At 62.8% G+C, this 52409-nt stretch carries 44 protein-coding genes and 6 pseudogenes (1 of these 50 only partly in view); 20 read left to right on the top strand and 30 right to left on the bottom strand.

Translation table 11 applies throughout. The features are described from left to right. Positions 1-243: TetR-like C-terminal domain-containing protein (locus tag HNQ08_RS13870; protein ID WP_221284191.1), on the top strand; the 243-nt coding region annotated here is incomplete at its 5' end. Between the two features lie 157 nt (positions 244-400). Here HNQ08_RS13870 and HNQ08_RS13865 read toward each other — a convergent pair. Next, positions 401-1063, bottom strand: coding sequence for an NAD(P)H-dependent oxidoreductase (locus HNQ08_RS13865; RefSeq protein WP_184133164.1), 663 nt, complete (start codon positions 1061-1063; stop codon positions 401-403). A gap of 318 nt (positions 1064-1381) precedes the next feature. After that, a pseudogene (locus HNQ08_RS13860) lies at positions 1382-2093 on the bottom strand (IS6 family transposase). A gap of 164 nt (positions 2094-2257) precedes the next feature. Between HNQ08_RS13860 and HNQ08_RS13855 the strand changes: the two are divergent. Both HNQ08_RS13855 and HNQ08_RS13850 read left to right on the top strand, forming a co-directional pair. Beyond that, entirely contained in the window at positions 2258-2446 is a 189-nt protein-coding gene (locus HNQ08_RS13855; protein ID WP_184133162.1) for a hypothetical protein, read from the top strand. Further along, a complete protein-coding gene (locus HNQ08_RS13850) occupies positions 2443-3438 on the top strand; it encodes a phosphotransferase family protein (protein WP_229790017.1) in 996 nt (331 codons plus the stop codon). The genes HNQ08_RS13855 and HNQ08_RS13850 overlap by 4 nt, the downstream gene beginning before the upstream one ends. 334 nt (positions 3439-3772) lie before the next feature. On the opposite strand, the pseudogene HNQ08_RS13845 reads toward HNQ08_RS13850, so the two are convergent. The 6 genes and pseudogenes from HNQ08_RS13845 to HNQ08_RS13820 all read right to left on the bottom strand — a co-directional run bounded on the left by HNQ08_RS13845 (position 3773) and on the right by HNQ08_RS13820 (position 8967). Beyond that, positions 3773-4484: pseudogene (locus tag HNQ08_RS13845) on the bottom strand (IS6 family transposase). Between the two features lie 433 nt (positions 4485-4917). Further along, positions 4918-5630, bottom strand: a pseudogene (locus HNQ08_RS13840) (IS6 family transposase). Between the two features lie 152 nt (positions 5631-5782). Further along, a complete protein-coding gene (locus tag HNQ08_RS13835; protein WP_184133156.1) occupies positions 5783-6571 on the bottom strand; it encodes a nucleotidyltransferase domain-containing protein in 789 nt (262 codons plus the stop codon). Positions 6572-6802: 231 nt separating this feature from the next. Beyond that, on the bottom strand, positions 6803-7144 hold the full coding sequence (locus HNQ08_RS13830; protein WP_184133228.1) for an AI-2E family transporter: 342 nt from the start codon (positions 7142-7144) through the stop codon (positions 6803-6805). Positions 7145-7147: 3 nt separating this feature from the next. Further along, a complete protein-coding gene (locus HNQ08_RS13825; protein WP_229790018.1) occupies positions 7148-8428 on the bottom strand; it encodes an MFS transporter in 1281 nt (426 codons plus the stop codon). After that, on the bottom strand, positions 8413-8967 hold the full coding sequence (locus HNQ08_RS13820; RefSeq protein WP_184133153.1) for a TetR/AcrR family transcriptional regulator: 555 nt from the start codon (positions 8965-8967) through the stop codon (positions 8413-8415). The genes HNQ08_RS13825 and HNQ08_RS13820 overlap by 16 nt, the downstream gene beginning before the upstream one ends. A gap of 94 nt (positions 8968-9061) precedes the next feature. Between HNQ08_RS13820 and HNQ08_RS13815 the strand changes: the two genes are divergently transcribed. Both HNQ08_RS13815 and HNQ08_RS13810 read left to right on the top strand, forming a co-directional pair. Beyond that, entirely contained in the window at positions 9062-9757 is a 696-nt protein-coding gene (locus tag HNQ08_RS13815; protein WP_229790019.1) for a peptidase dimerization domain-containing protein, read from the top strand. Positions 9758-9946: 189 nt separating this feature from the next. Further along, positions 9947-10597: a class I SAM-dependent methyltransferase gene (locus tag HNQ08_RS13810; RefSeq protein ID WP_184133150.1), complete on the top strand. Its 651-nt coding sequence runs from the start codon at positions 9947-9949 to the stop codon at positions 10595-10597. A gap of 176 nt (positions 10598-10773) precedes the next feature. On the opposite strand, the pseudogene HNQ08_RS13805 reads toward HNQ08_RS13810, so the two are convergent. The 9 genes and pseudogenes from HNQ08_RS13805 to HNQ08_RS13765 all read right to left on the bottom strand — a co-directional run bounded on the left by HNQ08_RS13805 (position 10774) and on the right by HNQ08_RS13765 (position 20301). Beyond that, positions 10774-11459, bottom strand: a pseudogene (locus HNQ08_RS13805) (DDE-type integrase/transposase/recombinase). Positions 11460-11470: 11 nt separating this feature from the next. Continuing rightward, the gene (locus tag HNQ08_RS13800; RefSeq protein ID WP_184133146.1) at positions 11471-13021 is read right to left on the bottom strand and encodes a histidine kinase N-terminal 7TM domain-containing diguanylate cyclase; all 1551 of its coding nucleotides are present in this window, start codon (positions 13019-13021) and stop codon (positions 11471-11473) included. Positions 13022-13318: 297 nt separating this feature from the next. Next, positions 13319-13795, bottom strand: a complete 477-nt coding sequence (locus HNQ08_RS13795; protein ID WP_184133129.1) for a hypothetical protein — start codon at positions 13793-13795, stop codon at positions 13319-13321. A 165-nt stretch (positions 13796-13960) separates the two neighbouring features. Continuing rightward, positions 13961-14338 carry a roadblock/LC7 domain-containing protein gene (locus tag HNQ08_RS13790; RefSeq protein WP_184133126.1) on the bottom strand — a complete coding sequence of 126 codons (378 nt, stop codon included), beginning with the start codon at positions 14336-14338 and terminating at the stop codon, positions 13961-13963. Positions 14339-14427: 89 nt separating this feature from the next. Further along, positions 14428-14955 carry a GTP-binding protein gene (locus HNQ08_RS13785; RefSeq protein WP_184133123.1) on the bottom strand — a complete coding sequence of 176 codons (528 nt, stop codon included), beginning with the start codon at positions 14953-14955 and terminating at the stop codon, positions 14428-14430. Further along, positions 14952-15686, bottom strand: a complete 735-nt coding sequence (locus tag HNQ08_RS13780; RefSeq protein ID WP_184133120.1) for a hypothetical protein — start codon at positions 15684-15686, stop codon at positions 14952-14954. The genes HNQ08_RS13785 and HNQ08_RS13780 overlap by 4 nt, the downstream gene beginning before the upstream one ends. A 676-nt stretch (positions 15687-16362) precedes the next feature. Continuing rightward, positions 16363-17006, bottom strand: a pseudogene (locus tag HNQ08_RS13775) (DDE-type integrase/transposase/recombinase); the annotation flags it as partial. 75 nt (positions 17007-17081) lie between these two features. Next, the gene (locus HNQ08_RS13770; RefSeq protein ID WP_184133117.1) at positions 17082-17720 is read right to left on the bottom strand and encodes a VTT domain-containing protein; all 639 of its coding nucleotides are present in this window, start codon (positions 17718-17720) and stop codon (positions 17082-17084) included. 418 nt (positions 17721-18138) lie between these two features. Continuing rightward, positions 18139-20301 (bottom strand): PAS domain-containing sensor histidine kinase, encoded by a 2163-nt coding sequence (locus HNQ08_RS13765; protein ID WP_184133113.1) that lies wholly within the window; start codon positions 20299-20301, stop codon positions 18139-18141. An 897-nt stretch (positions 20302-21198) separates the two neighbouring features. Here HNQ08_RS13765 and HNQ08_RS13760 point away from each other — a divergent pair. From HNQ08_RS13760 to HNQ08_RS13750, 3 genes are all read left to right on the top strand, one after another. Next, a complete protein-coding gene (locus tag HNQ08_RS13760; protein WP_184133110.1) occupies positions 21199-21549 on the top strand; it encodes a YojF family protein in 351 nt (116 codons plus the stop codon). 9 nt (positions 21550-21558) lie between these two features. Next, entirely contained in the window at positions 21559-22299 is a 741-nt protein-coding gene (gene bshB2, locus HNQ08_RS13755) for a bacillithiol biosynthesis deacetylase BshB2 (protein WP_184133108.1), read from the top strand. 225 nt (positions 22300-22524) lie between these two features. Then, positions 22525-22767 carry a hypothetical protein gene (locus HNQ08_RS13750; RefSeq protein WP_184133105.1) on the top strand — a complete coding sequence of 81 codons (243 nt, stop codon included), beginning with the start codon at positions 22525-22527 and terminating at the stop codon, positions 22765-22767. A gap of 284 nt (positions 22768-23051) precedes the next feature. On the opposite strand, the gene HNQ08_RS27915 is transcribed toward HNQ08_RS13750, so the two are convergent. Beyond that, the gene (locus HNQ08_RS27915; protein ID WP_268240010.1) at positions 23052-23177 is read right to left on the bottom strand and encodes a hypothetical protein; all 126 of its coding nucleotides are present in this window, start codon (positions 23175-23177) and stop codon (positions 23052-23054) included. A 545-nt stretch (positions 23178-23722) separates the two neighbouring features. Between HNQ08_RS27915 and HNQ08_RS13745 the strand changes: the two genes are divergently transcribed. Continuing rightward, entirely contained in the window at positions 23723-24700 is a 978-nt protein-coding gene (locus tag HNQ08_RS13745) for a Gfo/Idh/MocA family protein (RefSeq protein WP_184133102.1), read from the top strand. Between the two features lie 171 nt (positions 24701-24871). On the opposite strand, the gene HNQ08_RS13740 is transcribed toward HNQ08_RS13745, so the two are convergent. Both HNQ08_RS13740 and HNQ08_RS13735 read right to left on the bottom strand, forming a co-directional pair. After that, positions 24872-26437: an ABC transporter substrate-binding protein gene (locus HNQ08_RS13740; RefSeq protein ID WP_342355698.1), complete on the bottom strand. Its 1566-nt coding sequence runs from the start codon at positions 26435-26437 to the stop codon at positions 24872-24874. 547 nt (positions 26438-26984) lie between these two features. Further along, positions 26985-27803 carry an NAD(P)-binding domain-containing protein gene (locus HNQ08_RS13735; protein WP_184133099.1) on the bottom strand — a complete coding sequence of 273 codons (819 nt, stop codon included), beginning with the start codon at positions 27801-27803 and terminating at the stop codon, positions 26985-26987. Between the two features lie 1644 nt (positions 27804-29447). Here HNQ08_RS13735 and HNQ08_RS13730 point away from each other — a divergent pair. The 6 genes and pseudogenes from HNQ08_RS13730 (at position 29448) to HNQ08_RS13705 (ending at position 38113) form a co-directional block, all read left to right on the top strand. Further along, a complete protein-coding gene (locus HNQ08_RS13730; protein WP_184133096.1) occupies positions 29448-30668 on the top strand; it encodes a low temperature requirement protein A in 1221 nt (406 codons plus the stop codon). Positions 30669-30882: 214 nt separating this feature from the next. Continuing rightward, positions 30883-31588: pseudogene (locus HNQ08_RS13725) on the top strand (DDE-type integrase/transposase/recombinase). Between the two features lie 132 nt (positions 31589-31720). Then, positions 31721-32059 (top strand): hypothetical protein, encoded by a 339-nt coding sequence (locus HNQ08_RS13720; protein WP_184133095.1) that lies wholly within the window; start codon positions 31721-31723, stop codon positions 32057-32059. A gap of 505 nt (positions 32060-32564) precedes the next feature. Beyond that, complete coding sequence (locus HNQ08_RS13715; protein ID WP_184133094.1) at positions 32565-33932, top strand: 3' terminal RNA ribose 2'-O-methyltransferase Hen1; 1368 nt, start codon at positions 32565-32567, stop codon at positions 33930-33932. Then, positions 33929-36499 carry a polynucleotide kinase-phosphatase gene (locus HNQ08_RS13710; protein WP_229790020.1) on the top strand — a complete coding sequence of 857 codons (2571 nt, stop codon included), beginning with the start codon at positions 33929-33931 and terminating at the stop codon, positions 36497-36499. Before HNQ08_RS13715 ends, HNQ08_RS13710 begins: the two co-directional genes overlap by 4 nt. A 1227-nt stretch (positions 36500-37726) precedes the next feature. Continuing rightward, positions 37727-38113 carry a hypothetical protein gene (locus tag HNQ08_RS13705; protein ID WP_184133093.1) on the top strand — a complete coding sequence of 129 codons (387 nt, stop codon included), beginning with the start codon at positions 37727-37729 and terminating at the stop codon, positions 38111-38113. Positions 38114-38192: 79 nt separating this feature from the next. Here HNQ08_RS13705 and HNQ08_RS13700 read toward each other — a convergent pair whose 3' ends face one another. Further along, positions 38193-38864, bottom strand: coding sequence for a DUF4279 domain-containing protein (locus tag HNQ08_RS13700; RefSeq protein WP_184133092.1), 672 nt, complete (start codon positions 38862-38864; stop codon positions 38193-38195). A 44-nt stretch (positions 38865-38908) separates the two neighbouring features. On the opposite strand from HNQ08_RS13700, the gene HNQ08_RS13695 reads away from it, so the two are divergent. Next, positions 38909-39082 carry a hypothetical protein gene (locus HNQ08_RS13695; protein ID WP_184133091.1) on the top strand — a complete coding sequence of 58 codons (174 nt, stop codon included), beginning with the start codon at positions 38909-38911 and terminating at the stop codon, positions 39080-39082. 153 nt (positions 39083-39235) lie between these two features. Next, positions 39236-40351, top strand: coding sequence for a hypothetical protein (locus HNQ08_RS13690; RefSeq protein ID WP_184133090.1), 1116 nt, complete (start codon positions 39236-39238; stop codon positions 40349-40351). Between the two features lie 606 nt (positions 40352-40957). On the opposite strand, the gene HNQ08_RS13685 is transcribed toward HNQ08_RS13690, so the two are convergent. Continuing rightward, positions 40958-41323: a barstar family protein gene (locus HNQ08_RS13685; RefSeq protein ID WP_184133089.1), complete on the bottom strand. Its 366-nt coding sequence runs from the start codon at positions 41321-41323 to the stop codon at positions 40958-40960. 549 nt (positions 41324-41872) lie between these two features. Next, positions 41873-42583, bottom strand: a complete 711-nt coding sequence (locus HNQ08_RS13680) for an IS6 family transposase (protein ID WP_184133088.1) — start codon at positions 42581-42583, stop codon at positions 41873-41875. Between the two features lie 45 nt (positions 42584-42628). Between HNQ08_RS13680 and HNQ08_RS28415 the strand changes: the two genes are divergently transcribed. Then, on the top strand, positions 42629-42871 hold the full coding sequence (locus tag HNQ08_RS28415; RefSeq protein ID WP_483400397.1) for a VapC50 family PIN domain-containing toxin: 243 nt from the start codon (positions 42629-42631) through the stop codon (positions 42869-42871). A 477-nt stretch (positions 42872-43348) separates the two neighbouring features. Here HNQ08_RS28415 and HNQ08_RS13675 read toward each other — a convergent pair whose 3' ends face one another. The 6 genes from HNQ08_RS13675 to HNQ08_RS13650 are packed head-to-tail and all read right to left on the bottom strand — an operon-like array spanning position 43349 to position 49311. After that, positions 43349-44002 carry a hypothetical protein gene (locus HNQ08_RS13675; RefSeq protein WP_184133085.1) on the bottom strand — a complete coding sequence of 218 codons (654 nt, stop codon included), beginning with the start codon at positions 44000-44002 and terminating at the stop codon, positions 43349-43351. Next, the gene (locus tag HNQ08_RS13670; protein ID WP_184133083.1) at positions 43999-45183 is read right to left on the bottom strand and encodes a permease prefix domain 1-containing protein; all 1185 of its coding nucleotides are present in this window, start codon (positions 45181-45183) and stop codon (positions 43999-44001) included. The genes HNQ08_RS13675 and HNQ08_RS13670 overlap by 4 nt, the downstream gene beginning before the upstream one ends. 12 nt (positions 45184-45195) lie before the next feature. Next, positions 45196-46503 (bottom strand): permease prefix domain 1-containing protein, encoded by a 1308-nt coding sequence (locus HNQ08_RS13665; RefSeq protein ID WP_184133080.1) that lies wholly within the window; start codon positions 46501-46503, stop codon positions 45196-45198. Positions 46504-46523: 20 nt separating this feature from the next. Then, entirely contained in the window at positions 46524-47762 is a 1239-nt protein-coding gene (locus HNQ08_RS13660; RefSeq protein WP_184133078.1) for a permease prefix domain 1-containing protein, read from the bottom strand. Then, positions 47759-48949: a permease prefix domain 1-containing protein gene (locus HNQ08_RS13655; protein ID WP_184133075.1), complete on the bottom strand. Its 1191-nt coding sequence runs from the start codon at positions 48947-48949 to the stop codon at positions 47759-47761. Before HNQ08_RS13655 ends, HNQ08_RS13660 begins: the two co-directional genes overlap by 4 nt. Positions 48950-48966: 17 nt before the next feature. Further along, complete coding sequence (locus HNQ08_RS13650) at positions 48967-49311, bottom strand: PadR family transcriptional regulator (RefSeq protein WP_425321346.1); 345 nt, start codon at positions 49309-49311, stop codon at positions 48967-48969. 185 nt (positions 49312-49496) lie between these two features. Between HNQ08_RS13650 and HNQ08_RS13645 the strand changes: the two genes are divergently transcribed. Next, a complete protein-coding gene (locus tag HNQ08_RS13645) occupies positions 49497-50717 on the top strand; it encodes a DUF6624 domain-containing protein (RefSeq protein WP_184133072.1) in 1221 nt (406 codons plus the stop codon). A 371-nt stretch (positions 50718-51088) separates the two neighbouring features. Here the strand turns inward: HNQ08_RS13645 and HNQ08_RS13640 are convergent, their stop codons facing one another. Next, a complete protein-coding gene (locus HNQ08_RS13640; RefSeq protein ID WP_184133069.1) occupies positions 51089-51664 on the bottom strand; it encodes an AAA family ATPase in 576 nt (191 codons plus the stop codon). Positions 51665-52399: 735 nt separating this feature from the next. On the opposite strand from HNQ08_RS13640, the gene HNQ08_RS13635 reads away from it, so the two are divergent. Continuing rightward, on the top strand, positions 52400-52409 hold the start of the coding sequence (locus tag HNQ08_RS13635) for a methyltransferase domain-containing protein (protein ID WP_229790021.1). 521 nt of this gene lie beyond the right edge of the window; only the first 10 of its 531 coding nucleotides appear in the window; the start codon lies at positions 52400-52402; its stop codon lies beyond the right edge, outside the window.

Here is a 52409-nt window from a genome sequence, read left to right as displayed (position 1 = left end):
GACCAGATCGTTGAGGTCGGTGTGCGGGCACTCCTCCAGACCTATGAGGCCCGACAGGATGCACGGGTCCCAGCCGATGTGGCCGCAGATCATTTCATCCAGGCTTTTTTGAACCTGATTGATTGGTGGCTGCGTCACGACATGCCCCACGATCCCGAGCGTATGGGCGAAATCTACCGTGAGTTGATTCTGCGGCCCATTGAGGGCGCTGCACTGCACCCACGAGTTTCGGAAATCATTTGAGAAGAATGACGGACAACCCAGAGTATCCGCATCGATTCTCCTTCTGTCAGCCTGGGGTATACCCCAACCTGACAGTGGACACGATGCTAAGGCTGGGTGTCAGGGTTCAAACCTTTATGGACCATGTCGATTGCCGCCCCTGAAGTCGAACCCCTCCCTAGCCAAAAATGATTGGGCGTGAATCCAACGTGGTGAAGGCGTCGCGCACCACGCCGAGTTGCCGCTGTCGGTCCTCAGGCGTGCCCCGCACTGGAGCAAAACTGACCACAGGAGCCAGCACCTGGACGCCGCAGAACCACAGCATGCCGTGCTGGATGTGAAAGAGCAGCACGTCCAGTTCGCCGTCCCTGGCCCCCGGCCCAAAGTGTTCTTCCAGACTGCCCGTCGTGAACAGTAGCAGGCCGCGTTTGCCCCGCAACCCACCCTCGACAAAGGTCCCCACGCTCCCGCCGTAGGCCACGCCCCGCACGAAGACCCGGTCTACCCACCCTTTGAGGAGCGCGGGCACCGAGAACCACCACATGGGGAAGGAGAACACCAGCAGATCGGCCCGCTCCAACTTTTCAAGCTCAGCCGCGATGTCCGGCGCAAAAGTATGGGCTTCGGCCGCCTGCTGCTGTGCCAGGGGCGGTTTGAAATGCCCCTCGATGTCCTGGGTGAAATCGTGACGGTTCAGTTCTGCCTCCCAGTGCATGGCGTAGAGGTCACTGACTTCCACGGTGTAGCCCTGGGCCTGTAGCGCATGGGCGGCCTCATGCATCTGGGCGGTGCAAAACGAGTTCGCCTCGGGGTGGGCGTGAACAATCAGGGCATGAGGCATCGGTCCAGCATAGGGGCCAACAGTGATCTGGAAGCTATGCGAGAAGGTCAGCTCCTCCATCGGTTGTGTTGCCTTAACTGGTTCGACGGCATGGTGAGAGCAGGGGTGGCCTGAAGTTCAGGCCACCCCTGCCGCGACGGTTGACCACGTCTGGAAAGCGGTTCACTGATTATTTCTTCGGGTGATAGCGGAGACGCTCGTACGAGCGTGGTGGTGGAGGTTCTCGAGACGGGCATGCAAGCGGAGAAATTCTTGCGCGCGTTGGTTCTGGCAACTTAACCTTGAGCAGGCCAAATCTACCCAGTGGCGGTCTGACCTTCAGACCGCCACATCAACGGCGTGTTGCCATGTCCGGTGGGCCCCCAACTGATTCCTTCTCCGATTGAGTGCGGGGACTGTGGTACGGGTGTGCTGGTGGATGTTCGAAATGCGGGCATGCAGGGCGAGAAATTCCTGTGCCCGCCCTAATTTCTTGAAGCCCAGCTGACTTCGCTCCTGTTTCCGGGTCGGACAGTGAGACTGTTCAATGAGGTTATTGCAGCGCGTAGAGGAAATGACCTGCCTGTGCTCCACAGCGTGGAGCACAGGCAGCGCTCGGATGGCCGCCCCATAGCTCCACAGCTTATCGGTGTGAATCACGTTTGGGACGTCGTGGTTCACCAAAAGCCTTTCGAAAAAGGTCTTGGCCGCCTGCGTGTCTCGGTGAGACTGCAACAGGATATCGAGCACTGCGCCAGATTCATCGACGGCCCGCCACAACCAGAATTTCTTCCCTGCCATGTCGAGACAGACCTCATCTAGGAACCACCGGGAACCCCTGCTGGGGTTCCCGGTGGCGCAGCACCTCGGTGAGAAGCGGCGCGAACTTGATGTTCCACTGACGGAGGGTTTCGTGGCTGACGACGATGCCGTGCTGGTGCAATAATTCCTGGACATCGCGCTCGCTCAAGGGAAACCGATGGTAGAGCCAGAGGGCGTGCCCGATGATACTGAGCGGAAAACGGTGCCGGTAGGGCTTGCGGTCAGTCACGAACGATCAGCCTACTGCGGTTAAGTTGCCAGAACCCACAGCTGACATGCTGCACGGAATTAACGGAAGAACCGCAAAACCGGGTCACGCTCACAGTGGGCCTGCCCCGCTTTTGCGCCATTCCCCTCCCTGGGAACCTGCCCGGGTTTCCCTTACACTGACGTATGAGTGGATTCTCGAACGGTTCCTTTTCGCTGAGCGGCTCCTCGCAGAGTTCTGGGAGAAGGCGAGGCTTCACGCGGCGCGGTGGCCATTATCGGGGGCGGCGCCGGGGTGGCTGCCTGGGCCTCTTCCTGATCAGTCTGGTGTTCGCGGGCGGCTCGGTGGCTGGGGTGTTGTCGCTGCTCGCTTGAGGTGGACGCTGCTGGCCGACTGGCGAGACGCGCTGTCCGGGCATGGTCCGGCCCGTTCATCCTGGGTCTGGCCGCATGACCTCCAGGCGGCCTTTCCCGGCTCGCGCCGACGATTGGAGGCGTGGGTGGCAGAGGGCGCGGCTTTTGCCCGCTACGCGACCCCACGTGGCCCTCTCTTTCTGAAGTATCTTCCCGCCGGGTGGCGGGATCAACGTGCTTTTCGCCGCCTCGCCCGCGAGGCCGCCTATCTGCGGGACCTCGCGCCGCTTTCACCGGTGCCGCACGCGCCACTGCTGCACGCCACCCTCGATCCGGCTCATTCCCGCGCTCATCTGCTGATGCGTGACCTGACGGATGAGACAACCGGTTGGGGCGCTTTCAAGACAGCAGCAGAGCGGGACGCTGCCCTGCTTGATATAGCGCACCTGCTTGCCCGACATCACGCGTTCTGGCTGAACCGACCGGAACTCGTGGGTGAGTGGAGTTGGGACGAGGCGCGGACCCTCTGCCGAGCACAGCGGGTCCTCGCCTCGCCTGCTTCCAGCCGGTTTCCGGCGCAAGCGCAGACCGTGCGGGAGGTCGTCCGCTCGCTGCCCACGCTGCTGGGCACGACGCGGGGGGTGACCCTGGCGCACGGCGATATTCACGTGGGGCAGGTGTTATGGCCGGTCAACGGTGGGGCACCCATCCTGATTGATTATGGTCAGGTTCATGCGGCTCCCCTCGGAGAAGACCTCGCTCACCTGCTGTATGTGCGCCTTTCAGCGCCTGATCGTGCGCGCCTCGGCCCTGGTCTGCGCGAAGCATACCGAGCAGAGCTGGCTGCCCATGGGGAGAGGCTCACACCTGCTCAACTTGCCGTTGAGGAGCGTGTGGGCTTGGCTCTGAATGTGCTGACTGTCTGGCGACAGGCCCAGCGGAGGGGCAGAAGCGACCGTAGCCTGTGGGAGACGCTGCGGTGGGTAGCCGAGGCGTGGGAGAATGGGCAATAGCTCATGAGCGTGATCCTGGAGCAGCCCGGTCTGGCAGACTAAGCCGCCTGGAAATATTATCCGGGGGCGCGGCCGGTGCGGGGATTAACCTTTAATCGAGAACCTGATCGCCGTCGGCACCATCATTTTTGTTCTGCGGCTTGCAGGGAGAAACGCTCCTCGGGCCGTGAGAACAGTCAGATCATGAGGTTCTCCCGTTTCTCGGTCTGGACTGATGGCGACAGGACGAACACGTTGAGCCGCTCCCACCAAGTTACCTGTCGGGTACAGGCTTGAGATGGTTCTGGCAACTCAACCTCAACGGGGCCGGAGTTGCGCAGAGGCAGCTTGATGCTCAAGCTGCCTGCTGCATCGCCTCTCGCCAGAGGCGCAGAGCTGCGGTCTGGTTGGTTCGTCTGAGGGGCGCAGGGGTGGCCGTTCGGGTCTGGCGGTGAAGGTTCGAGGTTCGAGCGTGTAGGGCGAGGAATTCCTGCGTTCGCGGTCTTCGTTTGAAGCCGAGCTGAGCGCGTTCCTGCTGCCGTGTTGGTCGATGCGACTGCTCCACAAGGTTATTACAGCGGGCGGTGGAAATGACTTGGATGTGCTCCACTGTGTGGAGCACAGGGAGTTCCCGTATCGCGGCCCCGTAGCTCCAGAGCTTATCAGTCTGAATAACCTCTGGCACGTTATGTTCCCTCAGCAGGTGCGTGAAAAAGGATATGGCCGCTTCGGTATCGCGGTGTTCCTGCAGGAGAATATCGAGCACGCTTCCGTACTCGTCCACGGCCCGCCATAACCAGTGCGTGACCCCTCCGACCTTCACGTGCACCTCGTCCAGATGCCACCGGGAACCCCGCCGGGGTTCCCGGTGACGCAGTTCCTCGGTCAGCAGCGGAGCGAACTTGATGTTCCATGGCCTGAGGGTCTCATGGCTGACGTGGATCCCGCGCTCGTGGAGCAGTTCCTGAACGGCACGTTGACTGAGCGGGAAGCGATGGTAGAGCCACAGGGCGTACTCGATGACGCTGAGGAGAAAACGGTGGCCGCAGGGGCTTCCGGTCACTCACGACTCACCAGCCTATCGGCATTAAGTTGCCAGAACCCCCCAGCCTAACAGCCCGCCTGTTTCCCTATCAATGGCTTTGCTTGGTAGGGTGCCCATTAGGCTGTCGCGCTGTCCAGCATTCACTGAGTTGAAACCTCAAAAAACGTCTCAGCAAAACGCCCTCACCTGAGGGGTGAGGGCGCCAGGAAGACCGCTTAAAATAGGCTGAAGACGAACTTTTGCACGTCCGATTGTGCGACCTCACGTCAGGTCTGAAAGGCCTGGTTCTGGTGGCGTCGTCTGGTCGGGGCAGGAACCGTGGTGCGGGTGTGCTAGTGAAAGTTGGTGATTCGGGCATGCAGCTTCAGGAACTCCTAGGCTTGCTTCGGTCGCTTGAACCGGTTCTGGCAAGTTCATCTGGGAGGGACCGAGTGAGGTCAGTGGCCGTCTGAACTTCAGACGGTCACTTCAACTGCGTTCTGCCATGCCCAGTGGGCACGGTTCTGATTCGATCTTCGGAGGTGGGCAGGAACGGTCGTGCGGGTGTGCTGCTGAAGGTTCGAAACACGGGCATGCAGGGCGAGGAATTCCTGCGCCCTACGGGAATTCTTGAAGCCAATCTGGCTCCGCTCCTGTTGCTTAGTGGGCCGATGGGACTGGAGGGTCAGGTTGTTACAGCGGGCCGCCTTGGATGACTTGGACGTGCTCCACGCTGTGGAGCACGGGAAGTGCTCGAAGAGCCGCTCCGTAACTCCAGCGTTTATCCGTGTGGATCACGTCTGGCACGTCATCATTTGTTAACAGCTTTCCGAGAAAGGTCTCGCCGCCTGAGTATCCCGCCGATCTTGCAGGAGAAGATCCAGCACTGCGCCAGACTCATCGACAGCACGCCACAACCAGCGTTTCTTGCTCTCAATCTCGATGCAAACCTCGTCCAGGAACTACCGGGAACCCCGGCGTCCCCTCCCGGTGGCGCAGTTCCTCAGTCAGGAGGGGTGCGAACTTGATGTTCCACTGGCGCAGCGTCTCGTGACTGACCTGAATACCGCGTTGGTGCAGTATTTCTTGGACATCACGTTGGCTGAGGGAAAAGCGGTGGTAGAGCCAAAGGGCGTAGTGAATGATGCTCAGCGGGAGGGCGGTGGCGGTCAGGCTGACGATCCGTCACAGGCAGTCAGCCTATCGCGCTTGACTTGCCAGAACCGTTTGCATCCATCAGCTGTTGGGCAAGGTCAAAGTATTCAACACGCTGCCATTGGTTGTATGGCCTTCATACGGGACCGGGGATGTGGAGGGCAGCAAGTTAAGGCAACACAACCGTCAATACTCTTCGAACAACCTGCGCAGGCCAGCGATGTCCTGAGCGTTCAGGGCGGCCGTGACGCGCGCCTCAAGTTCGGCTGGGGCTCCAGGCTGAGCTGTGGCCTGCGCCAAAGCTCCCTTTTCGTTCAGCAGCCATCTCCCGCCCGCCGCACAACGTTCCTGCACCCAGGCCATGACCGACTGATACAGACAACCCTGGACGTAATGCACGTCGCCACGGGATGCTCCTTTCACTGCGCCATCCAGCCAGAAATTCTTTTGCCAGCCATAATGCGTCTGCAACGCTGCCGCCAGTGCAGGTGGGTAGGGTGTGATCCGCTTTTTCAGGTCAGCCAGCGCTTCCTGAGGGTCATGCAGCAACACGGCGTTCGCCAGCTCAGCTGCGTAGTGGTGAGCGTGGATGCCATGCGGGTGTCCAACCTGCGCGAAGAGCTGCACCCGTCCTGCGAGCGCGTCCTGAACGCTTTGTTCGATGCGGCGCAGGTCACGGTAGATGAAGTCCACGCGCTGCCCCTGCACGGTCAGCCAGGCCCCACCATCCACCCAGGGCCCCCAGCCACCAAGCGCGGAAGGCTGGGCGCTGCCAGCGTCGTCCAACTCAGCACACAGGTGTGACAGGGCGGCGAGGTCAAATGGGGCGTGCCCATCGTAGATCAGGCCCAGATCGATGTCTGAGGTGGGCGTGGCGGTGCCTGTCGCCTGGGAGCCACCCAGCACAATCCCGATGACACCAGGGACCTCTTTCAAGCGCTCGCTGAGGCTGAAGATGACTGGGGGAAGGGTCATCAACCAAAAATAGGCCGGCGCTGCGCAGCACCGCAAGAGATCAAGAATGGAAATGCCGAACACTTTCACTGGCGCACCGGTTCTGGCAACTTAACTTCCAGCGGTCGATTACTCCAGCAGGCCGCCTGAAGGTCAGGCGGCCTGCCGCACTCTTTACGCTTCCATGCGGTCCGCTGTCGACGACCTGCCAGGGTCATGGGCGCATTTGAACGGAGGCCGTCGACCTTCGAATCAGGGTGAGCGTTGGTAGAGGCGACTGGGGTAGTAGTACGCCTCCATCAGGCGCTTGGCGAGCGCCATCAACGGCACGGCCAGCAATGCGCCCATGACTCCTACCAGGGCCACGCCGGACAAGATGCTCAGCAGCACGGTGGCTGGGTGCAGATCAGTTTGGCGGGCCAGCACCAGCGGGCTGAGGAACTGCCCCTCCACCTGGTTCGCCGCGATGAAGACCAGGACCACCAGAGCGAGCTTGACGATTCCCAGGGGAGCGGCCAGCAGGAGCGCAGGGATGAGGGCGATGATCACCCCCAGATAAGGGACGATATTGAAGGCACCGGCGAGGAAGCCCAGTCTTCACTGCGGCGGTTTCTGAGCGGGCGCAGCGAATTGGCGGAGGGCAGGGGAGAAGAAGCCGGCGAGACTGAAGGCGACACCGAGCAGGCCCTGCAAGACGAACAGCCAGCGGATGCCCAGCAACTCGCCAAGCGGCCCAGCGAGGGCAAGGCCGACCGGGCCTGCCAGACCCATCACGGTGGCGAGCAGCGAGAGCACACGGCCTTGCAGGTGGTTGGGGATCGTGGCCTGCAGCAGCGCGGTGAGGGGAGCGTTGCCGAGGATGAAGGTCAGGCCACTGAGCATCCACCACCCCACGGCGAGGGGGAACATTCCGCTTGGGGCCAGCGCGGTGAGGGCGAGGGCAAGGCAGGACGCAGCGAAGCCAAGCAGGATCCAGAGCATCTGGCGTTTGGGCGCCAGAACAGTGACGATCAGGCCGCCGACCATCATGGCGACGCCGGTCAGGCCTTCCATGAGGGCAACGTCGCCGGCGCCCCCGCCGAAGTGCGTTTTGACCAGCAGGGGAACCAGGGTGAACGAGGGCAAGATGGCGAGAACGATGGCGCCCAGCAGCAGGTACAGGCGGCGTAGTCCTGGATGGCGCCAGACCAGAGTGACGCCTTCGCGGAATTCCGCCCAGACCCCGGTTCGCTGTGCCTCGGTCAACTGGATCTGCGGGAGGCGGTACAGTAACAGCGGCACAATGCCGAGCAGGGCAGTGGCGACGTCGATGCTCAATGCCCATCCGAGCGGCATGATGCCAATGGCCAGAGCGCCAAGGGGGGCGGCAGCGACGGTCATGAGGCCCGTGAGGGTCTGGTTCAGCCCGGCCGCGCGGGGCAGAAAGCTGACCGACACCAGCAGGGCGGTGCTGGCTGCGGCGGCAGGGCCCTGGAACGCCTGCATGGCGCTGCGAATGAACATCATGGTGTACACGTGCCACAACTCGACCCGCCCGGTGAGGAACAGGGTGATGAGGACGATCATGCACAGGGCGCTGATGGTATCGGCGCCGATCATCAGGGCGCGGCGGCTGTAGCGGTCGGCGAGCGTGCCGCCCAGTGGGCCCAGCAGCGCTTGGGGGAGCAGGGCGGCCAGACCGGCGGTGGCGAGCGCACCGGCGCTCCCAGTGGTGTCGGTGATCCACCACATCAGCACAAATTGCGTCAAGGCACTGCCGATCAAGGACAGCGCCTGGCCGCCGAAAATCGCCCAGAAGCGGCGTTGCCAGCCTGGCCCTGGATCAGGGTGCTGGGCGGTCAGGCCCGGGGTGGTGGGGAGGCTCAGGGCCGGGTCCACGACAGGAGTTCCTCTTTCAGGGCGGCGCGTTGTTCATTGGTCAGATCTGGGAGACCGAGGTGATGTCCAGTCCAGAGGCCATCGCAGGCCAGCCGGATGGCGTGGGCGCGCCCTGGAGGGAGGCCATCGGCCTGGGCATCGGTGATGAGGAAGGCCTGTGCGGCCTGTAGGTCGGGGAGCAAGTCAGGGAGGGTGGCGATTGGGGCAAGGGCGGTGCTGAGGAGTTCGGTGTCCTGGGCAGGCGTGAAGGACACATGGATGTAGGCACGCAGCCAGGCGCCGGGAGTGTCGCCGTGGGTGGCGATTTCGCTGGCGTGCGCTGCACGGAGCTCATCGCGGAACTGATCGACCAGGGCATGCGCCAGTGCGGTGAGCAGGTGGTCTTTGGTGGGGTAGTGATGGAGGAGCCCCCCTTTGCTGATGCCAGCTTCCCGGGCGACGGCGTCGAGCGAGAGGGTGGCACCGTGCGTGCGGATGACGCGGGTGGCCGCCTGGAGCAGGGTGGTTCGGGTGAGTTCGGGTGGTTGTCGTTTCGCCATGGCTTAAATATACCAACCGTCCAGACGGTTTGTGAAGTACGACCAGCCTGAAGACGCGCTGAGGGCCAGCCCATCCTGTACGCGGGCGTCAAGGATGTGGTGGGCCTATAGCTGCGCTGCCGGGTGGCGGCCAGCCAGCGACCTGCACAGCAGCACCGGGGCGGTGGTGGACAATCCACTGTGGCGCCTGGCCAAAGCCCTAGCGAGCCTGCGCGACGAAACTGGGCGCGTGACCATTCCCGGCTTCCACGACGTCCGTCCCGTATCCGATGTCGACCGCGAGGCTATTGCCAACATTCCCGGTCAGGGCGAGTCCCTCTACGATGCTTACGCGGTCACGCGCCGCCTGGGAGCGCCGGAGGAGTTCAACACCTGCACCAATCTGATGCCCATTTTGAACGTCAATGGTTTTCACGGTGGCTACGCTGAGGCAGGCAGCAAGACGGTGTTGCCTGCCGAGAGTTTCGTCAAGATTGACATTCGACTGGTGCCGGATCAGCACCCCGAGCGAATCGTGGAACTCCTGCGCGCTCATTTGAACGCCCAAGGCCTGGAGGACGTGGAGATCGTCGAGCCGGCAACCCACCAGCACCCGGCCCGCAGCGACCTGAGTGACCCCTTCGTGCAGACTGCCCTGCAGGTGGCGAGGGAGGTTTATGGCAAAGATGCCATCGTACACCCCAGCAGTTCTGCCAGCGGCCCGATTGTCTCCCTTCATGCACCACGTCGGTGCGCCTGTGATCGCTCTGGCCATCGGCAACGAGGGGGGGCGCCTCCATGCCCCGAATGAAGATATTTTGCGCCGTGACTTCGAGACGGGGGTGCGGTATGCACTGGAATTGATGGAGACGCTGGGGGAGGGAATCTAGGGGGCAGTGTGTTGAGTCGGCCACCCGTTGACAGCATCGCAACGTCATGCAACAATCCAAGTTGCGTGAAACCAATGCGACTCTCCTTTTTCCCGCACAGGAGCACTGTCATGATTACCTCCACCCCACCCCAGCCGGACCCCAATGAAGCCGCAACCTACTGGGAGACCCGCTACCAAACACAGCCCAAGCCCTGGACCGGGCGCCCCAACGCCATCATGGCCCGGTGGTCCGAAACCCTCCCGACGGACACCGCGCTGGACCTGGGGTGCAGCGAAGGCAACAGCGCTGTCTGGCTCGCTCAGCGCGGCTGGCAGGTCACAGGCGTGGACATCTCCGCCACCGCCCTCTCGCGCGCCGCCCAGCATGCCGCGAACGCCGGCGTCACCGCACGGACCGCATTTCAGCAGCATGATCTGGCCGCCACTTTCCCCACAGGCCAGTTTTCCTTCGTCTACGCGCTGTACCTGCAATCCCCTGTGGCCTTCCCGCGCGATGAGGTTCTGCGCAAGGCCGCCGCGGCCGTCCAGCCTGGAGGCGTGCTGCTGGTCGTCGAGCACGCCTCCGCTCCCTCCTGGGCCCCCCAGGTCAGGCAGTTTCCGACTGCGCAGGAAGCGCTCGACACCATCAATCTGGAGCTGAGTCAGTGGGACCTGTTGTTCCTCGGCTCCCCAGAGCGCGCGGTGACCGAAGCGAAGGGGCCGAACGGGGAAATTGGCGTTATCACAGACAACATCATCGCGCTGAGACGGAAACCGTAAGCACCGGCCTCTACGGGCACGACCTCAACCCGGGATCGGCTTGAAGCCGTTCACCGGAACGCTGCCGATAAGCCGCTTGAGGTTGTGCCCACGAAAGCTCCCCGCGAAGGTGCCGCTTCGGCTGGCGTCGAGCACTGGCTACCTTCGACAGTTGTACTGGTTTTGGCCACTTAAGCTCAGCAGGGCCGGAGTAGCAATGCTTGCGGTTTGGTGCCTTCGTCCGAGGGCAGCGGGGAAGCTGGTTCGGGCATGGCAGGAGAGGTTCGAGACTCCGGCGTGCAGCGCAAGGAATTCCTGCGTTCGACGCTGCCGTTTGAAGCCGGGCCAGCTGCGTTCCTGCTGCCTGGTTGGGCGATACGACTGTTCGATCAAAGAATTGCGGCGGGCCGCAGAAACCACCTGGACATGCTCAACACGGTAGAGCACCGGAATTTTTTCGAATGGGGCCGCCCAATCGCTCCACAGCTTATCGGTGTGGATAGCCTCTGGCACGTGATCTTCCCCATCAACCGCACAAAGAAGGCCCATCCGCGCTGGGATCACGATGTTCCTAATGTCCAGCACGGCCCACCTTCATCGACAGCTCTCCAGAGCCAATATTTCAGGCCACCGACCTCAACGCACCGTTCATCCAGAGACCACCGAGCATAACGTGGTTCTCAGTGGCGCAGCGCTTCGGTCATCGGTGGGGCGAACCCCATGTTCCACTGCCGCTTTCTTCTCGTGGCTGGCCTGCGGGGCCTTGCTCGTGGAGCAGCTCCTGCACGGCACGCTGGCTGAGCGGGAAGCGGTGAGAGAGCCGCAGGGCGCAGCCGATGACGCGGAGGGAAAAACGGTGGCGCCAGGGCTTGGGCTCAGGCACAGCCCACCGGCTTACGGGTGTGAAGTTGCCAGAATCCCGTCGCCAGACGTGTGCAACACCGGCTCAAGCTCCGCTGCTCGGTGCTGCGCTTTCTGCGCATACATCCGTTCGTCCGCCAGCTGCACCAGAGCGTCGCCCGTGCCCTCAAGCGGAGCGTAGGCCACGCCCATACTCGCCCCAAACTCGGGAAAGCCCTGCGACTGCAGGTCACGCACAATACGCGCCAGTCGCTCGTGAATAGCCGTCTCGCCCTCAACCGCACTCTGGGTGAGCAGCAGGGCAAATTCATCGCCGCCGAAGCGGTAAGCGCGGTCCTCAGGTCGGAACGCCCCTGGCAAGGCGCCTCCAAACGCTGACAGCAGCGCGTCGCCATACGCATGACCCTGACGGTCATTGACGGCCTTCAGGCCGTCCAGATCAATGATGGCGACGGCCAGCGTCAGGGTATGACGGTGCGCGCGGGCCGTCTCCCGGGCCAGATCAGTTTCAAAAGCGCGGCGGTTCCCCAGCCCCGTCAGCGGGTCCTCGTTCGCCAGGCGTTGCACGCGGTCGTGCTCCTGAGCACGTGCTGTCACGTCACGCGCCACCACAGCCTGCCCCAACGCATTGCCCCGCTCGTTGCGCACGGTCGAGAGCCGCAGCTCCCAGACCTCGCGCCCAGGGCGCCACTCGGCTGGATGACCCTCGGTGATCTGTGGCCAGTTCTGAAAGAGGTCCCCGATACGCACGCCATGCAGCAAAGCGCCTGGGCGCCCCGCCAGCTGAACGGCACGTTCGTTGACCTCAATGATCCGGCCCTGAGCGTCCAGCACGAAGACCGCATCGGTCATCTGCTCGACCACCTGACGGTGCGCGAGTGGCGTCACGCGCAAGAGGCCGTAGCGCAGCATGCCCCAGGCGACCGGAACCAGACACAGGGCAAAGAAGACCGGGCCTGGGGTGGCCCGGCCCGGCAGCACGGGAATCCCCAGCAGGTACGCGGTGTTGGCCAGACTGGGGACCAGGACGGCCAGCAGCATCACGGTGATCTGGTGGCGCTCGCCATCCCGAACCGCCCGCCACGCGAGGAGCAACTGCGCGGCCCCCCAGATCAGCAGGACATTGGGGTACACCACGATCAGGAGCCAGTACAGGGGCGTGCGCTCCACTGCGCCCCAGGCGGGCACGCTCCCGGGGGGATACTGCCAGATCAGGTGGTGTCCGTCGTTGGTCCAGATCAACCCCAGGGTCAGCAGAGGCACGGTCAGGAGGGCGAGCACCCGGAGCAGCGGGACAGGCTCGGGTACCGGGCGCAGGTGGCGGCGCACCAGGGTCAGCCACGCCACAGGAATGGTCAGGATGCCGAGGAACTGGGTCAATCCCCAATCCCATTGCGCCCGTGTGCCGCTGACGGTCAGGGACAGGACGTCGCCGATCAGCCAGAGGCAGATCCCCAGGAGCACCGCCAGAAACGCCCGCTGGGGGGGTTGCCCAATCCGGTGGAGCATGCTGCCCGCCATGAGCAGGGTCACCAGCAAGGCCAGCAGGGTCGGCAGGAGGTCAGGGGTCAGGATATAGATCATGGCTGAGGGAGGCTGGTGGCGATCTGGAACGCAGCCTATCGCCCGGCCCATTGCGAAAGTCTCACGGGGACAGGCATGGATGGAAAGGATGCTGGCCACTGAATCTCAGCGGGCCCCCACGGTCGCGCAGCAGGCCGCTTGAAAATCAGACCGCCTGCTGCGCTGCCTCTTTCCAGAGGCGAAATGCCCCGGTTTGCTTCCCCCGTCTCAGAGGGGCAGGGGTGGTCATTCGAGGATGGGGAGTCTTTGCCCAGCAAAACGCCCTCACCTGAGCGGTGAGGGCGCCAGGAAGACCGCTTAAAGCGGGCTGAAGACGAACTTGTCACACGTCCCGCCGCGCAACACACTGTCTGTATGCTCACCCAGGTACATTTCGCCCGTGATGGCCTCCAGCGCGCCCCACACCGCGCCCAGCGTGAACGTGCATTTCCGGTCACTGCCCATGGCTTCGCCCGCCAGGCACACGGTGTCCTGGGTCTCGATGACGATGTCCTGGCCGTCACGGTAAGAGTTGGTCACAGCGGCCAGACAGGTGCCGTCCTTGCCGATGGCGGCATTGAGCAGTTCAGCGATTTGCTCGACGGGGACGTTGCTGCCCGCCACACCCAGTTCAGTGGCGAGGTTCCGGCCCCGGACTTTGCCGGCACGGGTGAAGACCACGGCGGCGCCGTCCGCGCCGAGGGTGTCCTCAACGCCGACGATGACGGCCTTGAAGCAGACGATGGAGCTGTAGTCGCCCAGGTGGGGGCGTAGAGGTGCAGTGGTGGCAGTCATCGGTGTTCTCCTTGGGTAGAGGGTGGTGAGGAGTTGGGCGAGCGAGGCGGAGAGTGTGGTCACGGGGCCTCCGGGCGGTGAGCGCTGCGTCTCCGGATGGCGGTGCTGTTGTGCGCAGCCGCTCGGAGGACGTCGGTTATGCAAGCAACCTGATCAGCGTTGGGCCTACAGGATGATGGAGACGCTCTGGGCCGCGTCCCGGGCTTCCATGTGCAGCAGGCCCAGGTTGACGCCCGCCGGCGCGATGACAGCCAGCACGCCTTTCTTCCCGGCGGCGTAGATGTAGACCTGGCCATCGGTGCCGCCGACGCTCATGTCGGTGAGCTGGCCCGATCCCAGGGTTTCATTGATGCGCTTGCCCAGCCCCAGCGCGGTGGCGGCCATCGCCGCCACGCGGTTGGCGTCCACGCCACCGCCCATGTCCTGCGCGATGGGCAGGCCGTCGACGGTGGCCACCAGCGCGCCGCGCAGTTCAGGCAGCGCGCCGCGCAGGGTGGTCAGGGTGGAGGTCAGCTGGTCTTGCTTGCTCAGGGTTGCCGTCATGGTGGTTCCTTTCCGGGAAAAAGGGGGGAATGCTCCCGGGACACGAGAAAAGAGGCGAGTTCAGGAGGGAGACGGTCAGCAGGTGGACGTCAGGGGAGCGGCGTCAGTTGCAGTTCCAGCAGGGTGGCGAGCGTCCGGCGCACCTCATCCGGGCAGGTGGCATTCAGGCCCACCACCTGCCGCTCGGGCAGGCCGAAGTACAGGGCCACGTCCTGGGGTTGCCACACGTGGGTCTGATCCTGTCGGGTCACGCCGACCAGAAACGGCACGGGAATCCGGCTGGTAATGAAGTCGAGCATGTTGCGGGCATGCGTAAAGTCTTCGGGGCGGTCTCCGGCGACGAGCAGCAGCAGGCCCAGCGCGCCCTCGCAGAGCACTTCCCACATGAAGTTGAAGCGGTCCTGGCCCGGTGTGCCGTACAGATGAACGTCCTGGCCGTCCAGGTGGAGGGTGCCGAAATCAAAGGCGACGGTGGTGTATTGCTTGCCGATGTCCTCGCTGGCCTCAGCCTCGGTGGCGACCACCGGGGTCTCGGAGATGGTCTGGACAAAGGTGGTCTTGCCTGCGCCGACCGGTCCGGAGATCACCAGTTTGAGTGGGGGTTGATCGGTGGTCATGCGGTGCCTCCCTGGGTGAAGCGGCGCAGCGCACCCAGCAGACGCTGCACCAGCGGGCGCGGCGTAGCAGAGGCCGAAGAAAGGGGCATGCGGTCGCCTGAGGAGTCCCCCGGTTCATGCGGGAGGGCGGCCTGCTGAGTGGTGGCGTGACGCGCCGCGGCCGCACGTTGCGGGGTGATCAGGTCCATGGCGCGGAGCCGGTACAGGACAGTCTGTGTGTCGTGGGGTGACAGACCGATGCGCGGGGCGAGTTCGGCGGCGCTACTGCCCCCTGCCAGATGGGGTTGAACGACGGCCCAGAGTGACGCGAGCGAGTCGGGGACAGAGAGGGAATGAAGGACAGGCACGAAGCGTGTCTCAGGATGTGGCAATTGATCGTCGGGAATCATGGGTCCGGCCGTCCCAAGGGGTGCGGCCTCGGCGATTTCATGAATCAGCCCGGCGAATGGCTGATCGTAAAGATGGGCGTCGCCCACCAGCAGGGCCTGTCGGTGGAATTCGAATGCTCCGTGGCCCTGGGCGTGCAGCTGGTGCAGAATGCTGCGCACCCGAGTCAGTTCTCCAATGGGGAAGCCGTCCAGGTAGGTGGCGCGGAGTTGCCCTCTGTTCAGGACCAGTTCGACGGTCTTCCCCTGATAGGAGGAATGAAAAATCAATATCCCCGTGTGAATGTGCAATATCTTTGCCAGATCGGCGAGCGTTTGGTGTTTGAGGTCGCCGAACAGGGCCATATCAACTCCTTGCAAGAGGCGAAAAAGGTTGTCTCAGACGAAAAGCCGAGTAGCCGACTGCTGGGCGGCGTAAGGCCGGGACTAGTTGTATCGGGTCCAATGTGACAAATTCATCACCTCGAAAAACGCCAGATTGGATGATGTACCGCTAAATACATTCTGAGGAACATAAAGAAGGGCCCCTGAATGCTCGCTCTCGTCCAGGACAGTATTTTTGGCAATTTTTCTGAACGGCCGAGAGGTCATTTGGCGGTGCCAGGCCGCGGGCCACAGACAAATTAGATGTCTGGGACACTGAAAATGAAGGTGGGCTTCATTTTCGCCGCGCGATAGTGTTCTGTCAGGGCCCTGTCCCCTCTTGTACCCCATGGCTTCCAACGGTTGCGCTGCCCTAATCTGGTGCGGGGGAGGTGAAGTCCAAGGGTGGCCTAATTTTCAGCTCCCCTTGCCGTGCTCTGAGGCCAGATCTGGACGGCTTGGTTCTGATGGCTTCGTCTGATGGGCGCCCGAACAGTGCTGCGGGTGTGCTGGTGAAGGTTGGTCATTCGGGCATGGATCCTGGGCCCGCCTCTATTGCCTGAAGCTGAGCGGTTCTGACAACTCAAACCCGGGAGGCCGGAGTGGCGCAACTGGCCACTTGATTCTCGCCCGGCTCCATGGCGGCGTTCCAGAAGCGTAGAGCTGCGGTCTGGGGGTTTGTCTGATGGGGGAAGAGACGGGCGTTCGGGCGTAACGGTGGGGATTGGAGGTTCTGAGCGTGCAGCGCGGGGGATTCCTGAGGGCGCTGTCGTCGCTTGAAGCTGAGAGGAGCGCGTTACTGCTGTCGTGCCCTGCGGTGTGGCGGTTCGCCCAGATGGTTACAGCGGGCTGCAGAGATGACCCGGACGTGCTCCACACCGTGGAGCACGGGAAGCGCTCGCAACGCCGCTCCATTGCTTGTCCGTCTGGATCACCGTCGGAGCGGCATGTTCCCGCAACAGGTGCGTGAAAAAGGCCTTGGCCTGGTGTCACGCTGTTCCTGGACCAGGATGTCCAGGACATGGCCATGCTCCAGGGCGGCCCGCCACAACCCATGTGTGACCCCAGCCACCGTCACGTCAACCTCGTCCAGAGACCACCGGGAACAGCCGCGTCCCCTCCCACTGGCGCAGTTCCTCCGTCACCAGTGGGGCAAACTGACTGTTCCGTTGCCGCAGGGGCGGATGCCGCGTTCATGGAGCAGTTCCTGCGTGTCACGCCGGCTCAGCGGGTGGTCCAGCCACCGCGCAGAGCCGATCCCACCCAGGGAAAACGCGGGCGGTAGGGCTTGCGCTCCATCATGGTTCAACAGCCTACCGAGATTAAGTTGCCACAACCCAGAGACTTGGAATGGAGGTGCTTCAGTGCAGCTGTGACTCAACGCGTTGACGTGCCAAGTCGCCGCCCCAGTGTCCGGCCGATCAACCACATCACGCCCGTTGACACCAGCAGCAATCCCGGCAGCCAGAACCACGATCCTGTCACCGCGAACGCCCCCGTCACGGCGTATAGCACCGCTGCGGGCAGGGATCCGAGAGCTGCTGCCAGCCCCACCTGCCACCACGGTAAAGCCGAAGTCCCCGCCAGAATCGCCACACTTTCTGCCAGCAGCGGCACTGGACGCGACAGGGTGACGGCCAGCAGGCCCCACCGCGCAATCCAGCGTTGGGCCTCCGCCTGGCTTTTCGCGGGGACAAGGCGCGAGAGCCAGCGTCCACCGTGTCGTCCCAGCGCCCAACCAGCCAGCGCGGCCCCAACGCTGCCCACCAGGGACAACAGCGTCCCAAAGGCCACGCCGTACAAAGCCCCATAGGCCACCATCACCGCGCTCGATGGAACAGGCAGCGCCACATCGGCCACCAGCAGCCCCGTCCCGAGCACCGCGGCGCCGGTCCCGCCGCCTGACAGCCAGCGGGATGGGTCAGATAAGACTGGAACTCCGAGAGTCTCCACCAGCAGGAAGATCCCCCCCAACACCACCATCACGCCCAGCAACACCAGTCCGTAACGCCTCACCACATGCTCCAGGAGCTTGAACCCATAGTGGAGCACTGTAGTGGATCTTGATGGAATTCTTGGAGCAACACCCACACCCATACAGTGTTCACGCCACGACTGAATCCCACCACCGCCGGAGATCAGCTCCAGCTCCCACAGCGCAGGCCAAGGGTCCAGCTGGTTGCAGACCGTGCGTCCGGCCAACAGGTTGGGGCGCACACTCCACGCCTGAAGAGGGGCACCGCTGAAGTCGGGTTTTGCCGTCTGACCCTCCTGATCGGCACGGTGGCGGATGCTGCCTGCACGAACCTCTCGCCATCGCCCTGCAGTTCGCGATAGAGGGCCGCAAGCTCAGAACGGCAATCTCTATGGCATGCCTTGTGGGCTGCTCAACCATTCGTTTTTGCACTCAGGTGAGCAGCTCAAGGCGGTCACGTCACGCGAGAGGTTTGGGCAGGGCCAGGCCAAAGCTGGCCCCCTGCCCGACCTTCCCATCGGCGAACACCCGGCCGCCGTGCTTGAGCACGATGCGCCGTACTGTCGCCAGACCCACCCCGACGCCAGGAAAGGCATCCTGGGTGTGCAGGCGCTGGAAAATGCCGAACAGCTTCCCGGAATATTCGGAATCAAAGCCCACTCCATTGTCCTGCACCGTGATCATCCATTCGGTTTCAGTCTCATTGACCCGCACCGCGACCTCCGAGACGTCGCGCCCAGTGGAGTACTTCACGGCGTTGCTGATCAAATTCGACATCACCTGCTGGAGCAGCGTCTCATCCCCCCACACGGCCACCCCTGCCTGGACCTGCACGTCGATGTCCTGCTCTGGGAATTCAAGCTGGGCGTCTTGCTGCGCTTGCCTGATGAGCGGCCCCAGGGCAACCATCCGTGGGTGGAAGTCCTGCCGCCCGGCCCGGGACAGCATCAGCATGCCGTCGATCAGCCCGTTCATGCGGATGGCCCCCTGCTGAATGATGTCCAGGTTCCGGGCGATCTTGTCCGGCTGATTGTTGATGAGCGCGGTCCGGGCCAGGTCCGCGAAGCCCATCACGTGCCGGATCGGGGTGCGCAGGTCATGCGAGGCTGAGTACGTGAACGCATCGAGCTCCTCGTTCGCCGCGATCAGTTCGTGGGTGCGGACGCTCAGGGCGTCGCGTTGCACGGTCAGTTCTCGCGTCTGCGCCGCGCGTTCCAGCGCCAGGGTCAAGCTGCGGCCCACCGCCTTGAAGACGGCTTCCTCCCGGGGCGTCCAGTCTCCCGCCCGCTGTGTCCCCATCGCCAGCAGCGCGCGCGGCGACTCACCCGCGAAGCAGGGGTAAAATGCGCCTGCTCCGAACTCCTCGGTGTTCTCCACGCCCTCGTCGTCCGCCGACCAACCAGGCACGAACACCGCCTGCCTGGTCTGGACCGCCTCGGCGTAACTAGGCGCGTCCATCCCAATGCCGGCCGTCAGGACTGCCACGACCTCGGGCGCGAACGCCCCAGACCACACCCGGGCTTTCCACAGGTCGCCATCGAGCTCGTAGTACGCGACGCTGACCTGCAGCGTGGTCTCCAGCACCTCCACGGCCTCGCGCGCCAGGGCCAGAATGTCTGTTGTCGTGCTGGACGCCTCGCTGAACGCCACGAAAGCGTCTAGACCGGCCGTGCGTTCCTGAAGCTGCCGGGCCTGCAGCTCCCGTTCCAGGGCCAGCCCCAGACCGCGTCCGACCGAGTCGATGGTGGCCTGTTCCTGGGCGGTCCATTCAGGGCGTGGGGTTCCGGTGGCGAACAGCGCGTAGGGTTGATCGCCGTGGTGGTAAGCCGTAACGCTCAGCGCGCTGGCGTAACCCACCGACTGCAGACGGCCGTCCTCGCCCCCCACGAACGTCGTCCCGCGTTGCGCCAGGGCGTCGGCCACCAGGGGCATGCTCAGGGGAACACCGGCACGCCGGGCCGCCCTCACTTCTGCAGGCGTGTTGCTGGAGAACACCAGCGGGTACGCCCGTTCCCCCTTGACCAGGTAAAAGCCGCTGGTGGCCCCGCCAACCGCGTCGCGGATGATGTCACTGGCGGCCATGGCGATGTCGTGGAGATCGGTGGTGCTGGCCACCTGTGTGGTGAAGCGGACAAAGGCTTCGAGGGCCCGTTCACGCTGCCCCACACGGACTTCCAGCGTCTGGGCATGATTTCTGAGCTGATGTTGCGCCTGAATGAGTTGCTGTTCGGCCACCTTGCGGGCGGTGATGTCGCGGCTGCTGGCCAGCAGCCGGGTGACGGTGCCGTCGGGCGATCGCAACGGCGATACGCGCACTTCCCACCACTTTGGGGTGCCGGCAAACGTGTTGGCGGGGCCTTCAAAGGTGGTGGTCTGCCCGCCGCGGGCGGCTTCCAGCGCCAGCTCGACTTGCCTTCGCGCCTCGCCCTCCCAGAACGTTGGCCACAAGAGATGCTGACAGACGCTGAAGTCTGTGATCTCCATGGTGTCCATGCCGCCAGCATTCATGGAGATCACTCGCGCATTCAGGTCGAGCACCTTGATGCAGTCGGCGCTGCTGTCGATGATGGCCTGCAGCTCGGTGAGGTCCAGGGTGGGGGCATGGGTGGGAAGCGGGGTCATGGCGTGGGGCCCAGTCTGACAGGTCAACCGTCACCAAGCTCTAGCTGTGGGCCGGTCCATGGGTTGCGCCGAGCCGCAGCGTCTCCCCAGAGACAATGACGGACCCCAATTGACTCAGGTGAGCTGGGCGGCTTCGTCACGCCGCTGCTTCGGCCGCGTCCAGAGCCTTGACGACGTGGCCTCTGGCCCCCAATTCGAGCGTCTGCGCGGCCAGCCTGGAAGGCTTGAGGCCGCCCAGCACCACCGGCACCCCAAGGCCAGCTTCAGCGCGCGGCCCAGCAGGTCCAGGCCCTGTCCATCCGACAGAGGACCTCCAGGGACGTCCAGCATATCGAACCACCCACCAAAACCTGGGGATCGGTTGTGGATGCGCCTGGACCGCTTTTCTGAGGCGGGGCCACCCTCCGCTTTCAAGCTGCTGCACCGCGATGCGATCACCTGACGTTGCCGGCCTGCGCCAGATGACGGTCACGCCAGAGGAGAATGCCGCCCTGACCTCCGCCGGAATGCCGCCGCCTAGCGGCGCGACCTGGAACACCAGCGGCGCTGATCAACATGCTCAAGGACCATCATGATCCGCTGTACGCCTCCGGCAACCTGGAGCGTACTGAGGAACGGACCAAGTGAATGACTCCAGGCATGGTTCCAGTTGGGGTGCCGTCTGAAAACCGTGCTGGCGCAGGCTTTTCCCCCTTAGGTGCCGCTCCTTTGCTGGCCCAGTCGGGAGTGATTCAGGCACTCGGGGCGATCGTGCATGTCTTTCGTTGGTGCATGGGTGCGTTGGGGAGTCCTCCCGGCACTCGTCTTTCCACCCTGCCGCCCGGATACGCTTGGAGAGTGCGCCGACCGTTTCCCGCTTCCCGTACAATGAGACTCACACCACAACCGGGGACCCTGATGAATGTCATTGACCGCGACGCTGTCCAAGCCGAGCTTTCCCGCCGAGTTGGCCAGCACCTGTACCTGCACCTCGAAACGGGCACCGGCGCGTACGCCACTCTGAATGACAAGAAAGTCCCGACCGTCGCCGCGTTCATTCGCAACGTCCAGGTCTGCTACGAGCGGGGCACCGTCACCGGCGCGGGACCGTACCGCGCGGGGCTCAAACTGCCTTCGGGCTGGGTGTATGCCGAAGGCCTGACCGACTGGTTTCTGGACGAGCATGATCGCCTGCTGCTTGCTGGCCATGATGACGCCGGCGCCCTGCTGGTCGCCTTGCAACTTAGCCCGACGCCCTTTCCCACGTAGAGGTCCTGCATGTCCAAGCAGCCGATTTTGATGGTGTTTCCGCACCCCGACGACGAGACCTTTGCCCTGGGGGGCCTGCTGGCCTTGCACGCCGCGGAAGGAACGCCGGTGACGTATCTGTGTGCCACCCGCGGGGAGGCCGGGCGCAACATGGGCCAGCCCCTGCGCGCCAACCGCGAGACCCTGCCGGACATCCGGGAAGCAGAACTGCGCGAGGCCTGCGCGGTGCTGGGCATTGACGACCTGCGGCTCCTGGGGTTCCGGGACCGCATGTTGGAGTTCGAGAACCCGGATGACCTCGCCCGACCGGTGCTGGAGGCCCTGCGGGAGCTGCGTCCTTGGCGGGTGTACACGTACTACCCGGAGCATGGGTATCACCCGGACCATGATGCAATGTCCTGGGCTGTCGTGCAGGCGATGCAGCAGCTTCCCTCTGAGGAGCGGCCGGTCCTGCTGGGGACAGTGTTCAGCGAGGCGGCGCTCGCGGCTTTGGGTGAGCCGGACCTGGTGGTCCCTACAGCAGCGTATGGCGAGACGGTAAGGGCTGCGTTTGGAGCACACCGGACCCAGACCGCCGCGGATATCGCGCGGGTAGAAGCACGGATGGCGGCCGATGAAGCCTTCCGGGCGCAGGTGGAGGAAAACCGGCGCAACATGGCCGTCAAACTGTGGATCTATCCGCTCGAAACGAACGGCGTGCGTGGGGAAAGGGAGCAGCAACAGCGTCAGGACCTTCATCCTGTCCCATAACCCTTCATTATCGCAACCTTAGCGGACAGCGAGGGCCGATCCGTGTCGTGACCCCAGCAAGATCGTCAGCCCCCCCCCAGACCCCACCATTGCGAAGCGCGAAACGGTACGTAGCCATCGACTCTGCGGACCTCCCTGTATTTTCCTGACTGCGAGCTGCTCGACACGGAGACCCGCCCCACGGCTTTTTTCGTCGAGTGCACCCCGGGAGCGGCGGCTCAGGTCATGCCGCCGCTCGCGCCCGAGCACCAGCATCAGCAACTGCGCCATCCCTCCTGGCCCCTGTGCTTCCTGGTCTCGCGAGATGGGCAGCAGATCCGGGCTTGCGAGCGTGTCCTGCCATTTGCCGGAATGTGGAACGGTTACAACCCTTTCCTCGCCATGCAGCCCCACGACATCGGGACCTTGGCCGAGCTCCAGGACATCGAGATCGTCCCTGGAGACTGGATCTGGCCCCAGGACCTCTGAGGTGGGCACCCTCTACCGCTTCACCTGCCCGGCCTGCACCTACAGCGCTGAGGCCTCAGGCGGCCAGGATGTCGGCATGGCGGCCACCACCACCTCCTGCTTCTCGCGCAAAAAGCTCCCAGCCGTGATCATAAGCCAGCACGGCGAGAAAGACAGACCTCCGCGTTGCCCGCGTGATCGCCGCCACCGCTGGCAGCTCTGAAGCGCTGGAGGCCCTGTCCACGTTGCGGCACGGCCATGGAGCGCGGCGGGCGACACTTGAATGGGATGAGCTGAACGGCGGCCTAGTGCGGCCTGTCCGTCTGGACGGAATAGCTCGACGTCGGCGCGTAGACGCTCAGGTCCAGCACGGTGGTCGGCGCGAGCAGCAGGGCGCGCCTTACTTCTCGGTCTTGGGGAACAGCAGGCACGGCATGTGACCGCCTTCGAGTTGCGCCTGGCGCGGCGAGACCTGACCCAGCGCATTGGGGCCGCGTTCTACAGCCTGGCGTGGCTGGAGCTGGTGGACTGATGTCCCGATAAACACTTTGGCTCCCCCCCATCCTGCACCATCAGGAAAGCTGGACTGCTCATGGGCCGATGGGATCGGCTGGCTGGTGCTGGGCACGATCGTGCGCATGCTGCGGCCCAGGGACATGGAAGAGCGGGCGGCAGCGCTGCCTCAAGGTTCGGGCAGTCCTGTCATTTGGCGTGAATTCCAGGCGCTGATGCCCAGCCTCGGCGCTCCACCAACGGACTCAGAAGGGCCCACAGGAAGGGGCCGCGGTTTGACTGAACCATTCGGGGCGGCTGGAATTTGAACTTCTGCCCCGTATCCCGGCTGCCAGGCTCTCTTGCTCTTGACGTCCCCACGCTCTGCAGGTCAGTTCAGGACACTCCGCGATTCGGACGGGCCAGAGGGTTGACCAGAAGCGGACCGAAGAGCCTGCGTTGCTCTGGGCGCTATGGTGAGGGTATGACCTTTCGCTGGGGCATTCTTGGCGCGGCCCGCATCGCTCGGGCCTTCATTCCAGCCATTCGGACCGCTGGAGGTGAGGTCACGATGCTCGGCGCACGGGAGCCACAGTCGGCCCGCGTGCAGACCTTTGCCAATGACTGGGAGATCCCCACCACTGGCGATTACCAGGACGTCATCGACGCCGATCTGGACGCGGTTTATATCGCGCTGCCCAACGCCTTGCACCTGCCCTGGAGTGCTGCGGCGCTCCAGGGGGGCAAGCATGTGCTGACCGAGAAACCGCTGACCCTGAATGCCCAGGAGGCGCGCGAGCTGGCCGATGTGGCTGAGGCCAGCGGGCGGATCTTGCTGGAAGGCTTCGCCTACCGCTTCACGCCGCAGCACCGCGCCCTGCAGGACGCGGTGCGTGGCGGTGACCTCGGCGAGGTCCGGGCGTACCGGGGGGCCTTCGGTTTCACCGTGCGGAACGCCGGGGATATTCGCCTGCAACCCGGGCTGGGGGGCGGCGCGCTCTACGACATCGGCTGTTATCCAGTCAACGAGGCCCGGATGCTGCTGGGTGAACCCCGGGCCGTGACCGCCCAGGCGCGCTGGACGCCAGACGGTGTGGACGTCTCCATGTCCGCCGTACTGGATTACAGCCATGTCGGCAGTGGGGCGCTGGCCAGTATCGATTGCGGCTTTGACTGGCTGTCCGGAGGACGGATTGGCCGCTCGCAGGTGCTGGGGACGGGCGGGGTGATGGAACTGGACCGGGCGTTCTTTAGTGATGAGCCTGGGTTCATCCTGACCCGAGACGGTGAGCGGCAGACCATCGACCCCGGCAACGGCTACGCGCTGATGGCCGCCCACTTTCAGCGGGTTGCGCGGGGTGAGGAAACGGCATTGTATCCGCCTGAAGACGCGGTGCAGCAGGCCAGGGTGCTGGACGCTCTTTTGCAGTCAGCGCGGGAGGGCCGACGGGTAGACTTGTAATGCAGCACAAGGAGTGGTGAGACCAGGCCGGCTTGAGGAGACCTCCCAGGGCCACGCAACAGCCGTCACACAGCAAGGACCATCAACTCGTCTTGAAAGAGCTGCCGCACCCACACGAAATGTGTGGGTGCGGCGGCTTTAAAACAGGCAGGAACTGCGCTGCCCTGCCGCCTACTTCTCGACGGTGTCGAGCTTCTCGGAGCCGGTGGGGCTGGGAATCCAGCCCTTGACCCCGGCGCCGCTGGCCACCAGCAGGCGCGAATGGACGATGGGAATCCGCACAGCGGCATTGAATAAGATCTCGTCCACCTTCTGATAGAAGGGCAGGCGCTGGGCCGGGTTGGGCAGCTTGCGCGCGCTTTCCAGCGCGGCGTTGGCCTCCGGGCTGTTCCAGTTGATGTCGGTGGTCGAGCCGGGCGCGAAGAGGTTGGTGTAGCCGTTATCGGGGTCGGTGGCGTACACATAGCCCAGCATGAAGGCCTGGAACTTGCCGTTCTGGCGGTCTTCCAGATACTTGGCCCAGTCCTCGGTCTTGAGGTTGACCTTGATGCCGATGGCGCTCAGATCAGCCGCCATCGCCTCGGCAATCGGTTTGGGGGTGGGGTAGTACGGACGTGACACTGGCATGTACCACAGGTCCAGCGTGAAGCCGTTGGGATAGCCCGCATCGGCCAGCATCTTCTTGGCCGCCGCCGGGTCAAATTTATAATCGGTCACGCTCTTGGCGTAGTTCTTGGCCAGCGGCGGCGGCAACAGGTGGCCATCGGTGGTACCCAGGCCGTTCCAGAAGCTGTCCACAATGGCTTTCTTGTTCAGGGCGCTGGCAATTGCGGTGCGGACCCGCACGTCGGCCAGTGGCTTGTAGTCGGTGTTGAGGCCTAGATACCCCAGGTTCAGCGCCGGACGCAGGACCGCATTCAACCTGGTGTTGCTCTGCACCGCCTTGAGCTGATCCGGCAGGAGCTCGGTGGCAATGTCCACCCCGCCGGTCAGCAGCTCATTGAGGCGCCCGCTGGGATCCTTGAAGAAACGGAAGAGCAGCGCCTCAGATTTCGGCAGCCCCGAGCGGAAGTAGCTGGGGTTGCGGGTCAGCTCGACATTGACGCCGCTGGTCCACTTCTTCAGCATGAAAGGGCCAGTCCCGACGGCAATCCCCGCTGGCGTACCGTACTGGGCCGGATTCTTCTTGATGGCGGTGGGCGAGGCGATGCCGAACAGCCCGGAATCGGCCAGCACCGAACCCAGAGCCGGATACGGCTTGTTCAGAACGATATCGATGGCGTACGGGTTGCGGACCTTGACATCCTTGACCAGGGAACCATCCTCGCCCTTGAACCCACCCATATTGTTTTTCCAACCCAGGAACGGTTTCTTCGCGCCGAGTTCGAAGCTGGGGTCCCACCAGCGCAGGAAGTTGATGCGCACAGCTTCGGCATTCAGCGGCGTACCGTCGTGAAACTTGACGTTCTGGCGCAGGTAGAAGGTCCAGGTCAGGCTGTCATTGCTGACCGTCCAGCGCAGCGCCAGGTCCGGTTGCAGTTCCACGGTGCCCGGCTTGAAGCTGATCAGGCTGTTGTAGATCTGGGTCTGCACGTAGGCGGTGTTTCCATCCGAGGTTACTGCGGGATCGAGGCTGATGGGCTCGCCACTCAATCCAAAGACTATGGTTTTCGCGGACGCGGGACCCGCCATGAGGAGTCCTGCCAGCAACCATTTGCTCATGCCTGTCTTGTTCATGACCTTCTCCTTACGGGGCTTGTGGCCCCCACGAGAGTTCGTTCAGAAAGATGGCGACACAATGCCTGAAGCCTAGAATGCCTGCCACGGTGCAGGACCTGTTTTTGCCGTATACCGCCCCTCAGCCCACCTGAGTTTCCCCCGTTGGTCAGTCCAGTTCGATTGCAAAGAAATCGTACCTCTGAACCGCGCCCAACAAGCGGTTCGGGTTAGATTGGAAGCTCTGATGGGCGTGAGCCGAACCCAGGCCCCGTTCGGGCGTCCTCAAAGGTACAGGCCATGGTTTTCACTCTGCACCTGCGCAATCAGAAAAACCTCCTGGCGGGAAAATCCCAGACTGGCCTGGCGAAAGTGGGGAGGCATGATCGCTCTGGGAAAATGCCGAAAGGCGTGACGATAGCCTTGGGACCGTGGGATTTTGAGATGTGGAGAGCGGAGAATGGCAGAAACCGCCCCACGCCAGTAGGTTAAGATTGATGGTCTGGCATGCTGCGCCCGCGATATTCAGAGGCGCAACTCCTGAGGGCTGGAGTTGGGCACAGCAGTGCTACGAGACGGGGAGGTTTCCATCTGCTGATCCGTGGTTCTGGGAGGGATCAAGCCGTTCCAGAACCTGATTCAGCCCACCCTCTACCGCCCTGGACAGCCCAGCCTGCTCCAGCACGCCAAGGAACTGTTCGTTGATCCCGCCCGGCGTCTGGTGGTCTTGGGAAAGCGCTCTAAAGTCCACCGCCGCCGCTGTCTGGAGTGGGGTCAGGACCCCGGCGAAAACTGCCGCCACGTAACGTGAGGCCAGAGGTGCGGACACCCCTTTTCTGGCCAGCCATGCCGAGGTGGTTTCCATGTACTTCAGCATGGCGGCCACTGTCGCTGTAGACGCTGACAGGGCTTCAAGGGTTTGCTCGTCTGGGACCTCAAGGACTGTTCCCAGCTGACCGAACAGGGTGATCGCTGCGGGAGAAGATGGGAACACCGGCGTGACGCCCTCACCAAGCTCCACGGCAGGCAGTGGGATGCTGCGGGCAAGGTCAGTCACTGGCGCAACAAGGTCAGCCAGGGCACGGACCGTGAACCCTGCCATCACACTAACCACCGGCAGACCTGGGCGGAAGGTCAGGGCGCTGAGGACGGGCGGGGCATCCTGTGGGCGCAGACAGAGGAGGAGCACCGACGCACCATCGACGACCTGCTGGTTACTCTCGGCCACCCGAACAGTGGGGAAATGTTCAGCCAACTCAGCGGCAAGCTGGGCGTTGCGCGGTGACAGCAGCACGGTGGGAGGAGGATCAGCTTGGTCTGTCCGGCAGAGTCCACGCACAATGGCTGCCGAGATGGCCCCGACGCCGATGACTCCATAGACGGTCATGACCCTGCGGTCCAAAAACACGCGGCCTCACAGCTGTGAACCTGGAGACCCGGGTGTTGAACCCTCAACCCTTCGGCGGACGGCTTTAACTCTGGCGGCATATGGAGCCATCTTAGACCACTGTGTTCTGGGGGCCTGACACAGCGGCAAAATGTCACGAACCAGTCAGATTGAGCAGGCGATGCTGCACCGCGAGCAGACTGAGATCTGAGCTGCTGTTGCTCCACCAAGATGCTCAAAGACGCCGCCCTGGCATTCACCGGGACGGAGCCCAGTCTCCCGTACACGCTGAGGGTGGAGCGGTGGTGTGGCCTGAACTGGGGTCACGGCAGGCTGAGGGCAGGGGTGACCTGAGCCTCCGACTACCCCTGCCGCGACGGCCAACCACGTCTGGAAGGCTTGATTTTGGTTGCTTTTTCTGTTGACGGCAGTGACGCTGGTGCGGGAATGATCGTGATTGGTGCCCTGGGCGTGGAGGCTCAGGCATGCTTGAGCGCATTTCCGTCGCTCGGTTGTCGAACACGGCGCCGTGGAGATTGGCGTTCCTGCAGGGTGATGGTGTAGCGGGCGGTCGAGAGCAGCTGATGGTCGCCCTCTCCCAGACTTGGGCTCTTGCGAACCGTCGCTGCGGAGCCCGTCGGTCTGCATCACCTCTGGGAGAATGGATTCCCCGAGCAGCCTGGTCAGGACGGTCTTCGCTGTCTCGGTAGCGAGATGCCGTTGGAGGAGACGATCAGGGAGGTATCCGGGCTCGTCCACAGCCCTTCAGAGCCAATGGCCAACCCCATCGACGCTCGTCCAGCCTTCATCCAGAGACCACCGGGAACCCCGGCGTCCCCTCTCAGTGCCGTAGGTCTTCTGAGAAGAGAGAGCCGGACGTAGGACACCATTGTCGGAGGGTCTCGTGGCTGACCTTGTGGGCAGCGCTGATGCAGCACTGCTTGGACAGCACGGGAGCTCGGCGGCAGCGGGTGGTACAGCTTTTTGGGGGTGCTGGAGGATCGTCATGGGAAAACGGTGGCGGTACGGCCTGGCATCGGTCACGGCGGGTCAGGCTACCCCAATCACGTTCAGGCAACACAACCGGTCAGTGGCGTGCGGATAGACGGCAGCTACCGCGCTGTGCAGCGTGGCGACGGCAGCGAAATTAGTCAGGAATGGAGACCTTTCGGAGGTCAGCCATCGAGGAAAGCGCTGGTGACGGCAGCATGTAGGGCAAGCACCGCTAGAGTGATCCACTCCCGACCAGAAAGTATTGGACAAGTGCAACTTCACCCTCCACGATACGGATGTTCGGAGAGGAATTTCGGTGAGTTGCCGCATTGCTCTGCCGAGCACCGAGTGCTGGCTGTCACCGGGTGCCGCGAATCGCCCTGAGCGCCAGCCCACTCTCCCCACTGCTGCGTTGCCTCAACTCGTCGCCCCTGTCCCCCTCAAGAGGAGAAACGGATGAATATCACTCCACAAGCCGGGCCTGGCTTGCCAGCTCTAACGCTCAGCGTCCATGGCACCGGATTTAGTGGCTTCCTGGGGTTTTCGTGGCGGTAGATCTGGTAACCCTGATCATCGGTGGCGTCATGGCTCTGGGCACCCGCGGGCAGGGGCGGCCGACGCCCTGATGCTTTCTCTTAAGCGGAGATCCATATGATGCCAGTCGTCTCGCCCCACCTGATGCGCCATCACGCCGAGGAGGGCGGACACCGCGTCACCTTCCTCGAACTGTTCTTTGACCTGGTCTTTGTCTTCGCGATCACCCAACTCTCGCATTTTCTGCTCGAGCATTTCACGGTTCTGGGGGCGATCCAGACTGCGGTCCTGCTCTTGGCGGTCTGGTGGGCGTGGGTGTACACCTCCTGGGTCACCAACTTCCTGGATCCTGCCCACTTTCCAGTACGGCTGATGTTGATCGCCTTGATGGTAACTGGGCTGCTGATGTCCGCCGCGCTGCCCGGAGCGTTTGGCGAGCGTGGTGTGGTGTTCGCGGCCGCGCTCGTCACATTTCAGGTGGGCCGCAGCCTCTTCGCCTGGTGGGCCATGTCCGCGGACGGGACACAACGGCGCAATTTCACGCGCATCACCGTGTGGCTCGCCTTCGGTGGTGTGCTCTGGCTGATCGGGGCGTTCTCGTCTGCAGACACCCGGCTGGCTTGGTGGCTCGGGGCGCTGGCCATTGACTACGTTGGTCCCGCTGCAGGTTACGCTTTGCCGCGCCTGGGTCCGACCCGCACGCGTGAATGGGCCGTGAGCGGCGAACACATGGCCGAGCGGGCAGGCCTGTTCGTGATCATCGCTCTTGGGGAAGGCATTCTCGTGACGGGAAAGACGTTCGCTGACGGTGTGTGGAGTGGGGTGTCCGCATTGGCCCTTGGCCTGACCTTCAGCCTGAGTGCGGCGATGTGGTGGACCTACTTTGTCGTGAACGCAGAAGTGGTGGCCAAGACCATCCGGGATTCAGACGACCCGGGCCGCCTCGCACGTTTCGCGTACACGTATTTGCATGTTCCCATCGTGGCAGGCATCGTGCTTTCCGCCGTGGGCGACGAGCTGATCCTCGCGCATCCGCTTGATCCGGCGGGGATGCATGAGGCGGTGGCCGTGGTGGGCGGCGCAGGCGTGTTCTTGATCGGCAATGCGTTGTTCAAACGAACTGCAAACGGGCAGCTGCCCGTCTCACATCTCCTGGGTCTGGGGGTCTTGGCGCTTTTGGGCTTTGCCGCAGCGGCCGGCCTGACGACGTCGCTCGGCTTGGGCGCCCTGGTGCTTATGACCTTTCTCGGTGTCGCTGCGGCGGAAGGCCGCCCGGCGCGAATGGCGGGCATATGGTCACGGACTTCCCGGCGAGCCACTCCTCAGGACGAAGCGTGAGGGTGATGGTGCCAGGCTGTAGACCGGTAGGCAGAGCCCTGGCATGGCCTGAAGATTGATCTATTCCAGCCGCGAGAGCGAAGCCTGCTGCGTTTTGCTTTGCTTGCTGCCAGTCCCACTTGTCGCTGGCAAGACCAGGATCACCGTCGGCGTGGCGCTGGACCCCATAGCCCAGGCATGAGTTCTGGCAGGTTAAGCGGTAGGGTGGCCGCCAGTGACTGACCGTCAGCCCGATCGCCAGCGATTCAAAGGGAAGTATCATCGGGCATGCCCAGAAAGCTGTCCCACCGCTAAGCTAGCGGGACGGACAGGCCCTGCTTCAGGAGCGCGGGCTCGACGTCAGTCACGACACACTTGGCGAGTGGAACGTCAACTTCTCGCCGCTCAGCGCTGACGAGCTGCCTCACCGGGAACTCAGGCGGGGCTCGCGGTGGCACATGGACGAGGGGTGTCCACCCATCGGAGGTGTCCGGCACTGGCGGTGGAGGGCTGGAGACGAGCACGGGAGCGTGCTCGATGTCTTGCCTCAACGCCACCGAGATCCTGGAGCGGCGAGAACATTCCTGCTTCGACTGCTCGGCGAATTCAACGATTCAGAAATGAGCTGCACCGACAGGTTGGCCAGTGACGGTGCCGCCAGTCGAACACTCCCAGCCCTAAAGGCGGCCGTCCACCAGCAGGTCATCTCGGCCGCCCGTGGCCAGCATCTGACCCTGCGGTCTCATAGTTCCACACGACGACGAGAGCGGAGTCAGCCTGGTTCGAGTAAGCCCAGGTGAGCCCAGGAGGTCTTGAAGTTCCACGCTCGGATCGCCAACCTGGACTGCTATTCCCGAACGACGGTTCCAACCCCCATCAGCAGAAGGAATCAACTGCTGGGATTTCAGGTGTGGCGCAAGATCAACGCAGGGGTGGCCTGAAGTTCAGGCCACCCCCGCGATTCGTCTGCCCCATCCACGATGAACCTGACAGAACCCTCGCGCTCATATGGGGAATATCAGCTTGACCAATGCGGCAGAAATGCTCTTCAGCGCCGCACTACAGTGCCCATCATGGCCGCACCCCAGTCTCCCGCCGCACTTCGTCACCGCACCGCGCCGCCACACGCAGACCTGCAAGAATTGCCCTTCGAACAGGCGTGCGCCGAGATCGCCGCACGTCACCGCCTCAGCGAGCCGCACGCTTTCCAACTCGCACCCGGCGGCGCGACACATCTGGTGCGTCTCTCGGACGGCGCGGCGCTGTGTGGCCACGGCCCGAAACGGTATGTCGAGGCTCCCCAGGTCACCGGCCCACTCACCTGCCGTCGATGTGTTCAAGCCGTCGCCCGCCGCTTGAAAAGCAGCCTGGGACGCCGGGCGAGGCGCGTCACTCCCACTCGCCAGTCGTGACCCCTCGCGCTGAACGCGTCCGCCGCTGACAGCGTCAGGTGAAATCAAGACAAGATTCGGTCCAGCCCTCTATTGTGACTGGCCCGCGCGTTTCTACAGGAAAGCGCTTCAACGCGTCGTTCTTCATCCACACCGGAAGTCCAGGGGCCGCCGGTGTTCGTCCCGGTCCGTTCCTCGTCCTGCTCGAGGGTGTCCAGCGGCACCGGCGCTCTGTCGTCGCCTACCAGGGCATCAGACCAAACCGCCAGCAGGAAGCCCAGCGTCGGTCATCCCGTGCAAAGGCCGGCAGAACCAGCACCCTGGCGCTTCCCCCTTCTCTCTCGGGCAGCCTTCGCTGAGTCGAGACACTCTTGACGGCCAGTGCAACGCAGTAACAAACACTGGACCTGCCCAGCTGACGCCTCTTCGATGAAACCGAACAAAAACGCTCGCCGCTGACCCCCATTCAGCACCCGTCAAGACACAGCCATACGACGGCTGTGCTTGAATCCATTCCAGGACCCCCATGCTGCTGACCCTGACCACCACCCACCAGCCCGCCACCGACCTCGGTTACCTGCTGCACAAGCACCCGGACCGTACGTTTACCTTCGAGTTGCCCGTCGGTCAGGCGCAGGTGTTCTACCCCGAGGTCAGCCAGGAGCGCTGCACCGTCGCGGTCCTGGTCGAAGTCGATCCGGTGCTGATCTCCAGAGGCCGTCAGGGCGCGGGCAGCCTCCCCCTGGAGCCGTACGTAAATGACCGTCCCTACGCGGCGTCGAGCTTCCTGAGCGGCGCGCTGCGGGCCGCCTTCGGCACGGCGATGGCCGGCCGCAGCAAGGAACGCCCGGATCTGGCCCAGGCGGCCCTGCCCTTCCATGTGCAGCTGCCCGCCGTCCCGTCGCGCGGGGGCCCTGACCTGGCCGGACGGCTGTTCGGGCCGCTGGGGTACCGCGTCACCGCCCGGCCCCACCCCCTCGATCCCGCCTTCCCGGAGTGGGGTGACAGCCCGTACCTGGACCTGACCCTGGACGCCGAGATTCGCTTAAAAGACCTGCTCGCGCACCTGTCGGTCCTGATCCTGGTACTGGACGACGCCAAGCACTACTACGTCGACGAGTCGGAAGTGGACAAGCTGCTGCGGCTCGGGGAGGGCTGGCTGGAAGACCATCCGGAACGTGACCTGATTACCCGCCGGGCCCTCAAGCACCAGCGCTCCCTGCAACGCGCCGTGCAAGCGCAGTTTGCCGATGACGGCGAGGAGGCAGTGCCGTCTCCCGAGCCCCGCCTGAACGATCAGCGCCTGGACGCCGTCACGGCGGCACTGCTGGCGAGCGGCGCGAAGAGCGTGCTGGATCTGGGCTGCGGGGAGGGCAAGCTGCTGGCCCGCCTGCTGCCCGAACGGCAGTTCGAGCGCCTGACCGGCATGGACGTCAGCCTGCGGGAACTGGCCCGCGCCAGGGGCCGGCTGCGCCTGGACGAACTGCCGGAAACGTACCGCCAGCGCCTGACGCTGCTGCAGGGCTCCCTGACGTACCGCGACGCCCGGCTGTCCGGATACGACGCGGCGGCGCTGGTGGAGGTCATCGAACACCTGGACCCGCAGCGGCTGTGGACGCTCGAGCGCGTGGTCTTCGGGCAGGCGCGCCCCGGGACGGTGATCGTGACCACCCCGAACGAGGAGTACAACGCCACGTGGGCCACGCTGCCTGCGGGCAGCGCGCGGCACACGGACCACCGCTTCGAATGGACCCGCGCGCAGTTCCAGGCGTGGGCCGGGGGTGTGGCGGCAGACTACGGGTATGGCGTGATTTTTAAGGAGATCGGTCCGCAGGACGCCGCGCTGGGATCGCCCACGCAGATGGCGGTCTTCAGTCAGGGGGCGGGCCAGTGACTCAGGGCGAGGCAAGGACGGGGAACGGAACCATCAATCTGCCCGAGTTGTGCCTGGTGGCGCTCATCGGCGCGTCCAGTTCAGGCAAGACCACCCTGGCGCACCGGCTGTTCCGTCCTGGAGAAGTGTTGTCCAGCGACGCTTTCCGCCTGCTGGTGGCCGGGGACGAGAACGCCTTGGACGCCAGCAACGACGCCTTCGACAGCCTGTACCACGTCGCCCGCAAGCGGCTGGCACGCGGCTTGCTGACGGTGATCGACGCCACGAACGTACAGCCCGACGCGCGGCGCAGGATCGTCGAGCTGGCCAAGGAATTCGACGTGTTGCCCGTGGCCCTGGTGCTCGATCTTCCCGAGGAGCTCCTGCTGGCCCGACACCGCGCGCGCCCGGACCGCCCCTTCGCGGCCCGCGTGGTCTCGCAGCAGATGGGGAGCCTGCGGCGCTCCCTGCGGAAGTTGCAGGCTGAAGGCTTCCGCCAGATGACCGTCCTGAACTCAGAAGATCAGGTGGCCGCCGCCCAGGTCACCCGCATGCCGCTGTACAACAACCTGCGCCACGAGCACGGTCCCTTCGACTTCATCGGGGATGTCCACGGCTGCCTGGACGAACTGCGGGATCTGTTGACCAAGCTTGGGTACGCTGTCAGGGATGACCTGTCTGTCATCCCCCCGGAAGGCCGCAAGGCCGTGTTCGTGGGCGATCTGGTGGACCGCGGGCCGGATACGCCAGGGGTGCTGCGGCTGGTCATGGGCATGGTTCAAAACGGCACGGCGCTGTGTGTTCCCGGCAACCACGACATCAAGCTGGTGAAAGCCTTGCGAGGCCGCAAGGTCAGCGTCACCCACGGGCTGGACCGCTCGCTGGAGCAACTGGAGGCCGAGTCGCCCGAGTTCCGGCAACAAGTGACCGACTTCCTGGAGGGACTGGTCAGCCACTACGTGCTGGACGACGGACAGGTGGTGGTGGCGCACGCTGGGATGAAGGAGACGTACCAGGGGCGCGCCTCGGGCCGGGTCCGCGAGTTCGCGCTGTACGGCGAAACGACGGGCGAGACCGACGAGTTCGGGCTGCCGGTGCGCTGGAACTGGGCCGCGGAGTACCGGGGAGCGGCCACCGTGGTCTACGGGCATACCCCGGTGCCGGAGCCGCAGTGGCTCAACCGCACGGTCGACATCGACACCGGCTGCGTGTTCGGCGGCCGGCTCACCGCGCTGCGTTACCCGGAGCGGGACCTAGTCAGCGTGCCGGCCCGGCAGGTTTACGCGGAACCGGTGCGGCCTCTGCAACGTCCATCAGACCCCCAGAGTGCGCAGCAGGCGCACGACGAGGTGCTGGACCTGGCGGACGTGACGGGCAAACGGTTGATCGCCACGCGGCTGCGCGGCAACATCACCGTGCGTGAGGACCAGAGCGGCGCGGCGCTCGAAACCCTGAGCCGCTTCGCGGTGGACCCGCGCTGGCTGGTCTACCTGCCGCCCACCATGAGTCCGAGCGAGACCAGCGCGCGGGAAGGGTATCTGGAATACCCCACCGAGGCCTTCGAGCACTACCGCCGGGCCGGAGTGGAGCGCGTGGTGTGCGAGGAAAAGCACATGGGATCTCGTGCAGTACTCGTGGTGGCCCGCGACGCTGGCGCGGCCCGCGCGCGTTTCGGGGTGGAGGATGGCCGTGTCGGCAGGATCTACACCCGCACGGGCCGCGCCTTCTTCGGTGATGAGGCGATGGAGGCTGAGGTGCTGGCCCGGCTGGGAGGGGCGTTCGAGACCAGCGGACTGTGGAATGAGCTGAACTCCGACTGGGCGGTGCTGGACGCGGAGATCCTGCCGTGGTCCTTCAAGGCCGACGAGCTGATCCGGCGGCAGTACGCGGCAGTGGGCAGCGCGGCGTCCGCCACCTTCCCGGCCGAGCTGAAGGCCCTGGAGGCGGCAGTGGCCCGGGGGCTCCCGCTGGGTGACCTGCTAGAAAGGACCCAGGAACGCGCTGCCTTGACTGGCGCTTACGTGGACGCTTACCGGCAGTACGTGCGTCGGGTGTCGTCGATCGCGGATGTGCGCGTCGCCCCGTTCCACCTGCTGGCCAGCGAGGGACACGTCCACACCGATCAGGATCACCTGTGGCACCTGAACTCCCTGGCGCGGCTGGCCGGAGCAGACCCGGATCTTTTTATGGCGACGGCCCACCGTGAGGTGGACCTGAACGATGCCGCCAACGTGACGGCGGCCGAGGACTGGTGGCTGGCTCTGACTGGGCAGGGCGGCGAGGGCATGGTGGTCAAACCGCTGAGCTTCGTCGTGCGGGGACGCAAGGGGCTGGTCCAGCCGGCCATCAAGGTGCGCGGGCGCGAGTACCTGCGGATCATCTACGGTCCGGAGTACACCCTGCCAGAGAACCTGACGCGGCTGCGTCAACGGGGGTTGAGCGGGAAACGGACGCTGGCGCTGCGGGAATTCGCGCTGGGCCTCGAGGGTCTTGAACGTTTCGTGGAGGGAGAGCCCCTGCGGCGCCTACACGAGTGCGTCTTTGGGGTGAGTGCGCTCGAGAGTGAGGTGCTCGATCCCCGGCTTTAAGAAGGGCTGGACGCCTCTTCCTGAAGTTGCTGCACACGTTCAATGTGCAGCCGTTCAATGCCGTCATTGGATTCGTGTCGGTGAGCAAGAGCGTGCTGACGGTTCCGCTCCCGAGTGATATGCAGCACCAGCGCTTCGCGCTTACTGGGGTCGCTTGACCACATCCATCGTCACGAATCTGGCCCACTACCCAAGCACCACTTAAACAGGTCTCTTGGAGTGTGCTTAAGGCCATGCCTGACCGCGTCGCGGTCAAGCCAGCTTTTGGCGGAGTTGTTGTATAGCAGCCGTAACAGCATCTCGATTTCCCGCCGAACTGAGCCATTGGGGCAAACGACTGGCAAGGCTACTGTTCTGCCAGTTTCTGAGATGAGTCCGTTGCCGTAATGTGGCAGTGACGTATGCCTCGAGGTAGTCCAGGTGCACTGAATTTAACGCCCATAAGACATGCCGCCCGACGGGTTCCTGAAGCCACAACGGCAGCTGGAAGTAGGGATCTGTGGGCTCATGCCGATCGTTGGGAATCTGCATGGCGTTGTACGGCGATACACACGACTTCGCATAACCACATGAAAGACAGGTCACAACGGGTTCAGTGGCAGATCTTTTGGCGACGCGCGCACATCGGCCACATCGGGGGCACACGATGAGGAAAGGGTCACCCAGGAATGAAAAAAGAGTTGCGCCTGGATCTTCGAAGCGTTTGGCTTCGGTCATATCATCATCGTACTGCCTGGATGGGTGGATCACCTGGTTCCTTACAGATTCACTCACCCGTCAACACGACGCGCTGGGTGGATCTCGGCTCGAGAACGCAGCGTGTTTATCAGGACATGCCGCTGTTTTAGCAACCCTGGCCTTACACGTCATAGACTGATACAGCGACAGGAGGGAAGAGGAATCCCGAGAGGGAGCCAGAGGGTCTTAGATGACTTGACCGCGCCCAGGGACTTGGGCACCCTCTACGTTAATCCTATGCGTGGAGCTTGCTCCTGTCGCACCATACTGACCAAAGTGATCACTCCGGATACTTGAAGAAGAAAATATTGAACCGTCTCAGCCTCTCTAAAACCTAGTAGGGTAAGTGTCAAACCTCGATCACCAATAGAAAGTGCCTTCGTCATCTGGCCGAACACCTCTAATTAGATGATCTGAATTTCAGGCCACTGGTCAATGATCCACGCTTGTCCAATTACAAGTCAAGAGATTCAGATGAGAAGGTCTAAAATGAAAATTATTGATGCCAACGGAGAGTTTGGTCAAGTTGCAGTTTGGGACAGTGCAACATCTGATTTCTCAGATTGGACTGGCGATGAAGGTAAGCCATTCTCTAGAACAGCTACTGTGATTTCGGTAGCTACAAACAGTCCTTATGAAGGTTCCGTCATTATAAGGCTAATAAGCTTGATTGAAGCCTCTAAACTAATCTTAAACGAGTTTAAAATATGTTCGGAAATTATTGATGTTCCTTCCGGAAAAGTATGTGTCGGAGACGCAATTACTGATGGCAATGTCACTTTGAAGTTAGGTCAACCGAGAGCGAAAATAACAATTTTCGGTGATGATTTGTATAGATCTTCAAAACTAGATATTATTGTAGAAGAAGTCATATGAGACAGGAATTGATTGCCAAGTTGTGTTTGAATCCAGGCAGAGATTACAGGTTGTCCAAAGATTCAGAGTCGGTGCCCGGTTAGTCGATCAACTCAGGACCAGAGGCGTACAAGTCGATGTCCAAATCGGCGCCCAGTGCGGCAATTCGGGCCATGTCGTGCGCTGCGCCGACTATGCCCCACATTTGCTGTGTATAGCCCCAGTACCCCACCACAAGGCTGACCGTACAGGAGGGAATCAGCGCCTGGATTCGTGGGGCAGCAGGTTCGGTGAGGTCCAGAAGATGCGTCAACTTGTCCTCAAATCGACCAGGAAGGTCTCCATCCGGACAGAAGCTCCACCGGGTGAAGGTGTACGGCCCCAGGTGCTGCTGGCGGGGATGTGGGCGAGCGTCGCCTTTGCTCCACGCTTCGGTGGGGGTCAGTGTGACCGCAGCGGTGATGTCGTTCGAGGTGAGTTCCTTGCTCGTAATGCTCAGGCACACACTTGTCCTGGCCTCCGCACGACAGCCACGCACGGACAGGCCCTGTCCCTGCCGCTCCACCAGCATGACGAGAAAGTACGGCTCAGTCTCAGGCTTGAAATACACCTCCCACAGGTCCTCCCGCGTCAAAACAGCGTGGACCTGAGGCTGGCCTCCCTGCAGTTGGAGCGGATGAACGCCGAAGAACTGGGTGGTGCTCTCCAGGGTTGGTGAGGTGAGCTCAGCCAGAGCGACTTCACGTACGCGCTGTTCGGAAGGATGGGTCATTACCCCTCACGCTACGCGCAGAACCTGCTGATCACATCCGCAGGATGGCCCAGGCACCCGCCCTTCGACAAGTGCCCCAGAGCGGCGTGGTTGAGCCGGACCAGAACGTGGATGAGCAGCCTGCTCCGCAAACCCTCAGCACCGAGATGCCTGACCAGACACCGCAACCCCAGCATCACGGCCGGCCCAGCGACGACAGCGATCCCGTCCACAGCTGAACCTGCCCGTAGGCTGCGGGCCATCTCATCCGCTCTCCTCTGCGCAGGAGTGCCCTGCTCTCTTGGACCATGAGCACCCAGCGATGGAGAGATGGGTCAAGGCGTAGCCACTGTCACAGACGTCAACCAGTCTGACGGAGGTACGATAGAGACTTGAGTCCTGACCACGTCGACAGCCCTCTCCCGCCCCAAGAGCATCTCCGTCAGCTCCAACAGGTCTACGGCCCGCTCAGTCCCGCGTTCGTCGCTGAAGAACTGCATTGCACCCTCGAACAGGCCACACGTCACCTCTACGGACCTCAGGCTGACCAGTACTGCTGGGTCAGCCTGGCGGATCTGGCCGAGCTGGCGGAGGTCAGTCCCGTTGGCTTGAAGCGCTGGGTGCGCCGTTATCACCTCCAGAGCGCGCCGCAGCGGGGCCAGGGAAGGAAGGCGTCCCTCTCCATCCACCTCGACGATGCTCGCTCCTTCCTGCGCGGTCAGCTGCACATGATGCCAGGGAAAGAAGGTCCGACTGCCGACGCGTTGCCGCGTGTGACGGCCTCAGACCTGAGCCCTGCGCGCCTGCCGGGTCTGTTCAGCACAGCAACAGTGGTGGATGTGGACTGGCAGCTGGCCCGGCAGGCCGCCTGGCCCATGACGGTGGAGCGGCTGGCCGAGGCAGTGTACGGCTCCCGTGCGGAGACCGCTCAGCAACAGATCCGGAGCCTGCTGCGTGTCTGGGAAGCGCAGGGGCGTGTGGTCTGTTTCGCCCGGGGGCTGTATGACGTGGTGCGCCCAGTGCTGGTCCTGGATCCAGGACGGTACGGGCGCAGTACGTTACCAGGAGATGAACTCCAGAAGCTGCGCGCGCATCATCCGGAAATCGCCCACTGGCCAAGCGGACCCCTGGCAGCGGCCTGGCGGGCCTACAGTTCCTTCTATGTGGGAACGCTGCTGCCCGTCATGGACCGTGGGGAGCCCACCTTCCTCGAATACCTGTTGGTGCGGCAGTTAAATCCGGATGGGGTGCCGGGCGCGGTGGATGGCCGCTACGAAGAGCTCTGTCGGGAAGCGGCGTTTTCTCGCCTGGTTCCCGCATCGCCGGGGCGTGCTCCTGAGCCCCAGCAGCCTGAGTTGACCGTGTCGAACATTGAAGCGGGCCTGATCGACTTCAAGGCAGCGGCTGAAGCGACTCGGTTGAAGATGCAGCGCAAGCTCAAGAAAGGGCAAGCTCCCAACAGAGGCCGCGGAACAACTGTGTCTGGAAGCATGCAAGAGGGCCTCTAGCTCAAGCGGTGATCTACATGACGCAAAGAAGCACTCTGCGTCAGAAAGGCAGCGTCACAGCCTCTGGTGAGGGCGTCCACGGTGAAGGGTCCTCTCTGTTTAACCCCCTCACCGCGGTCCGCCCCAGGAAATCATTCACTCTGAAGAATGCCGTGGGGCTGGCTGGTCGAGTGGTGGATCTGGGAGATGGGGCTCCACCCGAACACCGAAATGAGCCTCCAAGCGCCGAACGTGCGGATTAACTGCATCAACGCTGATCGGCGCAGCCGCGCGGAGGGGCCAGAAGCGCCCCGAAGAAACTGCAGTTCAGTCAGGCTGCACTGGAGTTCGTCGAGCGCTGTGAGAGCCAGCCGTCGTTTGGACGCTTGAGATTGAAGTTGGGCGCGAAACACTTCAACTTCACGGGAGGAACTCGGCTCCCGGCAAGCGCAGACTCACAGTTTCTGGAAGCCAGTCTTTTGCTTTGAGGGCTTACTTGAAGCTTGAAAGGAGAATTTGGAGTTCCTTTGGGTTCTCCCAGTCAAGGCTGCAGAGAACAAAGCGAGTTGGGGACCGGGGCGTCAGATCAGTTCTCAATGCCGAGTATTTTAAGCACAGCATTGGGTTTTAGAGGAGATCAAGCTGATATGCAGCATACGTCACTTTAAATTCAATTGCAGGATGATCCCAGGCTTCGCCGAGTTCAAGTGGCTGGGACCAATATTGACTGACGTCATTCAGGACTTCTTGAAGTGTTCTTCTCAACTCTGGTGGCTCATCAACGAGAAGAAAAATTGAATTCTGAATGTTAACTTCCAAAGAATCGAAGTCAAACCAGGCCAAATCAGTGAGTACATCAAACAAGGCATTCATACCTCCCCCATAAGAGGAGGGAAAACTCATCTTTCCGGCTATTTCGGAGTGAAATTCCTTTTCCGTGGTCATCACCCGTGCGTCCAGGTCAAAACGTAGGTGCTTGTCCCGAGCTGTCATGTTTTCAAGCTCCTTCACAAAGGCGAACGACAGACCGCTGCCGTAGGGCTGTGTTGCTGGACTGATTGTAGAGGTGATCTCCCTTCCCAAACGGCTCTCGTGGCATGGCTGGCACCGTTTGCAACCGTAGGGTGGATGTCCCGTTGGCTATCAACCGACAGTGCGCACCCTTCAGAAGGCCGTCGGCGTCGGCCCGGTCTTCATCAGCCTCGAGAAGACGGTCCGTTGAGGTGTGACCCTGGCCCACGCCATCCTCCTGGCCTCGCCCGTGGGTCCGAACGGGCAGTTGTACTCGGCACACGCGTCACCCCATGTCTTCTCCCAACCTTTTTTCACCGGTGACATCCCATAGGTGTATCCTCCTACCCATTCAGAGAAAGGGTTTCAGGTCAAAGCGGCAAGACGACTGCGAAAGAAATACTGGGCGATTTATAGAACCGAAGCGGCTTTTGACCAGAAGCGGCACGGGGGCTGACAGACTCCTTGAATGGATGGGTTCTGGCACGTTAATCAGTAATGGGCCGTGTGATGTCAGTGGCCGTCTGAACTTCAGACGGCCACTTCAACGGCGGTTTGCCATGCCAGATGGGCACGGTTCTGCTTGATTCTTCGGAGGTGGGCGGGAACAGTCGTACGAGTGTGCTGCTGAAGATTCGAAATGCGGGCATGCAGGGCCAAGAATTCCTGCGTCCTGCAGGGATTCTTGAAGCCAATCTGGCTTCGTTCTTGTTGCCTGGTGGGCCGATGGGACTGCTCAATCAGGTTGTTACAGCGAGCCGTCGAGATGACCTGGACGTGCTCCACAGTGTGGAGCACGGGAAGTTCCCGAATAGCCGCTCCGTAGCTCCAGAGTTTGTCGGTGTGCATGACGTCTGGCACGTCGTAATTCACCAAAAGCCTTCCAAGAAAAGTCTTCGCCGCCTGGGTATCTCGCCGAGCTTGCAACAAGAGGTCTAGCACTGCGCCGGAGTCGTCGACGGCCCGCCATAACCAATGCTTTTTGCCCTTGATCTCGATGCAGACCTCATCCAGAAACCACAGAGAACCCCTACGGGGTTCTCGGTGTCGTAGTTCTTCAGTGAGGAGCGGTGCAAATTTGATGTTCCACTGGCGCAGCGTCTCATGACTGACTTGAATTCCGCGCTCTTGGAGCAGTTCCTGAACATCACGCTGGCTGAGGGAAAAGCGATGATAGAGCCAAATAGCGTACTGGATGATGCTGAGCGGAAACCGGTGGCGGTAAGGCTTACGATCAGTCACAGACGCTCAGCCTATCGCGCTTAACTTGCCAGAACCCCGCCAGCAGTGCTGGACGCTTCCAGCCTGCGCGCTGTTTCTCCGGATGAGTTCCTGGGGGGCTTTCTGCCGGACCAGGCGGATATCCTGATTGAGGCCCTTCGCGCGCAGCAGGCAAGGTACCGGGCCCCTTCCTTGACCATGGCCGAACTGCTGCACCGTCTGGCGCAACAAGGGGTGCCTACCGTGGCCAATTCGCTCGCTTCATTCTTGAGTCTTGACCGCCCTCCTCTTCAAGGACCATTTCCATGACCCAGTCCACCCGCGAGATCGTCCAGTAGCCCTGGAACCTCCGCGAGGTCCTCAAAGATGACGGCGTAATCTCCCAAGACCCCGCCTCGGTTCGCCAAGCCAGCAGTGGTGAGGACGCCACCTGTCAGCTTGACGCGTAGGTGCTGTAAAGGACGCAAAAGCCTACACCCCAGCACGGACGTCTCTGGCTCGAGGTGCCCATGCCCTCACTCCCCGTCAAAAAGCGAGGGTGCGTCAAGACGATGGTGACGGTGCCACAACAGAGCTTGAAGATGGTTCCGGCCACTGAAAACGAGCTGCGCGTGAGTCATTGGCCGGCGACGTGAAATTCAGGCCAACTGATCTACGCTGTCCTGCCGGATGATGAAGGCACGGTCCACATGGATTCCGCGGGTGAGGGGACGAACGGACATGTGGGTAGGCTGGAAGCACTTCTGCAGGGGCGTCATGTGGAACCAGGGAGAGCGCTCAGGGCGTCTACCTGGACGCACACTCGGCCGTGAATTGCTCGGCCTGAGCCAGCGCCTCCTCCAGCGGAGGGACGCCGTACGCCGCCCGCTCGGCGTCGGTGGTGGCTGGATCATACGGCTCCAACCTGTAATTGCAGCCCTCGCCCACCCTGAGGTACTGCGTGCCGTACTTCTGCGGTTGACCCAGGCTGCGCTGCCAGCGGTCATACGTCGCCGCATAGATCCACCGCGCGATAGGGTGGGGACTGCTTCCAGGGCGCTCTCCCGCCGCGATCGCCTGGGCCGCCAGCTTACTCGCCAACTCGTAGGCCGCTGGACAGTCGCCATGCTGGAAGAGAAAGGCCGCCCCCACGAAATCTGCCGGGGTGGACAGGCGGCCTGATTGCAGCAGTTTCAGCGTCTGTTCGCGCCGCTCCCGGTCCTCGCGCGCCACCGTCTCCCAGTCAATCGCCCCAGGGCCCGATCGGGCGGCCTGATCCGAGGCAAAAATGTCGGCCATCTGCGCCGAGGCCGCGGCGTCGAAGGTCATGCCGAAGGTGACCGTCCCCAGGGCGGGCGTGCAGTTCGCCCCTTGGAGCGTAACAGTGACAGGGGTCCGGTGGCCGCCGCCCGCGTTTGCCAGCGAGAAGAGCGCCAGCCCCAGGAGCCACCAGCGCTTCATGGGTTCACCACCTTCACCTGCCCGGGATCCAGCACCGTCAGCTTGAGGCTTCGCAGGTCTGAGGCGTCGAACCTGTAGACGATCACCGCCACCTTCCCCTGGGCCGTGGCAGCGTCCATAGCCTCCACAGAGTCAACGATCAGTGGCGCACTCTGCCTGGTGAGTCCCACATCCAACGCTCCGCCGCTCAGACTCCGGACACTCAGCAGATCCGTCTCACCCCCACGGAGCCTGGAGCTGTTCTGCAGCACCGCGTAAAGGTCGCCGTCCAGGCCAAGCACGGCCAGCCGGGGCGAAGGTGGCCCGCCCGGCTTGGGCTGACCCGGCATGGCGAGGGTGATCGGGAGGGGCAGCGCGCTGTTGGTCTGCCGTTCGCTCATCAGCGCGAAGGTCAGCAAATCCGTGGCCTGGACGGGTGCCGCCGAGGTGCCTAGCTGCAACGTCACGTCCCCTACACTTAGCACCGGATTGGTGAGGCCGTCCAGGTGCAGCGGCAGTGAGGTGACCTGTTTCAGAAAGGGAATGATCAGACTGCTGTCCAGATACCGTTCGCCCTGGATGTCACGGGTGATATAGGTCGCGTCCGGAATATCACTTTTTGGCCCGCCGTAGATAGAGAGAGGCGTCGTTGGCGTGGCCCCTGCCTGATCACTAACAGGAATGCCACCCGCGCGTAAAGCGGTTAATAGATCGGCCACCTTCAACGCCACCGGGCCGTTCATGGGGAGACCGCGGCGACAGTCTGCCTGGTACCGTTCGGCACCTTCCGGTGCGCCAAGAACGCGCTCGAGCGATTCCCGTTGTGCGACGGGCATGGCAGCCAGCTCCTGCGCGGTGGGCGGACGGCAAATGGTTTGAAGGTCCATGGACGAATACGCCGAGTTGATGACGGCCACCTGTGCCAGCGCCTGCAAGCCCAGGAGCCCGGCCACGCCTGTGAATGCCAGCACTTTCAAGGTCTGCGGCAGCGTATGAACCTCACCCAGTTCCCGTGCAATGGCCCGGGGACTGCCCAGATCGCGCAGAGCCGCAGTGGTGGCTTCAGTTTCATTCAACCCCAGCAGGCGGTGGCGGTAGATCTTGTCCTCAATGGCCCCACGCAACTCGGTCTGGGCCTCGCGTTTCTTCTGCCCCCACAACCCTCGGGTGGCGCGCCTGACAAATTGCTCTTCTGGGTTCATGGTGGTCTCCTTTCAGGGCGAGGGATTGACGCGGAGTTGAGCAGCGGGTACCGGGCTGTACGTCAGGTGGTGTAGATCAGTGGCGTCCAACCGATAGACCAGCAGGGCCCGTTGCCCACCTTCCGTTGCCTGTAACAGTTCGGGCAGCGAAGCCACCAGTTTCGCGGGCGCACTCCCCGGCCCGTATGTCAACGGCGCAGGCAAGATGCCGCCCTGGACGGCGCGGACACTCAGGCCATAAAGGCTTTCACGCTGGTCGTCCGCGCACCCACACGAGGGACGCACAAGGTCGGCATTGCCCAACAGACCGTAGAGTGTCCCGTCTGGGCTATTGACGCGCAGCTGGTCCTGCTTGTTCGGCGCCTTCAGGGAATCAGGAAAGACGCCAATGGCGGCGCGGGGCGACGTCTTGAGCTGGGGCAACGTCGGTTCCAGTCGGTCCAGCAGAATCCCGCCATACAGGTCCGTGGCCAGCAGGGGTGGGTCCGAGAGGCCCAGCTGGAGCTTGGCCTGCCCGACGGTCACAACGGGGTTGTGCAGGCCGCTGATCTGGAGGGGACCCGTGGTCATGCGGGTCAGGGCAGTCACCAAGGACACCGCGCCCACATACGCCTCGCCCGCAACGGTCTGGGGCGCCAGGACGAGCAGCTGATTCGGCGCTTCACCAGGGACACTCAGGTGGAACATGTCGTCCGTGCCCAGGACAGGCGCAAATCTGATGCCGCCCGCCTGCAGCGCGGCAACCACATCTGAAAGGCGCAGGAGCCGACTGCCAGGGGTGGGGGACGCTCTGAGACATTCCGCCGTCACGTTGTCGCGTCCACCGGGCTGGCCCAACAGTTGGCGAATGGCACTGGCCTCACTGGACGGGAGCTTGTTCAGCACGGCTTCCTCGAGTGCCTGAGCGCCCCCGGGCCGAGCAAGTTGCCGCTGCACATCAGCGGAGGTGGCCCCTGGAAACAAGGACAGGTAGGCAGCTTCGAACGTACAGATCGGGGTCTGTCCCGGGAGGGGAATCGCCCTGACGGTGGCCACCTGCGCCACCGCCTGAAGGCTCAGCATGGCCCCAATGCTGACGAACAGCGTGGTCTTCAACAGCTGTGGCAGCGTATGCACCTCACCCAGTTCGCGGGCAATGGTCCGGGGACTGCCTAGATCACGCAGGGCAGCAGTGGTGGCTTCAGTTTCGTTCAATCCCAGCAGGCGGTGGCGGTGGATCTTGTCTTCGATTGCGCCGCGGAGTTCAGTCTGGGCGTCGCGTTTCTTCTCGCCCCACAACCCACGGGTGGCGCGCTTTAGATAACTGTCCACCTCGTTCATGGTCTTTGCTCCTCTCAATCTCACAATGACCCTTGCACTTCGATTTGACTAGCAGGAACAAGCGTCAACTTGAGATCCCGGAGGTCCGAGGCGTTCAACCGATAGACGATCACCGCCTCTTTGCCCTGGGCCGTGGCGGCGTCCATGGCGGCCACCGAACCCACGATGAGTGGCCGTCTGGAACGGTCCAGCAGGACATCCAGTCCGCTTCTGCTCAGGCTCTGGACACTCAGCAGATCTACCTCGCCTCCACGAAGCCTGGCGCTATTCTGCAGCACCGCGAACAGTTCGCCATCCTGACCCTTGATCGTCAGCCGGGGCGAATGTGAAACGGGCAGGCTGGACTGATTCAGCACCGAGAGTGTCACAGGCAGCGGCAGAGCGCTGTTCACGCGCCGTTCGTCGAGCAGCGCGAAGGCCAGCAGATCGGTGGCCTGGACGGGCGCTGCCGGGCTGCCCAATTGCAGGTTGACCTGCCCCACGCTCAGCACTGGATTGGTCAAGCCATTCAGGTGCAGCGGCTGTTCGAGCACCTGCTTGAGAAAGGGAATCACCATGGGCGCATTCAGATAGCGCTGGCCCTGAATGTCATCGACGAGGAAGACAGCGCCGGGCAGGACGGTCCTGTTGCCCGTAAAGCTGAACAGTGGACTGGCGGCATTCGCAAAATCCTGACCAACGATGTTGACGTCCCCATCCTGGACTGTCATCAAGAGTCCATCGTCCTGTCCTGGAACGGCGATACCACCCGCTCGCAAGGCCGTCATCAGGTCAGCGACGTTCAGCAGCACCCGCCCTTTCAGGGAAGCGCTCAGGCAATTTTCAAGGAATTGCTGAGATCCTCCCTGCGCTTTCAGGTTCTGCCCAGTCTCTTCCTGTTGTTTTGTGGTCAGGGCCGACCGTTCCTGTGGAGTGGAGAAGCGGCAGGTGGGCTGGACATCGGAGGGCAGGTAGGCGGACTGCACGGTCGGCACCTGCGCCGCGGCCTGAAAGCTGAGCGTGGCCCCAACACCGACCAACAACATGATTTTCAACATCTGCGGCACGGTATGGACCTCATTTAAGTCGCGGGCGATGGACCGGGGACTGCCCAGATCGCGCAGGGCGGCGGTGATGGCCTCGGTTTCACTCAACCCCAGCAGGCGGTGACGGTAGACCTTGTCCTCAATAGCCCCCCGCAACTCTGTCTGGGCGTCACGTCTCTTCTGACCCCACAGTCCCCGGGTTGCCTGCTGGAGATAACGGTGGACGGATTTCATTGGTTCCCCGGGGGCTTGACGGTGAGACGAAGCTGCGAGGCGGGGACCTCAGTCAGGGTCATGTCACGCAGATCAGCGGCGTTCAGGCGATACACCATCACTGCGTTCTCCTTCCGAGCAGTCGCTGCATCCAGCTCCTCCAGGGTGGTCACCAGTCGGGGCGCGGGCGTGACCGCCTGGAAGGCGATGGGGATGGAACCGTCCAGGCGTTCGCGCACCATCAGCCATTCTGAAGAGTTGCCCTTGAGGCGCTCGAAGTTCTGAAAGATCGCAAAGAGGTCTCCGTCCTGACCGGGTACCGACAGGTGGGGCGCGGAAGGCTCAGGCGAGCCGCCGTCCACGCCATACGCCAGTACTGCTGGCCGGGGCAGGTTCAGGTTCTCGGGGCCACGCAGGATGACGCCTGCCACCACGTTGGTCCGGAGGATGGGCGCGCGCTCCGTGCCCAGTTGCAGCTGCACCTGACCCACCTGCAAGACAGGGTTGCGCGCGCCACTGAGCCGCAGGGGCTGCGTCGTCGCAAGACTCAGAAATGCGATCAGGTCGCCCGTTCCGATGTAGCGCTCGCCGCCAATGTCCGTGGTGTGGTACAGCGGACCGGGCGTGTCGTGGTTCGCCCCGGTGTAGAGAATTAGCGGCGTCGTGGAGGTGGCGGAGGTGGAATCCGTCTGATCTCCTACCTGGATCCCTCCAGCCTTGAGGGCGGCCAGAACATCACTGACCTTCAGCAGAGGAGTCCCCACAATGGGCACGTCTCCATTCCGGCACTTTTGAACGAACGCCTGCGCGCCGCCGTAACGAGCAAGATGCTGGCGGTACTGCTCCTGGATGGCGAGCGTGGCCGTTTGCAGTTCAGCAGGCGTGGCGACACGGCAGGTGTTGTCGATGGAACTGGCCGTATAGGCGGTTCCGATGGATTGAATTTGCGCCACTGCCTGGAAGCCGAGCAGGCCAGCCAGCCCGAGCAGCAACGTCATTCCGGCGATATGTGGTCCCGTGTGGACACGGTTGAGGTCACGGGCGATCGCGGCAGGACTGCCCAGATCCCGCAGGGCCACATGTTGGGCCTCAACCTCGTCAAGCCCGCTCAGACGGTGGCGGTAGACTTTGTCCTCAATGGCCCCGCGCAACTCGGTCTGAGCATCGCGTTTCTTCTGCCCCCACAACCCACGGGTAGCCCGCTTCAAGTATCGATCCACCTCGCTCATACGCTGCCGCCGATCACGCCGCGCACCGCACTTGCAAAGCGTTCGTACTTCTCGCGCTGCTCACGCAGTTCGGTTCGGCCCGTAGGGGTCAGGGTGTAGACCTTGACCGGGCTGCCCCCACGGGGCAGTTGCTGGAACTCACCTGAAATCCAACCCGCTTTCTCCAGTCGGTGCAGCGCCGGATACAGCGTGCCCTCGCGCAGGTTGAAGAAGCCATCGGTGGCGGCCTGCACGTCAGCGATGATCTGACCACCGTAACGAGGACTGTCCTCCAGGGTGGCGAGCAGGAGCAGATCGAGGTGGCCTTTGAGTTGCTGGGGGTCCATTGCGGGGGTGTTCATCCATCCTCCTGAGGCACCGGGGGCGTCCACAATCTCACCATAGTTTTCCGATGTAGGTGTAGCTTATGCCTACCAGCATCGGAAAGCAAGGGGGCTTGGTAAGCAATGTGCAGTGGAATTGAGCCTAAGAAGGCGTTGACCTGCGGGATGACAACCATGTCGGCCGTGCCAGACTGGAGCACACCATGACGAGCAGACACAGCGGACAGAAATGGGTGATGGTTGGCATCCTGGCCGCCCTGGGCACCGCGTCCGCCCAGGGCAACTCTCTGCCGGATGAAACGGCATGCGCGAAGATCGTCGCCCCGAACGCCGCGCCGACGAGTCCGGCATTCACGCAGGCCGTGCACGCGACCGTATCTGCTTACACGCAACACGTTCAGGCATTGATCGCCCGACTGGGCCACCGGCCACCCACGGACGCCGATCTGGAGGCGCTCAATGCAGTGTCCCGAGAGATCGACACCTACCTGGCCCGTCTGCTGGCCGTCACAGGCTGGCCCGAGGATCCGGGACTGAGGACCGAGATCGGTGCGTGGCCGCTGATCAGTGATCCTGAGGTGTTGTGGTGCGCTGGACCCGTCGCCCTGGTTCGGGCGACAACACCGGCTCAGCGGGCACAGGCGGCGAGAATGATCGATCAGGCGCTCGTGTCAGTTGGCGAGAAGCAGCGGTATGGGACGATGGTCACCCGCCGTGGCTCACGGCTGGTCCCGCTCCCCATCGAGGATGAGGCGACGGTGGACGCCCGGCGGACTGCCGCTGGTCTCCCTTCCTTGAAAGACCAGCTCACCCAGCTGAACGCCAGTCAACCACCCCGCCCAGTCCCGGAAGGGTTAAAGCAGCCGGTGGTGCTGCGTGAGGTCTGCCGGAAGTTCACCAGCGCCCGCGCGCTCAACACGCCACTGACGCCGGGCCAGATCGATGCTTTGGACGAACAGGCAGCCGTGCTGGTCGAGCAGGATCAGGCCAGTCGTATGGGACAGAGCGGGGCGCGGTCAGTCGCCGACGTGGACCGAGAATCGACGGTCTGGCTCAAAGAGGTGCTGCGCCAGCGGGGCTGGCCGAGCAAGAACCGCAGCACGCCGGAACTGGCCTTCAACGCGTGGCTCCTGACGCAGCATGCTGACCTGAAGCCCTCGCTGCAGGCCTGTATCCTCGACCTGATTGGGCAGCAGCTCAGCTCCCAGGGTGAGGCACAGAACCTGGCCTACCTGACCGATCGGGTCCGGCTGGCGGCGGGCCAGCCGCAGCTCTACGGGACGCAGGTGATGACCGACGACGTGCAGGGCACCGCCTTTCCCCGGATGCTGGAGGACCCCGCGCATGTCAACGAGCGGCGGGCCCGGATTGGCCTGGAACCGATTGAAGAGTACCTGAAAGGGTTCGAGCGCCCGAGACCGTGATTGAGCGCCGATCAGACTTGCGCTGTCGGCCGGCCCAAGCGTCGGTCACCAGAGCCACCTCAATACTTTCCAGCGATTGAGATGGAGTGAGCTCGGTGTGGTGTGCCAGCTCCTGAGAGACCGTCAGAACGGGACGGATAGAACAGGTGACGCGGGCCAGAGCACCCAGCACGATTGTTGGTGTCCATGACCTTTTGCAACAGGTTCAGTGCGGCCCTCAGAGGAACCCGGGCAACTATGGCGCTCGTGAGTAGCCGTGCTGCTGCCCAGTCCACCGGCTGCAGGGTGGCGGAGCGGAGAGGCAAAGCAGCCGGAACAGGGGTTCAGAAAGCTGAGGTGAAGAGCGGCGCCGATGCGTCCAGCGTGTGGATTCACGGAGTGTCAGGTGCTGAGGGCTTCTGGGAGGTACAAGTCCTGACTGACTCTACAAAAGCTAGAACCTGATCAAAATAATCCTCATTTTCAGAAGTATCAATACGTAGGAGTGGCTGTCCTATGGCAGGGGGTTCTTCAAAATAGGACCAACGATCTGACTCGTCGGCATAGCGTTTTGCCAGTTCTCTAATATTGAACCACAAATGACGATGGGCGGCCCGGAGGGAATAACGCTCTACGCGAATATCACGGGCACAATCAAGATGGATATGGCTTGTTGTTGAATAAGCAAGGAGTGGTCTAACCTCGTCAACAGCTCTAAATTGATCCAGACTACTGTCAATGATAAGATTGGAGCCTCCCTTGAGGAGATCAAGAGCGAGAGCATACATGACCTTCCATGTTGCTGACGAAAGACTTGACGTCGCCTCTTGGGCTAAGGCGTCGTGCAGAATTTCTTGAAGTCGATCACGAGATAAAAGCGGCCACCCTAGAGTCGCTGCCAAACCAACTGCCAAGCTGCTTTTTCCACTTGCTGGCGCACCTGTAATAAGAACAAGATGGGAAGCCACAACCCACTTTACAAAAGTTGTTCTACTTCGTCGGTCATTGATAGCTCGACGCGCGCTAGGAACAGCGTCTGCACGTCCGGGCGTCCGGCAACTCCATCGGCGCTCAGCAAAGGTTTGGGCCCGTCTGCATGGTAGAGCGGGCCCATAGTACGCACTCACTGGATGCTCTTGCTCCTACTCCTTGATCCAGGCCACCGCGAGATCAAGGCATTTGGCCTGCGTCGTGTCGAGTCGGAGCAGGGAGCATCCAGAGCTCACGGCATCCAGCACACCTCAGGAGGAAGATCCTCCTGCTGAAACGGTTGGGGGATGTACGGCCGCTTTCCTAAGGCGTCCTGCTCTGCATGCGGCCGCTTGAGTTCCGATCAGGGCGCCTATAAAATATGGGCAAGGTGGGCCCGATGGGTGATGGCCAGGTCCAGCAGGTGCTCTTCGATGATGTGGCGGTAAAAATGGTTTTCGACAATGACACTGCCGCTCGCGGCCAGAATGACAGCGGCGACGTGCCACAGGAGTGCGTCACTCTGGTGGAGGCAGACCTTGAGAACACCTCCAAAAAATGTAAGCAGGAGGACGGGAGGGGAGGGCAGTACTGTAGAGGCAATGCCGCCCTTGCCTCATTCCAAAGCATGGTACGCCCACCTCGCGGCTGAGCTCGGCGGATACCACCATCCGTGGCGTCGTGTCCTAGATGGGCCCGATCCAGAACAGACCTTTGACCTTCTCCTGGAACAAGTGCTCCGTC

It is taken from the genome of Deinococcus humi (genome assembly GCF_014201875.1).
Taxonomy (GTDB): domain Bacteria; phylum Deinococcota; class Deinococci; order Deinococcales; family Deinococcaceae; genus Deinococcus; species Deinococcus humi.
Note: the sequence above shows the minus strand (reverse complement) of the source record. Positions and strands in the feature narration are given on the sequence as shown.

Bases quoted from the DNA above. Each gene is read 5' to 3' on its own strand.
- bshB2 (WP_184133108.1), top strand. From the start codon at position 21,559: ATGTCCAAGCAGCCGATTTTGATGGTGTTTCCGCACCCCGACGACGAG.
- HNQ08_RS13745 (WP_184133102.1), top strand. From the start codon at position 23,723: ATGACCTTTCGCTGGGGCATTCTTGGCGCGGCCCGCATCGCTCGGGCC.
- HNQ08_RS13695 (WP_184133091.1), top strand. From the start codon at position 38,909: ATGGCCCAGGCACCCGCCCTTCGACAAGTGCCCCAGAGCGGCGTGGTT.
- HNQ08_RS13700 (WP_184133092.1), bottom strand. From the start codon at position 38,864: ATGACCCATCCTTCCGAACAGCGCGTACGTGAAGTCGCTCTGGCTGAG.
- HNQ08_RS13685 (WP_184133089.1), bottom strand. From the start codon at position 41,323: ATGACAGCTCGGGACAAGCACCTACGTTTTGACCTGGACGCACGGGTG.
- HNQ08_RS13795 (WP_184133129.1), bottom strand. From the start codon at position 13,795: ATGACTGCCACCACTGCACCTCTACGCCCCCACCTGGGCGACTACAGC.
- HNQ08_RS13810 (WP_184133150.1), top strand. From the start codon at position 9,947: ATGATTACCTCCACCCCACCCCAGCCGGACCCCAATGAAGCCGCAACC.
- HNQ08_RS13785 (WP_184133123.1), bottom strand. From the start codon at position 14,955: ATGACCACCGATCAACCCCCACTCAAACTGGTGATCTCCGGACCGGTC.
- HNQ08_RS13705 (WP_184133093.1), top strand. From the start codon at position 37,727: ATGAAAATTATTGATGCCAACGGAGAGTTTGGTCAAGTTGCAGTTTGG.
- HNQ08_RS13645 (WP_184133072.1), top strand. From the start codon at position 49,497: ATGACGAGCAGACACAGCGGACAGAAATGGGTGATGGTTGGCATCCTG.
- HNQ08_RS13670 (WP_184133083.1), bottom strand. From the start codon at position 45,183: ATGAACCCAGAAGAGCAATTTGTCAGGCGCGCCACCCGAGGGTTGTGG.
- HNQ08_RS13665 (WP_184133080.1), bottom strand. From the start codon at position 46,503: ATGAACGAGGTGGACAGTTATCTAAAGCGCGCCACCCGTGGGTTGTGG.
- HNQ08_RS13790 (WP_184133126.1), bottom strand. From the start codon at position 14,338: ATGACGGCAACCCTGAGCAAGCAAGACCAGCTGACCTCCACCCTGACC.
- HNQ08_RS13820 (WP_184133153.1), bottom strand. From the start codon at position 8,967: ATGGCGAAACGACAACCACCCGAACTCACCCGAACCACCCTGCTCCAG.
- HNQ08_RS13800 (WP_184133146.1), bottom strand. From the start codon at position 13,021: ATGATCTATATCCTGACCCCTGACCTCCTGCCGACCCTGCTGGCCTTG.
- HNQ08_RS13815 (WP_229790019.1), top strand. From the start codon at position 9,062: ATGTGGTGGGCCTATAGCTGCGCTGCCGGGTGGCGGCCAGCCAGCGAC.
- HNQ08_RS13760 (WP_184133110.1), top strand. From the start codon at position 21,199: ATGAATGTCATTGACCGCGACGCTGTCCAAGCCGAGCTTTCCCGCCGA.
- HNQ08_RS13660 (WP_184133078.1), bottom strand. From the start codon at position 47,762: ATGAAATCCGTCCACCGTTATCTCCAGCAGGCAACCCGGGGACTGTGG.
- HNQ08_RS13675 (WP_184133085.1), bottom strand. From the start codon at position 44,002: ATGAAGCGCTGGTGGCTCCTGGGGCTGGCGCTCTTCTCGCTGGCAAAC.
- HNQ08_RS13740 (WP_342355698.1), bottom strand. From the start codon at position 26,437: ATGAACAAGACAGGCATGAGCAAATGGTTGCTGGCAGGACTCCTCATG.
- HNQ08_RS13865 (WP_184133164.1), bottom strand. From the start codon at position 1,063: ATGCCTCATGCCCTGATTGTTCACGCCCACCCCGAGGCGAACTCGTTT.
- HNQ08_RS13730 (WP_184133096.1), top strand. From the start codon at position 29,448: ATGATGCCAGTCGTCTCGCCCCACCTGATGCGCCATCACGCCGAGGAG.
- HNQ08_RS13650 (WP_425321346.1), bottom strand. From the start codon at position 49,311: ATGAACACCCCCGCAATGGACCCCCAGCAACTCAAAGGCCACCTCGAT.
- HNQ08_RS13835 (WP_184133156.1), bottom strand. From the start codon at position 6,571: ATGACCCTTCCCCCAGTCATCTTCAGCCTCAGCGAGCGCTTGAAAGAG.
- HNQ08_RS13765 (WP_184133113.1), bottom strand. From the start codon at position 20,301: ATGACCCCGCTTCCCACCCATGCCCCCACCCTGGACCTCACCGAGCTG.
- HNQ08_RS13750 (WP_184133105.1), top strand. From the start codon at position 22,525: ATGCCGCCGCTCGCGCCCGAGCACCAGCATCAGCAACTGCGCCATCCC.
- HNQ08_RS13715 (WP_184133094.1), top strand. From the start codon at position 32,565: ATGCTGCTGACCCTGACCACCACCCACCAGCCCGCCACCGACCTCGGT.
- HNQ08_RS13720 (WP_184133095.1), top strand. From the start codon at position 31,721: ATGGCCGCACCCCAGTCTCCCGCCGCACTTCGTCACCGCACCGCGCCG.
- HNQ08_RS13780 (WP_184133120.1), bottom strand. From the start codon at position 15,686: ATGGCCCTGTTCGGCGACCTCAAACACCAAACGCTCGCCGATCTGGCA.
- HNQ08_RS13735 (WP_184133099.1), bottom strand. From the start codon at position 27,803: ATGACCGTCTATGGAGTCATCGGCGTCGGGGCCATCTCGGCAGCCATT.
- HNQ08_RS13855 (WP_184133162.1), top strand. From the start codon at position 2,258: ATGAGTGGATTCTCGAACGGTTCCTTTTCGCTGAGCGGCTCCTCGCAG.